We start from the raw sequence: 54,886 nt of genomic DNA, 5'->3' as shown, positions 1-54,886 counted from the left end.
GGTTTGGTAACGTCACGAATACCGTTCGATCATGAAAAGAAGAAGAGAAGGGCAAATTCATAATGTTAGAGATAACTCATTAGGTTTCCTATGCAGAATTATCTCTAACAAACATTACCTAATTTAACATAATATAGATTGTGCGAACCTGAGGTGTAATAGCAAAGTTGTAATGTCCGCTCTGGGCTAAGTTAAGATGTCCGTCACGTAGGTTCACCATTAAGGGGTTCACATGACGGCTTATAGAGCGAAGTTTTTTACATTGGAAGATGTTAAACGACTAAAAGTGATCCAGGATGTGATTGACCAGCGCCTGCCAACCAAAATGGCGGCACAACGATTAAGCATATCCGCTCGTCAATGCCGACGGTTATAAGTCCGCTATCGTGCGGATGGACCTTTAGGGATAGCCAACCAACGACGCGGTAAACCAAGCAATAATCAGCTTCCCACTGGATTATCTGAGTACGCACTCACGATTATTCGTGAACATTATCATGATTTCGGTCCAACCTAAGCCTGTGAAAAGTTAGCTGAGCAACATGATATTTACCTCTCTAAAGAAACCGTTCGAACACTCATGATTAAAGCCGGCTTATGGGCTCCTCGTAAGCAACGCGCCCCTAAAATCCAGCAACCACGCTACTGAAGAACCTGTACTGGAGAGCTTATCCAGATTGATGGTTGTATGTGTGTTAAGCTGATACGCTATGTTGACGATGGTCATTTATCTATCGACAACAACCGTGCGGAACGCGCGATCAAATCGCTGGTCATAGGCAGAAAAAACTGGCTTTTCGCCGATGCTCCTCATGGTGCTGATGCCAGTGCGCTGCTGTACAGCATTATTGAAACAGCAAAAGCTAACGGGCTAATCCTCTACGATTACCTGGTGAAATGTATGCAAGAGCTGGCAAAGTCAGAGCCAGATATCAACTCACTCTTTCCCTGAAATTTCTTACACTGAAACTAAAACGCCCGTGGGATTATGGAGCGCTTACAATAAATTTCACAGATTCCGGTATTAAACAACTGCCATAGTGAAAACCTTATCGTCTAGGATATAGAATTTAGTATAAATCACTTTTCCTTTTGGGAATTCATCTGAAAGCGTCTTGGTAATTTCAAATGAAAATGATCCGATATCTGGTTCCAAATGTCTCATTGCGACATATTCAAATCCAAAATAGTAACCAACACTAGGATAAAGAGCCTTAAAAATGCTTTCCTTTGCGGAAAATACAGCCGTAAATAGTTGAGAATAAGAAAACGGTGTACTTAGAAGAAGATTAGCCTCATCACTATTGATAACAATATCGCTTATCTTCATTACCTGTGTGCTAGTAATAATGTGTTCAACATCGATACCCAAACCCTTGATACCGGTGGACTGAGTAACAGCACAGCAGGCCATATTTCGACTATGAGATATGGAGCCTTTTATAGGAGCAGGAAAGACAGGAGAGCGGGCAGATCCAATCCCCACCTGTTCGCCCTCTGCCGAGAATTCCCTGAGCGCTCTCTTGGCTGAGAAGCGTCCGGCCAGGAACTCCATCCTTCTCTTGGCTACCGCATCGGAGATCTGTTCCGGGGATTCAATCCCATATTTATGAAATAGACTATCGTCATAGCTGTCCGGCGAAAACAAGCACATGTGTACTTTAATGTTTTCTAAATTATGAGCACTGAAAAACCACTCTTTCGAAATGAAGGCTCCGGCTGACGTCAGCATGCTGACAGAACTGGCCGCCTCCGAAGCTGTTTCTTTCATTGCAATTTCAGTTTCCAACATCGAACCCTAATATGACTATCTTCAAGCGCTATTTAATAGCGATGTATAGTTCCACTTCCTTGTTGGGATAAAAGACTTCATAGTCCGTGGTGTAGGCTCGCTCCAGCTCCTGATTCTCATCAGAGAAGAACTCCCAGACCTGCTCCCAAAGCTGCCATATCTGATTGTCCCCTTCGGACTTAGACGTAAACTTCAGGTATTTTCCGCTCTGGAGAACGATTGGCTTGACGTCTTTTTGTTCGGCTTCATTGCCGACCTTTTCGACTGCGGCACTGACATCAAAATAACCCGCATGATCTGATTCATAACCGGAATACACACCATAAACGGTCTCGCCATTGAGTACCTTCTTGTAAATCTCTTCGTAGAAGGTCTTCCATAGACCTGGAATCTGGGCCGTCTCTCGGGATCTTTCATTTTCATTCCGGGTTCTGATCGTAATACCAAGCAGATGTTTATGCCCACAATCAGTCAAATTCATGGTGTTTTCCTTAAATTGATTTGTTTATTTCTTGCCATATGGCAGTCATACGGTGAATTATTAGGCGGTTTTATTAAGAAATTTCTTATATTCCTGATAATTCTTCTGTACCGGAATTTTTTTCAGTCTTTCCCATTCGTCCATCGCCTCCTGACGAGTCGCGCCTTCATTTTCGGGGGCTACCAAGAAGTCGGTGATGAAATTGTTGAATCGGGTTGACGGAATTCTTGGCAGCCGTCCCTTGGTGGTCATCAGCTCATAAAGTCGGTCTATCAATTCCCGATATGTAATTTTTCGGTTGTTTCTGATCTGCTCTTTACGCCAATCGTTCAGCCAGTACCATTGTCCGGACTTATCCTTGAGGTCAGGATCTCTTTTTGAGATTTCTTCTTTCAGGAAAGTTTTGGTCGCTTTGTCACTGACATAGTTAACGATATAAGAGTCGGGCGACAGTCTATCCCTACTTCCACTGGTCTTCCGGTTTGGCACACCTTTAGGTAGTGGCGTGTCATCACTTCCCGACAGACGGGCCTTGATATGGTCTTCCACCTCATTTTTCCTCAAGGTTCCCACATCAATGCCCAACTCTTTAGCGAAGGCTTTCAGTTCAGTCGCGTAGAAGTATCCTTTCTCAAATTCTTCCACTGACATATTTCTATAAAGTTTGTTCAACATTACCTCCAAGTAGAACTCCTCAATTCCACATTAATCCATGGCCACTTCTTTTAAACGCCCTTTGGCGCCAATATCCTGAAGCGTCAGTACTGCCACACGGTTGAGCAGCAATTCAAGCATATGCCAGGAATGTTCGCAAAGGCGTTCCATTCCCACGTATTGTTCTTCTGTGAGGTTGTCGTACAGCTCTTTACCCAACTCTGAGTGTCCGTGATCCAGTTCCGCATGAGCATCAATATATTCCCCGGATTCGGATATATTGCGTTTTGCAAAGGAGTGGAATACATCCGCGCACTTTTCCAGAACTAGATGAACGACAACAAGCTTTTCCAGGTTATCCAGCTGAAGCATTTTGAGGACGAACCAGTTACCGAACGCGTCAATTTCCGGATCCCAGTCGCCGCTCTCCGGAAGCATTTCATCATGCCCCAATTCTTCTTTCAAGTGCTCTAGGAATATTCCACTGAATAACTTATCCACGGTGGAGAACTGCCTGCTGTACATAATGACCGGCGCTTTGCCAAAGAACCTTTGCATGATTTTAACGCGCACCGGCCGCTGACTGTAGACGATGACCTTGATGCGGAATTTACCTGGCGAGAGCCCCGGCGGGTGTCAAAAAACCTGACCGTACAGTATGACAAGATGCTTTATCTGATTGAGGACAGCGAATACAGCCGACGGGCTATCGGGAAATATATCGATGTCTGGCATTATCCTGACGGGCATAAGGAACTGCGCCTGAATGATGTGCTGCTCCCCTATTCCACCTATGACCGGTTGTCGGAAGTTGACCCCGTCGCGATTGTTGATAATAAAAGACTGGGCCATGTACTGGATGTTGCCCGACAGGTCCAGGCTAAACGGGACAATAATCGCTCACAATCGTTACCTTCCTCTGGTGATGAGCCGTCCCGCAGACGGCATGCTCCCAGTATTAACAAATCGCAGCGTTCTCTGAATGAGGATGACCTGCTCGAAGCAATGATAAAGCTTCAGGGCAGCTCTGAGGCTATTTTTGGTAAAAGATGATCCTTAGGCAATAAGGCAATATCGACTTGACGGCCCTCAAGGGCCGCCATGAGCGAAAAGCGGACATGGACAGGAGGATGCTGATAATATTTCCACCAGTGGATTACTGTTTCCAACAGGGATACGAATGGAATACCAAACGTCATTGCAGAAAATATTGTCAGATGACCCCGTAAGAATGAAGATCCTATATGCAGTTCGAGCACTGGAACTCAATGATGGTTGGATTGGCGCGGGATTTGTACGAGACGCTGTTTGGGATCAGTTACATGGGTATGGTTTAAGTCCTGTTTATGGTGATGTAGATGTCGTCTGGTTCGACTGTGAGCACTGTAGCCCAGATCATGTTAGCTACCTGGAAGACAGGCTTAGGAAACAATTACCTTCGTTAGACTGGTCGGTGAAGAATCAAGCCAGAATGCATCAACGTAATCGTGATCATCCCTATACCTCAACGGGAAATGCTTTACTGCACTGGCCTGAAACAGCTACGGCCGTAGCTGTCAGATTGGGGAAGGAAGGTCTCGATATCACTGCGCCTTATGGACTTTCTGACTTATTTGAATTGCGTTTACGACCGACTCCTGCATTTGAACGTGAAAAGTTGGACTCTTTTAAACAACGGGTCACTACAAAGCAATGGTTGGAACGCTATCCCAGGTTAAAGCTCATTGTTTCCTTATAACCTCAATATACAAATATCCCGGCTCTTGCCGCTCGATTGTATGATTGACAGTCCGCTCCTTGCACAATGCCGACCGCCATCTGCGGCATATAGACATGATGCCGATGTGGTAGTTTCTTTCATATTCCTCGCAGATTTCCCCCCCCAAAAAATCAGTTCGTTAACAAATAAATATAGAATCATAGGCGTACTCAAATCGGCGCGTACGGGCCGATTTGAGTACGATAGGTATGAGCATTTTGTTGAAGCTACTGAATATTTCCATTCTAGTTCCCCGGCCGGTGAGGTTGCCAGAAACCGGGTTCTATTTTATGAAGATGAAGCTATTTGATGACGATCCTGAATGCATTATCCACAGATGGTAAGCAATCTGCAGTGATAAAAGGTTTAATTTTTTGCGCTATATCTGATCTCAAAAACTCCTCTCTGTCAGTCAGATGTACATGAAAGTAAGAGGATTTGCCAATCAGTTCTTTTATCAACGGTGATGTTTTCAACAACGCCGGAATCTTATCTGGAGGGATCTGAACCCCCTGGCGAATCATCAGCAATAGCCCCAAGCCTTGACTCTCACTTCTCAGCTCTACCAACTGAACATCAGCTTCGCTGACTTCATTTGCTGAACCTGCTGATAAAACGTGTACAAACTCATAAATTGAGATCGACGTGCCAAGAATGTTTCTTGCTGACAGAACACGGCCATGAAGATGAAGCAAGTCCCCTCTGTGACCGCACGCACATAATGCATCCTGTTCCAGTTGACCGACATCGCTCATTTTATGGTCGATGAGATGGCTATGACCGGGATAGTGCACAGATACGCTGAGCTCTCCACTGTTTGAATTGCGGCGTAGTTTAACGTGCTCATAAATGTGGTAGTGATTGCCTTCAAGATATGCACATTGATAACCTATAGGACCAGTTTCCTGAGATGTATAAGCTAGAGGTTTGATAATAACCTTCTGAAGGTTTTGTTTCACCTTATCGACGAGCGACGCAGGGAACATTTCCCCCAGATAAAAAATTGTTCTGAGTGAAGAAAGCTGTCCGATGTTCCCTGAATGAAGAACCCGTTCCAGGAAGCTTGGAAGACAAATTATCGTATCAATATCATTGTCATCTATCGCTTCACACAAGGATTCAGCGTCGACAATGGATGCATACGGGAAATATTTAACCTTAAGTAATTTGCAAATCTCGTGTGCGAAGAGGAACCCTCCCCAGAGATTACCGGCTCCGAGGCAGTTGGCTACTGAAGTCACAGCCAGATCATTGAATAAAGGGGATAGAGCATGAGCGGCAGACGAAGTCACAAACTGATAATGCTCCCATGGATGCTCTACCGTTCTTGACTTTTCGGTGGTACCACCAGTTGCAAATACTATAACTGACATTGAACTTCCTTACGGTATGTTGCTTTCAGTAAAATAAATGAAAGGACGGAAGAGAAAAATACACTAATAAATATAAGCATCGGGACGTAGTCATTAAGATATGTAATAGCAAGCCCGGTAATCCATGATCCGAAAGCAGAACCCATATTTGACATGACGACAATATAACTGAATAACACCCCTGGAGGGATGGGAGAATGGATGGCACTGGCTACGACATAAATCTCAGGGATAATGACTGATTCATATATGCTGTATGCAATTAAAGCTGCAATAGCTATATAGAGAGAGCCGGTTAAATATAATGAACCAATGGCACCACAAGTTACAATAAGGTGAGATGTCCATTTGGTTTTAAAGACATTCAGTTTAGCTGCTCCCCCTTGCCACAGGCAGATAGTTGCACCGACAACGGAGAAAAATATGCCTGAGTAGTTACTGAGTTCAGGTTTTATTTTACCCAATAGTGTCGTCGATGTGATAAATATACCCATGATGAGGAAGCAAAAGAATGATGCCAGGAGGATCCGCTGTACTGCCCCGGCCATTTCACCACTAAATATATATCCTAAACTAACCAACGGAGATCAGGACCCCGACTTTTTATTCGATGAAGAAGTATAGTTTATAGTTAATGCCATTAATGCCATGGCGATGCCAGAAATAATCACCATTAAAATCACATGATTGATAAGGTCATAGTTCAACGCAATTGCTGCAAGTGAAGGCGCAACAAAAACCGCTGAATTTTGAAAAAGAGAAAAGGTATTCATTGCCTTTTTAAGAGATTCCCCCGATAAGTTCCCAGCCAGTATTTCTCGGAGAAAAGGTTTGGAAATGGACTTTGAAACGGATATCAGCACAAAAAACAAAATCCAAGAGTATAAGGATAATGAAAGTAATATCGCTAAGAAAGCAATACTTCTGAGTGCAAGTGACGAAAATATTAATTTTCTTCTGGAAATCCGTTCCAGGTATCCAGTGGTGACTAACATTAAAATACTTTCCAGTATGATAGCCCCGGCTAAACAGGCTGCGACACTGGATGCTGATAAGTCTGGAGATTTCCCGAGCAGAGGAAGAGAAAAAAAGAAAGAGAACTCTGACAGGAATACTGCCACATAAACAAAATAAGTTGTCTTGATATTATTCATAATAATGATGCACTATGTTGGCTAGATGATCTAATACACGTTTCCTTATTTCTTCCGGAAGGGTGGTCATGCCAGTTTCAGCGGTAGACATTTCATTAAAATAAAATCCATCATCATTCATTAGCCAATCAACTGCTAATATTGAACAACCCGATTTTTGTACAATATTGGTAGACAGAACACGCATTTCCTGGAAGAAGGGTAATTTTCCGTATTTTTCGTTAAATTCGTCTTCCGAAAGTGTCACCTGCTCGCCGCCAAGTGCCACATTCCCTATATAGCCATTCCCCCGGGGTATTCTGAATTTAATGAATGCCAGAGCACTATCGACAAAGAAGAACCTGACATCTTGAGCTTTTTTGACATATGGCGTCATTATATATTCTATTGCAGAAGATGAGATCAAATTCCCTGTGCTGATAGCATGCTGAGGACTATCGGATTTAATGACGCCAAATCCCATGCCGGTACCGGTTGGTTTGAAAATATATTCCCCTGGGTAGCAATCAGCAAATTTTTGTATAACCGGAACAATATGGCGATGGTAGCCAAGCATAGTAAAAGGCAAAATCGGTGCACCTGTCATTTTGGCAAACGTCATTTGCGCCACTTTGTTCCATTCAAGCGTTTCAATTCCTGCAATGCTTTCATTAAGCAAACGGATACCACGTGCACGCAGGTAAAGACGCAAAGTTGATGCCACAGACCTTGCCTGTGCATTCAGGTTAGCCTGTGAAACAATAAATGCAGAGTCTGATTCATCGAGTATTTTTGATTTATATGTTAAACTCATACCCTTTTCAGGGTGTGTTGTAACGACACAATTCTCCAGTGCAATAAAGCTAAACTCAATATCCCTTTTTCGCATTTCTTGTGTAAAATGTGAGTACGAATTTTCAATCTCTTCTACTTTGCTGTACTCTTCTCGTGCAACTACCCAATATAATTTCACTTTTCGTCCTTATGCCATATCATTATCGATTGAGGTAACGACGTTGGAATTGTTTGTTCGATATAAAAACCAGCAGTTTTAGCAAGCAGTTCATATTCATGATAAAACCTCTCCTTTCCTAAAAAGAGAGCGTCCATTAGTAAATCCAGCGTTTTACCTTTATTGCTTTCGTTAGTTTTTATAATTTCAATGACAAATAACTTAGAGTTTTCTTTCATCGCAGTTCGAATATTGGAAAGAATAGTTAGTGCATGTTTATCGCCCCAGTCATGAATTATGTTCTTGATGATATATATATCTTTTCCTGCAGTTATGAATTTAAAGAAATCTGCATTAACATAAAGCAGCCCATCTTCCATCCTGCTCTCTTCAGGATACAGGTCAAGAACTGTTGCTGATTTCAAATTATAGGTTTGATGAATTTTTTTCATCAAAATCCCTTTTCCCCCACCAACGTCCACCACTTCGGAATGCTCATGGCATTCTATAAATTTGACTAGTTCAGAGGATAAGTTCTCTGTAATTTTAGCCATCAATTGGTCAAAGATATTTTTTAACTCAGGGTTGATGTGCAGGTGTTGAAAAAAAGGTGCGCCGTGCTTTCTTTCAAAAGCAGACTGGTAACTGTCTGCCCGCATAGTGGTAGAGTGATGAGGCCACATAGACCAGTATTCTTCACCGAGTTCGCACAGGATCCATAATGTTTCTAGGCTGTTTACATCTGCAAGAGCGGTTGCGCCATCAGTCAGTGAATATTGATCTCGTTCAAGCGTAACAATCTTAAGCTCGGCCATCACATCGAGCAGCCGAGAAAGGCGATCTTCATCCAGTTCACATTGTACGGACAGTTGTTTTAAAGTCAGTTTCCTTTCTGCTCCGAGGCAGATGGGGACACCCAGCTTAACGAATGTATACAACGCAGCGGACTGGCGGTACGCAGTAATGATATTAATCAACCTGTATTTCGCCTGTCAGTGCATTAATGGAAGTAGCAAAACGCTCAAGCTCGGCTTTGGAATGTGCGGCTGAGATAGCAACGCGGATAATACTTTGAGATTTTGGAACCGTCGGATACATGGCCGCAGTAACCAAAAAACCCTGACTTCGGAGATCTGCTGAAGTATTTATTGCTTCATTTTCGCAGCCAATATGAATAGTCCTGATTGGGCTTATTTTTTCCTTCACTTCAACATTGAGCACCGAACGATCAAAAATCTCAATATTTTCTTTGAGAGCCGCCTGAAGCTCAGTGATTTCACCCGTCAAGTGTATGTTTGCAGAAGCCACACATGCAGCTATGCCAGGTAATGACGGTGGTCCACTAAAAATGTAATTCAAGGCATATTTTTTAATGGCAGATACGGCCTCTGGGTTGCTGAAAGATGCGGCGCCACCATGAGAACCAAAGGCTTTTGAGAGTGATGAAAGTAAGATCAAATTTTCATGAAATTCTCCCAACTGATGCAACGTGTAACCACACCCATTTTTTCCGATGATCGATGTGCCGTGTGCATCATCGACATAAAAGTAACCTTCAAACTCTTTGGTCAACTGGGTTAGTTCTGCAACGTTATTCCCACCGCCCATGGAGCCCAGTGAATCGGATATAAGGATAGGGGTTTTTCCCTCAAGTTTGCACTGTTGTAATGCGGAATAAACTAGATTCTGGTCAGAAAACTGATTCTTTCAAAACCACCAAACTGTTCCAGAATCCCTCTCAGGATCTGGACGGATGCATGGGTAGTTTTATCAACAATCCATCTAATCCCTTTTGGGCTTATATCGTAGCCTGGGAGTTCACCGGATCCCAGGACCGGAAGAACAGCGAGGTGTGCAGCACCAACAGAATTAAATGTAACCGTATGGGAATTTAAAAAAATGGTATTTAGTTTTTCTTCGAGCTCATCAAATATATCGCATTTTGCACGAGTTCTGGCCGCAGCGTATTGCACACCAAATTTATCTACCGACTCTTTTATGGCATGGCTAAGTGAGGGGTGACGTTCGAGGCCAAGATATGAGCATGACATGAAATCTATATACTCTTTGCCTTCACTGCAGATAATCCCCCTTCCATTTGTACGCGCTGTTATCGTTAAATCATTTATCTCCCGCTTCCATATTCTATCTTGGTGGGGCTTGCTCGAATTAATGCGATCTGATAACCAATTTCTTGAGTCCATTATATGCACCACACTCGCTTTTTTCGTTAGATGTCCGTCATGTATACTTCTCTAACTTCAAGATGCTTGTCTGTCATGGAAGTTAATTATTATAAATCAATATCATATAAAATTTTCATCATGCATCTTCAAGTTTATTTGGTATATACAGAATAAACAACAAAAATGCCACCGGTGGCGATGGCTATACCCAGTTTGGGCGTGCGATGCATGAGCTGAATATCCAGACTATCTTACCTTCCCACCATACCATCAGTGAATTACCCATTTGTTCACATGTCGTCAGTAACTTTCAGCATGGCCTCAATGCCAGTTGTAGCTGTTTTAACCAGAAGTAGTTGTGATGTGTGAGTGATAAACGAGTTGCCGTCCGGAATGAGATCCCAGCGATTTAACCAGGTACTTAACTTGTCTTTATCCACAATTATTCCTTTTATCACCTGATTATCTCAATGAACTGAGACATGATTCCTGATGATTTTAACCTATAGATTCAGGATATCTAACTTCCGCTTTTGGCCAATGCGGACATTTCAGCTTTGCCCCAGCCCGGACATCTGAACTTAGCCTTGACATAATTACCCTGTGAAACCAAGGATGTTGGTGACTATGTCAGATATCTACTCGGACTATTTTGTTTCGTCATTGATAAACTGATACTGTTTCATCTCAAAATCGATAAAAGCATCAATCATGGAACGGTAAACCTTCTGGATAATTTCCGGAGGTAAACCGTGTTCCTCCGCAAGAATACTTACTTTATCAATAACCTGCTGGACCCTGTCAGGCGCCCTCACATCTTGAGCATTTTTTTTAAATGTTGCCGCCGCTTTAACACATTCCCCACGTTGCGCAATCAACTTAACCAACTGAGAATCTAGCGCGTCTATTTGTTTTCTGACGTCCAAAATTGACAAATAACTCATGTGACAGAACTCCTAATATGAGCGAAAACAGTGATAAGTATATTTATCATACAATTATCTATTGCAGGTACAAGTGACATTTCTATTTTGGCGAACAGGATGACATTTTAAACTTGCTGAGTATAGCCATGTAACTTTGGAAAATGGATAATCGAACATCTTTTTTACTATCCGTCATTTAATGAATAAAAAGGCTAAGAATGAGAAACAATTCAATCCCCTTTACATCGGCAATATGCTGGATCTCATTTTGGTTAGGAACCGTTCTTGTCGGTGCTTCATGGCTTTATGCAAAACTGCAAGGAAAAGAATTCTTGGTTGGGTTATCAGAGGGCTTCATGAACATAACCTCACCTGATAGCACGGTGGCGATAATGCTTTCCATCGGGATCATGTTGATCGCTATTGGAATGCTGTTTGTCCCCCTATTCTACATTGCGGTCTTTGTACCGGCGTTCGTAAAAGTTCTGACGAGAAAACCAATCAGAATCTAAGGTTCACATATTCATATCATCGTGTATGTGTAAGTTCCGGGCTGACTCGTGATAATTTTGGCAGCCCGGAATTTAACATAACGATCCGTGTTATAAAAATGTAATAGAAAAGCTTCTATTTTTGGTGTGAAAAATAAAAACAATCATTCAATAAGCAATGCAAGATTTATTTACTATAAAATAGTGATTAAATATCGATCTCTAAATTTCTTTTTGGCATCTTTTAAGTTACCTAAACCCCCCCTATTCTTCATTCTATAATGGATGAAATTTTGACCTTTACAACATATTCCCTCTAATTTAAATTAAATTTTTACTACATTTGTGATAAATGTCACTGACATATATATATAATAAACTACCTTACTACCCATAATTTATATCATCAATATAATTATATTTAGTCAGTTATATATCAATTTAGATGACTTAGGTGAAATTATGTTTATTGACAAACAAAAAATAAATATGCCATTAAATAAAATGACATTGAATCATTAATAATAGGCTGTAACATATCTCGCTGTAAATGTTTGCATCATGTTGTTTTTTCTCTGTTTCATGTTCTAGTTGATGAACATTTTTAGAGGTAATAATGAATAACAAAATGAACGAAGCCATTAAATCGATATTTAATGGACTACCTGATCTTCCCCCTGAAACTTATTTTCATGAAGGTTTTTTCAGGGACCCGGCGAGAACAATCAATACGGATGATAGGTATTTCCTATCCCCTGCTGATGGGTTCGTTATCTATAGCGGAATAATAGACCCAGATGAAGCGATCACCGAAGTAAAAGGAAAAAAATATAGCATTCAGGATATCATTAGAGATAAACATTATGATAAGCGTTCTCTTGTCATTGGTATCTTTATGACATGTTATGACGTGCATATTAATAGAATTCCTTACGATGGTATCCTGAGTTACGCAGAACATGAACCTCTGGAAACCAACAATCTACCCATGATTGATGTGGAAAATAATATTTTTTATAAAGAGAACATCGAATTAATTTATGATGACTATTTATATCTGAATCAGCGAGTCGTCAATAAAGTCTACTCTCCTGGCATTAACAGAGAATACTATATGGTCCAAGTCGGTGATTATGATGTTGATACAATAACACCGTTCCATATACAACAACATACTCCGGTATATCAGGGAGATAGATTTTCAATGATTCGGTATGGTTCACAAGTCGACCTGGTCATTCCTGTCGCTGATGATGATGAATTAACTTCATTGGTCACTGAAAAGGAACATGTCACTGGTGGTATGACTAGGTTAGTTAGAATCAATGACAACTCTCTATAAATAAACAAACTAAAAATAAGGTTTTAAAATGTTAAAGAATTCTCCTAATATCATTTCTGATGTAAAAATGCCCGTGTTTTTATTAGCCCCTCCTTTTTCATTAAATACCAATGTGAGAAATAACATTTGGATGGAAGAACTGGATGAGTCCGCCATCAATGTGAACAGTAAAGTGGCATTAAGACAGTTTTATAAGTTATATAGCTTTATGTCATCACAATCATTGGTTTATTTGCTGCCATCTGATAGTCATCAGGAACTGCAAGATCAAGTCTATGTTGCTAACTTGGGAATTATTATTGGTGATGAAGATCCTACTGCAATTGTTGCTAATTTTGCATCAGAAATCAGACGATCAGAAACACCTATTGGGGTGCGTTTTTTTGAATCTTTAGGTTATAAAACTGAAGTCGCTCCTTACTACTTTGAAGGTGAAGCTGAATTAAAACATCTGCATGATAATGTATTGGTCGGTGGTTATGGCATAAGAAGTGATATCAAAACCTATGACTGGATGGAAGAAAAATTCGGTCTCAAGATTGTGAAAGTGGAAGAAAGAGATCCTTATCTTTATCATTTAGATTGCAGTATATTTCCTCTGGATAAAGAAAATACGCTCGTTTATACCGGTGGATTTAACAGCGATGAGCTAAAAGAATTGGAAAAAGTGACTAACGTCATCAGCATTAGTAAAGATATTGCATATAGCGGGATCTGTAACTCGGTCAGAGTCAATCAGCATATTCTTTGTTCATCTAATATCAATGACCTGAAAGCAGGTACGGAGGATTATATCTATGAAATGAATAAAAATCATGAACTGGAAAAAATTTGTTCTAAACTGGCATTAACACCAAAAATTTTCAATTTGTCTGAATATATGAAGAGCGGCGCCCTACTTTCCTGCATGGTTATGCATTTAAATAGGTATTCTTATAAAATACAGGTGATTTAAAAATTGTGATAAGATATTCAATAATATTGATTACATATTTCATTCAAAATTATTGAGTTAGTTGCAATATAAATAGTATCTTTTACTTCTGTATTTTATTGATATAGGATTAATATTTTCCAAGGATGGAACCTGCTGTCTTTTTATAGGATGGTAAATTTTAACATGTTGCCTATACTCGTTAAATTGATAACTTAACAGTGATCAGTATATGAAATATATTATATTCCTTTATTCTTTTATACGTAAACAGAAAGCAGCATTGGTGCTGGCTATTGTTTTTACAATAGTGGCAGCTTTAGCAGAGGTTCTGTTTCCATTTCTCGTTCAGGAATTGGTTAATACCTTGTTAAAGGATAAGTTAATTCTCTCATTTTCATTTAACCAATTAATTGTTTCTCTTATCGCAGTATCGCTATTGATTGTCATCAGCCACGCCATTATTATCTGGATGCAAACAATTAATGCATCAGAACTGAGTTATAACATGAGGAAATCGTTAGTCGATTCTTTCCTCTCTTTCCCCTATCATATAACCAGAAAATTTCATTCAGCAAATCTGGCGTTCAGAATAAAAAACGATACTTATCTTATCTCGGATAGAGTCAGGGATTTATATAGCGAATTTCTCTATGATACGCTTTCAATTATCGGTCCATTTATTGCTATGGCTCTGATTGATATTAAACTGGCTATTCTGGCATTCATGATGGTGTGTCTGACGACTTTAATCAGCAAGCCAATCACTAACCGAGTGGCTGTTTATGAAAGAATTTTGCAAATTTATAACTCACGATTAACGGGTGTTATACAAGAGTCTCTTTCTTGGATTAAATCTGTCAAGATTTTTAATTCCGAAGAGTCAGAGAAAAAGAGAATTAATGATGCTAATACTAAAGTGAAAAATGTCGAGAGGATTACAGGTCTGTTTATGTCTCTATCCATTCCTCTTGGTTTTTTTGCACAGCTAGCATCGACAATTGCCGTGCTTTGGTATGGTGGTTTGCTATTGATGGACGGAACGATTAATCCTGGTAACTTTGTTGCTGCATTTACTTATGAACAGTTAATGTCTGATTCCATTAAGAGATACAGTACTCATTTAAACAAATTTGCTTCGCTCAAATCGCTATTGGACAGAATCTCCGAATTGTTGGGAGCCTATAAGCCAACTATCGGTAAACAAAGCCAACCAGTAGGAAATTGCAGTACTGATGCTATTGATATCAATATCCAGAAATTTTCCTATAACGACAGAGATACATTGTTCAAAGACATGAATATCGCTATACAAAAAGGAGAACGAATTCTTATTGTTGGTGACAATGGTCAAGGTAAAAGTACGATATTTGATATCGTGACTGGCTTAACACCGTTAAACGAAGGCTACGTTTCAATTTTTGGCGAAGTACTGGAGAATCACGATTCTCAGCATTGGCTGCAAAAGTTTGGCGTGATGTCACAACAAACTCAGATTATAAAAGGCACGTTATACGATAATCTGCACATTGCCAATACAGAATCAACCAAAGAAGAGATGATTTCCGCGTTGATTAAAGCCGGTGGCAGCGAACTATTGGGTAAATTGAAGGATGGCCTGGATTCATACATTGATGAAAAAGGTTCTTCCTTGTCAGGCGGTGAAAGGCAAGTCATTGGCTTAGCACGTTTGTATCTTAAGACGCCAGAAATACTGCTGTTTGATGAACCGACCACTTATCTGGACAATAGTAAAATAAATAGCTTTGCTGAATCATTGAACAATATCGTTCGTGGTAAAACGGTGCTTATGATAAGCCATGATCCGCGTGTATTTAGACTGGCAGAACGAGTTATCAAAATCGACAAAGGGAAAATCGCATTTGATGGTTCTCTCCAGGAATATATGGGGCAAGCAAGCGCTAATACACAAGAGCAAACTCATTACTGATCTTTAGGCCCGCACTTGGCGGGCCATCGCGAGTATCGACTTTTCTGTCTGTTAATCAACCACCCTGTCACAAATCCTGTCAAATATAAGTTATTGTATTTAAAAACAATGCGTTAACCATAATAATAACAAATTAACCTTGACTAATGAGAAACAACTTTTTCTACTAATATAGGTATTAACCATAATAATTCGCAGATAAGAGGATAGTTATGATTGTTTTTGTGACAGGAGCAACTTCAGGTTTCGGTGAAACAATTGCAAAAAAATTTATCAAGCAGGGTTCTGTCGTCATTGGAACAGGACGCCGTAAGGATCGATTAGATAAGTTGAAAAACGAATTGGGAGAAAACTTCCACCCCATTCAACTCGATGTTAGGGATCGCACCGCAATTGAGCAAGCAGTTCAGCAATTACCAGACACCCTGCGCAATATCGACGTTCTGGTGAATAATGCAGGGCTGGCATTAGGGTTAGAACCCGCTTATCAAGCTAACCCTGATGATTGGGAAACAATGATTGATACTAATACTAAAGGATTAGTGAACATGACACGGGCTTTGTTGCCTAATATGGTACAAGCCAACCACGGACACGTCATTAATATTGGTTCCACCGCAGCGACTTGGCCTTATGCCGGGGGCAACGTATACGGTGCCACTAAAGCCTTTGTCAAACAATTCAGTTTAGGGCTGAGATCTGACTTACACGGAAAGAACATTCGAGTCACCGATATCGAACCTGGACTGGTTGGGGGAACCGAATTTTCTCAGGTTCGCTTTAAAGGTAATACAGAAAAAGTTGATAAAACTTATGAAGGCGCAGATGCGCTGACAGCAGATGATATTGCAGAAGCCGTATTTTGGGTTGCTAACCTGCCTGCTCGTGTCAATGTTAATACATTAGAGATGATGCCAGTTTGCCAGTCATACGCAGGCTTAAGCATATATAGAGGCTAATATTATGATAATGCCTTACTCCCCGCGCTGCGGGGAGTTTGATACATGACACAAGTGAAAGAGGTTCAAATATGAACATACGTTCTTTGGTTGTTAAAAGTGTTTCTGTTATTACTCTACTGTTTTCTCTCTTCTGGCAAGCCCCCGTATTTTCGACGCCTTGTACGTCAGATGGCACGTGTGTAACCATCAATGGTGGCGGAGAAAATTCCATGAACAAAGAAATGGCTCGTCAAAGCAAAGAAGAATGGGATGAGCAAAGAAGATTGCGTCAGAAAGTGGACAAACGTAGAGAGAAAGAGTTTGATAAGTATGAAATAGAAGTTGATAATCGTGAAGCCTGTTTGGAAAGTACCAACATTAACGTTTATTGGGAACCGAGTACCAAACGTTGTTTGGATATTAATACAGGCCGGCCGATTAATCCTTGAGAAATTCAATATCGACATCAAGATAAGGAGATAATGGTGAAAAAGATCCTACTGATTGGAACCTTGTTTTTCGCGCTTTCTCCCCTTGCAGTGCAAGCGTCACAAAAAATAACGTGTGAAAGCCTGAAAGAAGAAATTGCACAGAAGATCATTAAAAATGGTGTTTCGCAAAAGGATTTTAGACTTGATTTAGTCCCGAGTGATCAAATTACTAATGACAATTCCGCAACGGGAAAAGTTGTTGGTCAATGTGATCACGGTAGACAAAAAATCGTCTATGTCCGTTTTTCTCACATTAGCCCGACTTCACATGAAACGCCAAGTGATAAGAAAAGCTAAAAGTAACATTCTTCCTAAAAAGGGAGCGTATCTTGCTCCCTTTTCGTTTTCCTTTCTAATTATCAAATACTGATATTGCAGAAACATCCAGATAGCACGATAAATCACGTTCTTCTGGCCTTAAAAGATAAGGAATTTCCCCTAATTGTGGAGCCGGAATGTGACAGCGTAACCTATCCAATATCTTAGCATAGTGCGCTAACCCTGGATTGATGCGATTGGCGATCCAGCCAATTAAAGGTACACCATCATTAATGATAGATTGTGCAGTCAGAATGGCATGATTAACACAACCCGCCTGAATACCAACGACTAAAATGACAGCAAGTTTTTCTTGTACAACCCAATCAGAGTAAAACGTTTTATCTTTTAGTAACATACGCCAACCACCATTACCTTCAATGATGACGCGATCTGCTTTATGTCCTAAATTTCTTAGACCTTTTGTCATTTGAGTGAAATCAACACGATTTTCTTCTTCGTAATTGTTTTCCCAAATAACAGGATTGATTTCTTCATAATCCACTTGCACCGGTGAAGATTTATGTATGACTAAAGCATCACGATTACGTATTCCCTCCGGAGTTTCTTGTTTTTCTGTTGCAATAGGTTTATACCCCACTGCGGTTGCTCCTTCACGATTAAAGGCTTGCAATAATGCGCGGGTAACAACTGTTTTACCGATGTTGGTATCCGTGCCTGTAACAAATAAGCGCGTTAACATAAATTCATTTCCGTTTTCCATAATACAGAACAGATAAACCGGTTACTTTCTTTAGTTACTCTCTGTAACGAGCAGGGTTAGAGTGTAGGAGATGTGTTTGAGATAGGGATTGCGTTAGCTCAATGTTTTGCTTGATCAGCCTCTTCCACAATATTTGAGATCAACAGATGAGTTAACCGATCTGCCGCAGCGCTACTATTGCTATTTTTATGTTTAACCAGCCACACCTCAGAATAAGCGGAATTGTTTGCTAAAGGCAGATATTGGACACCATCTAATTTCATGCGGGTAAATGATTCAGTAATAATGCTTACCCCTAAACCCGCAGCCACCAAACCGAGTATTGTCATGGCTTCCCCTGCTTCTTGAGAAATCGTCGGAACCACACCTACATTCGCCAATAAAGAAATAATTTCATCATACAGTGCTGTTCCTACATCACGCTCAAAGAACACTAATGGATAATCCGAGAGCATTGCCAAATCAACACCTCCATTCACATATTTCAGCAGAGGATGATCATCGTATACGGCCAACATAAAACGCTCCCGAAAGAGTAATTGATGTTCCAGATTATCGGGCAATGATGTATTACGCATGATCCCTATATCAATTCTCCCCGTCTGCAAAGGCGCTATTTGCTGTTTGGTATTCATTTGATGCATATGAATGGCGACGTCAGGATAACGTTCTCGAAATTGACGTAAGCTCATGGTCACTTTCTGCATAAAAGGTGTAGTGGAGGTAAAGCCAATGGAAATCTCACCTAACTCCCCTTGCTGCATTCTGGCTGCTTTAGTCGCAGCGGCATCGACTTGAGCAATGATTTGATAGGCTTCCTGAAGAAACATGCGTCCGGCGGGGGTTAAATTGACATTTCTGTTGTTACGTACCAGTAACTTAGCATTAATATTTGCTTCCAGCGCCTGAATCTGTTGGCTTAATGGTGGCTGTGAAATATTCAACCGTTCTGCTGCACGCCCAAAATGCAGCTCTTCTGCAACAGCAATAAAATAACGCAAGTGTCTAAGCTCAATATTAGTTGTCATTATCTATCACCTAATTGATACTTTAAAAGTATTATTTCTTATCATTAATATATTAGACAAAATATTCATGAATTCCTATCCTTGATCTACATCAAGTAGTTAACGTTTGTTTTACCTGGATAAGGAAGTAGCGTGAATACAATCCAAAGCGCCGGTGGAAAATCAGCAACTGTCGACCTGCGTGTTACTCTCTCATTTTTTGCCGTTGGGCTGGCAACTTTCGCCTTACTCTATTTCGTCCAACCCATTTTGCCGCTTTTATCAGAGGAATTTAACATCTCGCCGGCTAACAGTAGCTTAGCTCTATCACTGTCTACTGGAATGTTATCCCTCGGCTTGTTAATCACAGGTCCTCTATCTGATGCACTTGGCCGCAAAAATGTCATGGTCGTATCACTAATTGCTGCCGCCATTTTTACTCTCTTAAGTTCTGTCGTAACAAGCTGGCATGGAATTTTATTTATCCGGGCGCTCGTGGGTTTGTCAGTCAGTGGTGTTGCTGCGGTTGCCATGACTTATTTAAGTGAAGAAGTGCATCCCAGTTATGTCGCCTTATCTATCGGTCTTTATATAAGTGGTAACTCAATAGGAGGAATGAGCGGACGCTTGATTACTGGTGTCATTGCAGATCACTATTCGTGGAGGATCGCCGTTATCTTATTAGGCGCTTTTGCCTTAATCTCTGCCATTGCATTTTGGAAGATGTTACCGGAATCCAAACACTTTAAACCCAGTTCGTTAAAACCGAAGTCACTGCTCATCAATTTGAAATTACACTTCCGTGACCAAGGTCTTCCCCTGCTATTTGCAGAAGCCTTTTTGCTTATGGGAGGCTTTGTCACCATGTTTAATTACATTGGTTATCGATTATTAGCAGCACCTTATCATTTAAACCAAACTGTTGTTGGATTGCTGTCTGTTGTTTACTTAACAGGAACTTACAGCGCAACTAAAGCGGGTACGCTGACAAGCAAGCATGGGAAAGGAAAAGTATTATTAGCGGCCATTGGTATGATGTTAATTGGCTGTATAGTCACCCTATTTTCCCCTATTTGGGCGGTGATACTGGGCGTGATGATGCTGACAACCGGCTTCTTTGCCGCCCATGCAGTTGCCAGTGGTTGGGTAGGACAAAGAGCCAAACGGGCAAAAGCGCAAGCCTCATCACTCTATTTATTCTGCTATTACTCTGGTTCCAGTATTGCAGGGACATTAGGTGGCGTATTTTGGTCTTATTTTGCCTGGAATGGTGTTGCCGTATTTATTGCATTGCTGATAATTATTGCTCTTTATTTAGGCTGCAAACTCAATAAATTAGCGAAATAATTTAAATACAATTGCCGACATAGACACAATTATTTAATAAATGTCGGCAATGTTTAAGCAAAATTTTCAAAAAATTAGAACTATTCACTATTTACCTAATCTTTCAACATGTTGTATTAATAATAGGATTCAATCGGCAATGTCAGAATTTTAGTTAGATACCCATCAATAATTTCAATACACCCTTCCTTTCTTAGAGAAAGTAATACTCGTTGTATACCACTGCGCGAAAGTGTGCATCTTTGTTCTATGTATTTAATTGCCGTAATATTTTCCCTGAATTCTTTTGGCAAGGTCATCAGGCGAGATAACAAACTGCATACCACATCCCTATTACTATGACGAAAAAGACTAACATCTCTGGCGTATAAGAAGGATATTTTATAGGAAATGATCCTCATCCACTCTCTATAGAGGTCATGTTTCTTTATGGCATTCAATGCACTAACGCGCGGAATTTGAAAGATCTTACAATTTTCCCCTAGCTCAATGGAATAATAGGTTTCTCCTCCAGAATAGAAAGATAACCCAATGACATGAGGTGAAAAAAATGTCGCAATGATTAAATCGTCATTTATTCTACGGATATTGACATATCCTTGATCTAATAAAAAAAACTTAGCAAACTCACTTTCTATATTAATTAATTTCCCTTGTGTTGATAAACCGGTTGTGATTAATTCGGCGTACGGCAATAATGTCTCTATCACCTTTTTAAAGGAATTCACTGGCTTAACTAATCTTTTCATGTTTAACAACCTTAGTATATTAATAGAGAGTAAAAGATCAGTCTGAAACATCTCTTATGTTTAATTGAGTTAATTAAAATTAGAACGTCAACCCTTAATCAATGAGTGATTATTTTTTATCATACCGTTAAATTGCTCCGCAATAGTTGTTTTCTATTTTTGTTTGTTATTAGGCTTTTTGAGGATTGTTGTGGTGTTTTTTGTGATTTGGGTTTATAGTGAAAACAGTATGTTGTAACTAATTCAAGTTATGTACACTCAATAATGACTGAGAAAATCATGAATAAGTATCTTTCCATAGAATCACTGACAACTTGCTTTAAAAAACAAGAAGAAAAACTATCTGGATTGATTGAGTTGTTGATGGATTATCAACTTATTGATGCACGGGTATTTGAATTACCTAAAATCAAAAAAGGTGAAGAACATGAACAAGTAACCGAAATTATGGTCAACCCGCTATCAGGAAATGAAGCACTCAATGCAGGCTTACGCTTCTATCAAAAGCTATTCATACACCACAATAACCCTAATATCAGCAGCAAAGCGGCAAGCCGGCTTCCTGGCGCCTTATGCTTTGCGGTCAACCACCAGCAACATAAAGAGGCGATAGAAATAATTAAGGAAGTAAACCAATTAAAAATAGAGCTGGAGAATATCGTTACCAAAAAATCTGGTGTCAGTAAAGAGCAACGATTTGAATTTGTTCATGAACATTTACGAGGCCTTATTACCCTGAATGCCTACCGGACTATCACTCCCCTATTGAACCCTGACTCCATTAATTTCGGTTGGGCCAATAAGAACATCATTAATAAAGTCACCAAACAACAGATTCTGGAAAGGCTGGAGAAAAGCTGTAACGCAGGAAGGGCGGTTCCTCCCTACTCCAGTGATCAATGGGCAGCATTAGTCGCATTAGAGATAACTGATATAAAAAAGTTATCCGATGATGTAGTATTGAAAATCAAACGCCCCGTCAAAGTACAACCGATTACCCGTGTATGGTACTCAGAAATACAAAAACAAGTTCAATATGCCTGCCCGCTGCCTGTGATTGCTTTCTACACAGAAGACCGTGAAACCAAACCCAAAATCGGTACCTTGTCCAACTACAATGTCAACGCAATTAAACACAAGCATAAGCCCAAAGCGAAGCCACTTGAGTTGGTCATTCCCCGTCTGCATCTCTACAAAGAAATTTAAGATATAAAAAAACCGGAGTAACTGTTCTCCGGTTTTTACATTTTTGCTTATAACAAGCAAATTACTTCATGCTGCCAACCATATCTTCTGGACGAACCCACGCATCAAATTCAGCTTCAGTTAAGTAGCCTAACTGAAGTGCTGACTGTTTCAGCGTCAGCCCCTCTTTATGCGCTTTTTTAGCAATTTCAGCAGCCTTATCGTAGCCAATATGGGTATTTAATGCCGTTACCAGCATTAGTGATTCGTTCAGCAGTTGAGTGATGCGATCACGATTAGGTTCAATACCAATCGCACAATGCTCATTGAAACTGCGCATACCATCCGCCAGCAAACGAACGGATTGCAGGAAGTTATGAATAACCATTGGACGGAATACGTTTAATTCAAAGTTACCGGATGAACCACCAATATTGATCGCCACATCGTTACCCATCACCTGAGCACATAACATGGTCATCGCTTCACATTGAGTTGGGTTTACTTTACCCGGCATAATCGAGCTGCCTGGTTCATTTTCAGGAATGGAGATTTCACCAATACCGCAACGAGGACCAGACGCCAGCCAACGAACATCGTTAGCAATCTTCATCAATGATGAAGCCAAGCCTTTCAATGCACCGTGTGAGTGAACCAACGCATCACAGGTTGCCAGAGATTCAAATTTATTTGGTGAAGTGACAAAAGGATGGCCGGATAATTCAGCAATTTTCTGCGCAACACGGACAGCATATTCAGGGTGCGTATTCAGGCCAGTACCGACAGCGGTTCCCCCCAGCGCCAGTTCACACACATGAGGAATGCTGTCTTCAATGTGTTTCAGGTTATGCGTCAACATAGCAGCCCAACCGGAAACTTCCTGACCTAAGGTCAACGGCGTTGCATCTTGCAAATGAGTACGGCCAATTTTTACGATGTCTTTAAATGCGTCCGCTTTATCGGCCAACGTTTTCTGTAGCACTTTTAACTCTGGTAACAGATGGTCACGTAATGCGGTAACTGCCGCAACATGCATAGCCGTTGGGAAAACGTCGTTAGAGCTTTGGCTCTTGTTAACATCATCGTTAGGATGAATCAGACGTTCGTTGCCCCTTTTGCCGCCCAGGATCTCACTACCACGGTTCGCCAACACTTCATTCATGTTCATGTTGCTTTGAGTTCCCGAACCGGTCTGCCAGATAGCAAGAGGGAATTCTGTTGGGTGTTTGTCTTCCAACACCTCTTTCGCCGCAGCAATAATTGCTGCACCGCGTTCTTTAGGCAGAAGGCCCAGATCCATATTGACACTGGCCGCGGCTTGTTTAGTCAATGCAAGGGCATGAATCAATGCAACAGGCATTTTTTCCTGAGAAATGCGGAAATGCTCCAGTGAGCGCTGAGTTTGCGCCCCCCATAATTGGTCAGCAGGTACTTCGATAGGTCCCATTGAGTCTTTTTCAATGCGAGTGGCTGCCATTACTATCTCCTTAGCACACAGAATAATTGAATACGCCGGAATAAACTTTGCAGATAAAATTAGTCGGCATCTGTTTATAATGCCATAAATTTATTATCGATAATGCGACCTAATCGTGTTTATTGTATTGTTGTCATATAAATAAGTGACTTTTTATTATAGGAAATTCTGCCATGCTGAAAATGACCAACAACATCCAACATTATGACTGGGGAAGTAAAACCGCCCTGACGGATATTTATGGTATCGAGAATCCTGACAATCAGCCAATGGCAGAACTGTGGATGGGGGCACATCCGAAATGCAGTTCACTGGTCACCGATCCTCAAACAGGCGAAACGACGGCCTTAAATACGTTGATCGACCAAGAGCCAGAAAAATACCTTGGCAAAAAAGTCGCCCAACAATTCCAGCGTTTGCCTTTCTTGTTTAAAGTTTTGTGTGCCGCGCAACCCCTGTCTATTCAAGTGCATCCCGATAAGACATCGGCTGAACTGGGCTTTGCCAAAGAAAATGTTCAAGGGGTACCGTTAGATTCAGCCCAACGTAACTATAAAGACGATAACCATAAGCCTGAATTGGTCTATGCACTAACGCCCTTCAAGGCCATGAATGCTTTTAGACCTTTATCTGAAATCGCGCAATTATTGGATTATGTTTCTGCCGCGCATCCCGATATTCAAACATTCCTCCAGCATCCGACTGAACAAAATTTGTCGTTTCTCTTTTCACAGTTATTGAATATGCAAGGCGAACAGAAACATCGGGCGATTGCGGTTTTAAAGTCAGCATTAAACAGTCATCAGGGCGAGCCTTGGGATACCATCAAAAAAATGACCTCATTCTATCCCGATGACAATGGACTGTTTACACCGCTCCTGCTCAATGTGGTTGAACTCGAACCCGGCCAAGCGATGTTTTTATATGCCCGCACGCCCCATGCTTACCTTGATGGCGTTGCTCTGGAAGTCATGGCCAATTCTGACAATGTGTTGCGTGCGGGTCTTACCAGTAAGCATATTGATATCCCTGAATTAATGGCTAATCTGGATTTTATGCCAAAAGCTGCCGATACTTTGCTAACTGTGCCAAAACAGGAAAAAGATGGGCTGAATTACCCTGTTCCTGTCAATGATTTTAGTTTTTCTGTTTATGCTGTTTCAGAACAACCCATTTCATTGGAGAATGATTCAGCATCAGTTCTGTTTTGTGTTGAAGGGCAAGCCGTTATCCGCACGGATAAGCAGCAATTGAGATTACGCTCAGGTGAATCAATCTTCTTATCTGCTATAGAAAAAGCCGTAAATGTTTATGGTAACGGGAAAATAGCCAAGGTATCTAATTAATTTAAATTCATAGAGTTATAATTATATCCATTGGTTGTTAATCGCATTTTTAGTGAATTTTGACATAAATACAAAACGCATAACACGCGTTAAAAGGATGGAATTTCCACATGAAAAAATCGTTAGTTGCAGTAAGCGTTATTGTTGCTCTGGGTGCGGTATGGACAGGGGCATCATGGTATACCGGTAAGGCAATTGAAAGTCGTCTGGATGGTTTTATGAAAAAGGCCAACACCGAACTGGCAAAATCATTTCCTGAAAGTGGCATAGAATGGCAGGCAAAAGATTTTAAACGCGGTGTTTTCAGCTCCGATGTCCGTTTCATCCTGACCATCAAAAATGGGGTAAAACGTGCCGACATCTCGCCTAATGAAGAAATCATTTTCAAATCAACGATTGATCATGGGCCATTCCCTATTGCCAACCTGAAGACATTTAACCTGATCCCAAAAATGGCTGCTATCCATTCAGAACTTGAACAAAATGATGCCCTGAAAGCGCTGTTTGACTTCACCAATGGAAAATCACTGTTTAGCTTAGATGCCAAAGTCGGTTATAGCGGCGCGATCGCTGGCAACATTGACTTGATTCCCATCAATCATACAGAAACCAAAAAAAATGGTGAGCAGCGTGTTCTGTCATTCTCAGGTGCCAAAATCAGTGCCGAGACGGATCGTGATTTAAGCGCATTTTCATTCGCAGTCAAAAGTGACGAACTGTCTTTCAGTGATCCGACCAAACAAGAGACAATCTCCCTTAAGGATATTGATTTCAAAGCGGATAATAAAAAAGGCAAATTCGATATCTATATCGGGGATCAAAGCTACAAAGTTGGCGAATTCAGTATGAATGGTATTCCCAATGAACCCAATATCTCCCTTAAAGGCATAAAAGTGACCTCCAATTTAGGCGAGGATAAAGATAATCTGCATATCAAAATCGCTTATGGCGTTAATGGTGTAAAAATCAAGGATATCGAGTTTGGTTCCGGCCAGTTAGCCTTGAACATGGAGAAATTAGATGGTCAATCTGTACGTAAATTTACTCAAGCCTATAATGATGCAACAGAAGCAGCCTTGACGACAGAGGAAGCGTCCTACGCTATCCTCAATAACGTACACCTCCTCCTGAATAAAAACCCACAATTCAGCGTTTCTCCTTTTAGCTGGAAAAACAGCAAAGGTAAAAGTTCAGTCGATTTCAATCTTTCCTTACAAAATATTCCGGAAGATAAGGGGTCGTTGAACCTGATGAAACCGGAAGAGATGGTTCGTACTCTGGTTCAAAAGTTATCTTTGAACGTTAACATCTCTAAGGACATGCTGATAGAATCTATCGTACAGTCAGAAATGCTGGACGGTAAGGACAAAGATGCCGCAGAAGCCAAGGCAAAATTACAGGTGCAAATGGTGGCTCAAGAAGGGGTTAAACACAAAATCCTGACGGATAAAAACGGTATCATTGGCCTTGATTTCCATTACGCCGATGACAAAGTTAAATTAAATGACAAAGAATCCAGCTTACACCAATTCCTGCTTGATAATGGCCTTGCCGGAACCTATGATGTTCAAGATGGTGAACAAAATCAGCATGATGATGAGTCTGATGCTGAACTCCCTGCCGTTAAAAGTGAAGTTAAATAAGTGCATCGTTAATCACTAAGATTAAGTCGATAATTAAATCGACAGTGCTTTCGCTTTCTTGCCAGTCAACAAGTTGACTGGCTTTTTTGTATATATAAAATTTGATAAGAAGGATAAGAAAATGATTGACATACAGCTTCCACTGACCGATCTACACCGTCACCTTGATGGTAATATCCGTCCCGAAACTATTTTGGATCTTGCCCGTCAACATAATATCCCACTCCCAGCTTATGAACTGGAAGCATTACGTCCCCATGTCCAAATCATTGAAAATGAACCTAACCTCGTCAGCTTCCTGCAAAAATTAGACTGGGGAGTGACGGTACTTGCCGATTTAGAGGCTTGCCGCAGAGTTGCCATTGAAAACGTTGAAGATGCGGTCAATGCAGGTCTTGATTACGCTGAACTGCGTTTCTCTCCTTACTACATGGCGATGAAACACCAGCTCCCCATTGAAGGTGTCGTAGAAGCCATCATCGATGGTATTCATTCAGCAAGCCAGCAACATGATATTCAGATCTGTTTGATTGGTATCCTGAGCCGGACATTTGGTGAAAAAGCCTGTAGCCAAGAACTCGCCGGACTGTTGGCGCACAAGCAACACATTACCGCATTAGATCTGGCGGGTGATGAGTTAGGGTTCCCAGGTCACCTCTTTGAACAACATTTTAACCAAGCGCGTGATGCAGGCTGGAATATTAGCGTACACGCCGGTGAAGCCGCGGGAGCAGAAAGCATTTGGCATGCGATTCGTGAATTGGGTGCCACCCGCATTGGGCACGGCGTGAAAGCCATCACCGACCCCGCCCTAATGGATTATTTAGCTGAACACGGTATCGGTATTGAATCCTGCCTGACATCAAACCTGCAAACCAGTACAGTCAGTACCTTGCAAGCCCACCCGCTGAAACAATTCCTTGAGCACGGTATTTTGGCATCGATCAATACGGATGACCCCGCAGTAGAAGGCATTGAAATTCGTCATGAGTATCAGGTTGCTGCACCGGCTGCGGGGCTGTCGCCGGCACTGATCCGGCAGGCGCAGATTAACGGGTTGGCAACGGCTTTCCTTAGCGAAGCGGAAAAACAGGCACTCAAAGATAAAGTTGCCAATCGTTAAGAAACGCGCTTTATTTCAAGGATAATTGCAAGAATAGTGACTCCAAGGACGATATTTTAAAGATGGGATTTCAGAAACCGTATTCCAAAGGCAGAAAACCACTCTGCCTTTTTTGTTCTTATTTGGTTTTTAAGCGTTGTGCATAACGTTGGGCAAGGACAGCACAAACCATCAATTGGATCTGGTGGAAAATCATCAACGGTAGCAACATCACACCGACCATTGACGCGGGAAATAACACATCAGCCATCGGCACACCATTCGCCAGGCTCTTCTTCGAACCACAAAACACAATGGTGATTTCATCATCTTTGCTAAACCCCAGCAAACGCGAGCTATAAATATTAATGATTAATACCACTGCCAATAAAACGCAGCAGACGATCCCAATCATAAGTAATGAATAGGCATCGATTTTATGCCAGATGCCTTCCACCACCGCTTCACTAAATGCAACATAAACCACCAGCAAGATAGAAGAACGATCCGTCATGTTGACCCATTTCTTATGTTTTTCCACCCAATCCGCAATCAGGGGACGTGATAAATGGCCGACAATAAAAGGCACCATCAACTGTAAGATAATATCTTTTATCGCTTTCCACGTATCGGTGTGAGCACCTCCTTCATGGGTTTGGATCAAGAAACCCACTAATAACGGAGACAGGAATACCCCTAATAAACTTGAAGCTGAAGCACTGCATATCGCCGCAGCAACATTTCCCCCGGCAACAGAAGTAAAAGCGATAGATGATTGCACTGTGGCAGGTAAAGCACAAAGATACAAAAAACCCATATAAATCGTTGGTGACATCCATTCCGGCACAATGAAACTCAATCCCATTCCCAATATAGGGAACAAAATAAAAGTGCTGGTGAAAATCACCAAATGCAGCCGCCAATGCCCTATTCCCGCCAAAATGGCATCACGGGATAACTTTGCACCATGCATAAAAAATAGCAGCGCAATCGCCGCGGTAGTTAAGTACTGAAACCACTTTTTAGCTTCACCTTCACAAGGAAAGAACGATGCAATGATAACGACCGTAATCAGTATCACTAAAAAAGGATCAATTCTTAATTTTTGCAACACGTTCATCAATATAGCTCCCCTTGCCTTACCTGCCACCGTTTAATCAATCAATTAAAATCGTGCGTTGTTCTTTTGCCGATTTCTCACCTGCCTCAATCAGTTTCATAATCAGAATAGCTTCACCGGCAGTGACTGGATTCGATTTTCCAAACAAAATTGCATCACGAATAGCCGCATAATAAGCGCCATAATTGCCCGGCACCGTTGGAATAACTTTGGTCGCTAAGTCATCACCTTGTGACAACGTCACATACCCATCCCGTGCATCATATCCCCAGTCGACCCGTGGCGGCCTTTCCCCTGCTTTCAGGCGTTCTTCCTGAGGATCTAAACCATATTTGGTATAACTCCCGGCCATACCATGCAAAGTATAAATGGGTGATTCCACTGCTGCGAGCATGGTTGCATGTAATACCACTTTCAAATTGGGATAAGTGAGCTGTGCATGAAAATAATCCGCAGTTTCTGCATTTGGGCGTATCATGCCTAAATCGGTTGTGATGGCTTGGGGTTTGCCAAACAGTTGAACCGCCTGATCCAGTAAGTGCGGGGCTAAATCATACCAAATGCCGCTGCCGGCTCCGGCAGCTTCGCGCCAACGCTGGCGAACAACGGGACGATAACGATCAAAGTGGGCTTCATAATATTTTAGTGCGCCCAGTTTATTTTCTTTAATGATTGACTTCACGGTCAGAAAGCCAGAATCCCAACGGCGATTATGGAATACAGACAGCAATAATTTCGCCTCTTCGGCTTGTTTTTTCAGCGATTGAGCCTGTTCTACGGTAATAGTAAAAGGCTTATCGACGATAACATGTTTACCCGCAGCCAACGCCTTTTGCGCTAATGGGTAGTGCGTATCATTTGGCGTTGGGATCACAATCAGGTCAATGTTGGGATCATTGAAAAGCGCTTCCGGCGAGGAAACAACGGATACTGTTGACCAATCTTTTTTTACTTTATCTGCATCACTGCTGGAAATAGCCACCAATTCAACATTGGGCGTCCCCGCAATCAATGGTGCATGGAATGTCTTACTTGCATAACCATAACCCACCAAACCAACTTTTAAGAAATCACTCATAACTGCCCCTAAAAAATGATCGTAATATCACGCAAATACTGTAAGCAGGTAACAAAGCATCAAAAAGTACCACTACTTATCACAGGTTAGCAACTAATCCGAATTCCAGTTCCACGCTCTTTTTCCTATAATCATTTCCTATATCAAAAAACACGCATGATGGAATGAAAAATTCTTATGTATCAATCCAATGATTATTATCGCATTAACGGTTGGTTATTAGCGCCTGCCGCCTATCTCATCATGACATTAATCGCCGCCAGTTTAATGCTGCTGTTATATATGATGACCTTTATCCATAAAAATGAAGCTATTCATCAAATCAGCGGTGGCTTTACCACGCTGTGGTATACTTCGGTATTAACCACGGCAATAATGTGGTGTTTTACTGCCTGGGTATTAAAACTACTTTTTATTCGTTCGAAACGATTCCCGCGTATTTTTATTATTTGGCTGATGATTTCCGTTCTGATCGCGGTAAAGACCTTCGCCTTTTCTCCCATTTCTGATGAAATGGCAATACGCTCCCTATTATGGCCATTACTGGCTGCCGCAGCTTTCGTTCCTTATATTAAACGTTCCCATCGGGTGAAAATGACTTTCACACAAGATCGATAACATACCCCACAATTGATTGTTATCATTCCCCCCACTTGCCCCACATTCAAGTGGGGGAATGTCTATTCAAACTATGTAAGCAGTGTTCCATTTTCCAATCTATTATTTTCAGGTATAGCAATGACTGAATACCTTCTGTTATTTATTGGCACAGTTTTGGTCAATAACTTTGTTTTGGTAAAGTTTTTGGGCTTATGCCCGTTTATGGGGGTTTCCAAAAAACTCGAAACGGCCATCGGCATGGGGTTGGCAACAACATTTGTTCTCACCCTGGCTTCTATCAGCTCATGGCTGATAAACTCGTTTATTCTTATCCCGCTTGATTTGGTTTATTTACGCACCCTGAGTTTTATTCTCGTCACGGCGGTCGTCGTTCAGTTTACTGAATTAGTTATCCGCAAGACCAGTCCGGCACTTTATCGCCTGTTGGGGATTTTCCTGCCACTGATTACCACCAACTGCGCTGTACTTGGCGTTGCGCTGCTCAATGCCAACCAATCCCACGGCTTTTTACAATCGGCTGTCTATGGTTTCAGCGCTGCCGCAGGTTTTTCTCTCGTCATGGTGTTGTTTGCCGCGATTCGAGAACGTCTGGCCGTTGCCAATATTCCGGCTCCTTTTCGTGGTTCATCGATAGGGCTTATCACTGCGGGGTTAATGTCCCTCGCATTTATGGGCTTTAGTGGTTTGGTGAAATTCTAATGATGTCATTATGGATAGCGATCGGCGTATTAAGTGTACTCGGATTAGCCTTTGGCTTAATTCTGGGTTTTGCTGCCCGCCGTTTTAAAGTGGAAGAAGATCCGATTGTCGAAAAAATCGATAATTTATTGCCCCAGAGTCAATGTGGACAGTGCAGCTACCCTGGTTGTCGCCCTTACGCGGAAGCCGTTGCCAACAATGGTGAGATGATCAATAAATGCGCTCCCGGTGGCGAGCAGGTTATGCTCAAAATCTCTGAGTTATTAAGTGTTGATCCACAACCGCTGGATGGTGACGAAAGCGTGCAAAACCCAGCCAGAAAAGTGGCTTTCATTGATGAAGAAAACTGTATCGGCTGCACAAAATGCATTCAGGCTTGCCCTGTCGATGCCATTATTGGCGCAAACCGTGCCATGCACACCGTTGTCGAAGATCTCTGCACAGGTTGTGACCTATGCGTCGCGCCTTGCCCAACCGATTGCATTACGATGATCCCCGTTGCTACAACTACCTCAAATTGGAAATGGGATTTAAACACCATTCCGGTAAAAAACATTCCTGCCACCCCAGAACCGGCGTTGTTCTCTCCAGCGAAGCATGTTGAGGTGAAAGCCAATGTTTAATCTGTTCAACTTGCTGAATAAGAATAAAATCTGGGATTTTGATGGTGGTATCCATCCGCCAGAAATGAAACTGCAATCTAGCTGTACCCCATTACGCTATGCTCCATTGCCGGATGAATTGATCATTCCTCTACAGCAACATTTGGGGCCAGAGGGTGAATTGCTGGTTAAAGCGGGTGATAAGGTCTTAAAAGGCCAGCCGTTAACGGTTGGCATGGGCAGGACAGTCCCTGTTCATGCGTCCACATCAGGAACCATTATCGCCATTGAACCTTGCGTCACCGCTCATCCTTCTGGACTGAAAGAATTGTGTGTCCGCTTGCGTCCTGATGGTAAAGACCAATGGGGGAAACGCATCCAAGCCGCTGATTACACCACACTGGATGCTAATGAAATATTGCAACGCATTCAGCAAGCGGGTATTGCCGGCTTAGGGGGTGCTGGTTTTCCGACTGAAACAAAACTCAAAGGTGGCCGGCATAATCTCAAGACGCTGATCATCAATGCGGCTGAATGTGAACCCTATATCACTGCTGATGACCGTTTAATGCAGGAACATGCGCAAGAGATTATTGCGGGTATCCGTATTTTAATCCACCTGCTCAATCCAACGCAGGTGCTAATTGGGATTGAAGATAACAAACCCGATGCCATTCATGCCCTAAACACCGCACTCAAGGGTGATAAGTCCATTACTGTACGGGTTATTCCAACAAAATATCCCTCTGGTGGTGCCAAGCAATTGACCAAAATCCTGACCGGAAAAGAAGTTCCTTCTGGTGGACGCTCTTCCGGCATCGGCGTTCTTATGCAAAACGTGGGCACCGTCGTGGCAATAAAGCGCGCCATTATTGATGGTGAGCCATTAATTGAACGTGTCGTCACGCTGACCGGTGAATCCGTCACTTCTCCCGGTAATTTCTGGGCCCGTCTTGGCACGCCGGTTCAATTCCTGTTACAGCAAGCGGGATTTAATCCAGGATCGGGGCAAATGGTCATTATGGGTGGGCCGTTAATGGGTTTTACTTTGCCTGACCTGAATGTTCCCATCGTCAAAATCAGTAACTGTATTCTGGCGCCTTCGGTACAAGAGATGGAACCTAAAGCCATTGAAGAGGCGTGCATCCGTTGCGGTTTATGTGTTGAAGCGTGCCCTGCGGGATTATTGCCTCAACAACTGTATTGGTTCAGCCGTGGGCAAGAACATGAAAAAGCGAAAGATCACCATTTATTTGACTGTATTGAATGTGGTGCCTGTGCTTATGTGTGCCCAAGTAATATTCCTTTAGTCCAATACTATCGACAAGAAAAAGCCGAAATACGGGCTATAGACGCAGAAGCACGCCGCTCTGCTGAAGCGAAGCTACGTTTTGAAGCCAAGCAAGCCCGTCTGGAACGGGAAAAATTGGCGCGCGAAGAACGCCATAAAAAAGCGGCGGTTCAAGTGGATAGCAGCGATAAGAATGCGGTACAAGCGGCTCTTGCCCGTGTGAAAGAAAAACAGGGAAATGCGGGTGAATCTATCATGGTGCAAGCAGGTCAATCACCTGACAACGCAGCGGCAATTGCGGCACGTAAGGCCAGAAAAGAACAGTTACGTGCCCGTCAGGCAGAGAAACCCATTACCACCAGCCCAGATATAGAGACATCAACACCGCCGGCGGAAGACAGCGACCCACGTAAAGCCGCCCTCGCCGCTGCGATAGCCAGAGCCAAAGCGAAAAAAGCCGCCCAAAGCCAGCCTGAGCCAACGCCGCCACCGGCTGTTTCCGCAGAACCGGAAGAAACCGATCCGCGTAAAGCGGCTGTCGCTGCGGCTATTGCCCGTGCTAAAGCGAAAAAAGCCGCCCAAGCTCAAGAAGAACAAAAAGTCACAACAGAATAGTGAAATTTATCGATGAAATTTAGGCCAGTAAACACTGACAACAGTTCATTAAAAGTCGCAAGTTCGCCTTTTACCCACAGTCAAAAAAGCACCAGCCGGATCATGATTTGGGTGGTTTTAGCTGCCGTACCCGGTATTGCAGTACAGACCTACTTCTTTGGCTATGGAACATTATTCCAGATCTTGCTGGCGGTCATGACGGCATTGCTGGCAGAATCTGCGGCTATTGCGCTAAAAAAACAACTCATACTTCCCTACCTGAAAGATAATTCAGCTCTCGTTACAGGGTTACTGTTAGGTATTAGCCTGCCGCCATTAGCACCGTGGTGGCTAATCGTACTTGGGACATTCTTTGCCATCATTATTGCGAAGCACCTGTATGGCGGGCTTGGGCAAAACCCATTTAACCCGGCCATGGTCGGCTATGTCGTTCTGCTGATCTCATTTCCTGTCCAAATGACCAGTTGGATGCCCCCGGAGTCTTTACAGGCATCAACCTTAACGCCGTGGGATAGCTTGATGGTCATTTTCACAGGGCATACGCCAGAGGGTTCCACTTTATTGCAACTGCAACAAAGCATTGATGGAATGAGTCAAGCCACACCGCTGGATAGTTTTAAAACTGGCAGACTGACTCACCATATTGATGAAGTATTGCAACAACCTATATTACAAGGTGTTTTGGCAGGTATTGGCTGGCAGTGGGTGAATATGGCTTATTTAGCCGGTGGCCTGATGATGCTCAATCGAAAAGTCATTCACTGGCAAATTCCCACAGCCTTTATTTTGTCGTTAGGTATTTGTGCCGTGATTAGCTGGCTGCTTGATCCCAACCGCTATTCACCGCCTTTATTGCAACTCTTTTCCGGTGCAACCATGTTAGGCGCATTTTTTATTGCAACTGACCCAGTTAGCGCATCAACAACACCAAAAGGTCGCCTGGTTTACGGCGCCATGATTGGTGGGCTTATTTGGATAATTCGTGTGTATGGGGGTTATCCCGATGCGGTGGCATTTGCAGTATTACTGGCAAATATCTGTGTACCCCTTATTGACCATTACACCCAACCTCGTGCTTACGGCCATAAATAGGAAAGAGAGAATACTATGTTAGAAACTATGCGTCGCCACGGTATTACCCTTGCTATTTTCGCGGCCTGTACCACCGGGTTAACGGCACTGGTTTATTCGTTGACAAAGGACCGGATCGCCGAACAAGCTGCTTTGCAGCATAAGGTATTACTGGATCAAGTTGTTCCGCCTGCTTTATACGATAATGATATGCAGAATGAATGTTATCTGGTGACAAACATTGCCTTAGGCAACGAACAACCTCACCGGCTTTATCTCGCCCGTAAAAAAGGCGCTCCAGTTGCCGCTGCGTTGGAAAGCACAGCGCCTGATGGTTATTCAGGTGCAATTCAATTACTGGTGGGCGCGAACTTTTCTGGCAACGTGCTAGGTGTCCGAGTCACTGAACATCATGAAACACCGGGTTTGGGGGATAAAATTGAGGCCCGAATTTCCGATTGGATCTATGCTTTCTCTGGCAAGAAAGTAATGTCAAAGGATGATCATAACTGGGCGGTCAAAAAAGACGGCGGGGAATTTGACCAATTTACCGGTGCAACCATTACTCCCCGTGCTGTCGTCAATGCCGTTAAACGGACAACGCTTTATCTGGAAACCGTACCGGAACAACTTTCCTCGCTACCCACTTGTGAAGAGAAATAATCATGAATGAAACGAAGAACCTATTTATTCAGGGACTCTGGAAAAACAACTCCGCGTTGGTACAGCTTTTAGGGCTTTGCCCTTTGTTGGCTGTTTCCTCGACGGCAACCAATGCCTTGGGATTAGGATTGGCTACCACACTAGTTTTAGTGTGTACCAACATTGCAGTATCAGCCTTACGGCGTTGGGTGCCCCATGAAATTCGTATTCCCATTTATGTGATAATCATCGCGTCTGTCGTCAGTGCCGTCCAGATGTTAATCAATGCCTTTGCTTTTGGTCTTTATCAATCATTGGGGATTTTTATTCCCTTGATTGTGACTAACTGTATTGTCATTGGCCGTGCCGAAGCCTACGCCTCAAAGAACTCGATTTATCATTCGACAATTGATGGTCTTTCAATGGGATTAGGTGCGACTTTTGCTTTATTTGTTTTAGGCGCCATGCGGGAAATTTTAGGAAACGGGACTCTTTTTGATGGTGCAGATTTATTGCTGGGAAGTTGGGCCAAATCCCTGCGCATTGAAATCATTCATATGGATTCCCCTTTCCTGCTCGCCATTCTCCCACCAGGTGCTTTTATTGGGTTGGGTTTGCTACTGGCAGGAAAATATCTCATTGATGAGCGCATCAAAAATCAGGTAAAAAATGAAGAACGCCAGTATAACGTAGAAAAAGGCTGTGGAAGTCATATTACAAGAAGCTGAAGGTGTAACCAGATATGAATCAACAAAAACGGGTTGAGATCCTCACCCGCTTACGGGATAGCAATCCGCATCCAACAACTGAGCTGGTGTTCAACTCGCCATTTGAGTTATTAATTTCTGTTTTACTGTCTGCTCAGGCCACGGATGTCAGCGTAAATAAGGCAACGGCAAAACTGTATCCCGTTGCCAATACCCCGCAGGCGATCCTTGATTTGGGCGTTGAGGGTTTAAAGACGTATATAAAAACGATTGGGTTATATAACACCAAAGCCGAAAATGTGATTAAAACCTGCCGGTTATTACTGGAAAAACATCAAGGAGAAGTACCGGAAGATCGCGCAGCGCTGGAAGCGCTGCCGGGAGTCGGCCGGAAAACGGCTAATGTTGTCTTAAATACGGCTTTTGGCTGGCCAACCATTGCCGTTGACACGCATATTTTTCGCGTCAGCAATCGGACTCAATTCGCACCAGGGAAAAACGTGGATGAAGTTGAGAAGAACTTATTGAAATTCGTACCATCCGAATTCAAGGTTGATTGCCACCATTGGCTGATTCTGCATGGTCGCTACACTTGTATTGCCCGTAAACCGCGCTGTGGCTCCTGTATTATTGAAGATCTTTGTGAATATACGGATAAAACCGAATAATAAAAAACCATAAAATCTTACCATCTTAAATCTCCATCAGCCTGTCCCCTGTCTAATCATCAATGGCAGGAGACAGGCTAAATAAACCATTATTGTTGTATTTCCCCTTTTCTTACCCCTTAAATTGTTGGATGGCTTTTTGTGTTTTTGAGTTAATGTTTGTGGTTATGGTTGTAACCTTATGAGTATGTTGTAACTAAAACTCACTGTTAATTCATATTGCCTGTTTTCTTCGTAGAACATCGCATTTTTTTGGCTTACACCACAATTTTTCCTGTTTTGATAAGATGTTACTTGCTCCACACTTCCGATTCGCGTAAAACTGTTGTCCAAAATTATCGATAATAACTCCATATTCTCCAGATATTATGTTTCAAAATAATCCGCTGCTTGCGCAGCTAAAACAGCAACTTCACGCTCAGACCCAGCGCGTAGAAGGTTTAGTCAAAGGAACTGAGAAAGGCTTTGGATTTTTAGAAGTCGACGGTCAAAAAAGTTATTTCATCCCACCTCCCTACATGAAAAAAGTCATGCACGGTGATCGAATTACCGCTGCGATCCACATAGACAAAGAAAAAGAAATTGCCGATCCTGAATCTCTGGTTGAACCTTTTCTGACCCGTTTTGTCGGCAGAGTTCAGAAGAAAGAAAACGACAATCGGCTATGGATTATTCCGGATCATCCATTATTAAAAGACTTTATCCCTTGTCGTCCGGCAAACCACGTTGACCATACGTTTGAACATGGCGATTGGGCCGTGGCGGAAATGCGCCGGCATCCCCTGAAAGGCGATCGCGGTTTTCACGCTGAAATCACTGGCTATATTACGCAAGATGATGACCACTACGCCCCGTGGTGGGTAACATTAACTCGCCACAGCCTAGAACGTGAAGCGCCTGTAATGACAGATTGCCTGTTGGACGAAAGCGCCGAACGCGTTGATCTGACCGCGCTTGATTTTGTCACTATTGACAGTGCAACCACCGAGGATATGGATGATGCTCTGCACATCACCAAAAACGATGATGGCAGCCTGAAACTTTCTATTGCCATTGCCGATCCCACCGCTTATATCAAGGCCGGTAGTGAACTGGACAAAATTGCCTATCAACGCAGTTTCACCAATTATCTGCCGGGCTTCAATATTCCCATGCTCCCGCGTGAGCTCTCTGATGATCTATGTTCTTTGCGTCCTAATATGCGCCGTCCGGCTCTGGTTTGCCAGGTTTCTATTCTGGAAAATGGTCAATTGGGCGATGATATTCAATTCTTCTCCGCATGGGTTGAATCTAAATTTAAACTGGTTTACGACGAAGTCTCAGACTGGTTAGAAGGTCAGGAAGGTTGGAAACCAAAGTCAGACGCCGTTACCACCCAAATCACACTGCTGAAAGAGATGTGCGAACGCCGCAATTACTGGCGTCTGCAAAACGCGCTGGTTTTCAAGGAGCGCCCGGATTACCGGTTTATCCTTGATGAAGGCGGCCATGTTATTGATATCGTTATAGAACAACGCCGTTCAGCCAACCGTATTGTTGAAGAAGCCATGATCACCGCGAATTTATGTGCCGCGAAAATTCTGCGTGATAAATTGGGCTTTGGTATTTATAACGTTCATACTGGCTTTGAACCGACCCAGATTGAGCAAGTCGTTGACGTCCTTAAAGAGCATGGCATTGAAGCTGAGGCTCAAGCATTACTGCAACTGGAAGGGTTCTGTGAATTGCGCCGTGAGCTGGATAAACAACCGACCCAATTCCTCGATAGCCGTATCCGCCGTTTCCAAACTTTTGCTGAAATCAAAACAGAACCCGGCCCACACTTTGGTCTGGGATTTGATGCTTACGCGACCTGGACATCCCCTATCCGTAAATACAGCGATATCATCAACCACCGTTTGTTGAAGGCAATTATCCAGCAAGCTGAAGCAGATAAACCCACCGAAGATCTCTGCCTGCAATTGACAGACCGCCGCCGGGCTAACCGCATGGCAGAACGTGATGTTGGCGACTGGCTTTATGCCCGTTTCTTGCAACCTCACGCCGGCACAGATAAAACATTCCCGGCAGAAATTATCGATATTACCCGTGGTGGCCTGCGAGTCCGGCTGGTAGATAACGGTGCCATCGCTTTCGTTCCCGGCCCCTTCCTGCATGCCGTTCGTGATGAAATTCAATGCAGTCAGGAAACCGGTTCCGTCTTAATTAAATGCGAAACGGTTCACCGTTTGAATGACATCATCAACGTCCGCATTGAAGATGTCAGAATGGAAACCCGCAATATTGTGGCACGTCCTGTATAGGCTAATTCCACAAGTCATTTCTATAAAACTGCCGCCATTTATGGCGGCAGTTTTATAAGGACTCCCATATGAACTGGATTGGTTTCGCAACCGCCCTTGCTTCCTTACTGAGTGTATTATTCACTCTCCCAGCCAGTGCAACTGTGCATACAAATCAAATTGTTCACCAGAATGAAATATCGCCGTCAAAAAAGGCAAATGAGATCATGCACCAGCTTGCCATGTTGGAGAAGAATGCTAACGGCCGGCTTGGGGCAGTATTGATAGACACATCTGATCATTCCACCCTCTCTTACCGCGCAAATGAGCGTTTTCCCCTATGCAGCACCAGTAAGTTGATGGCGGTATCCGCGATTCTGAAACAAAGCGAAACCGATGCTCACTTATTGCACCAGCGAATTCACTATCAACCATCAGATCTTGTTGAATACAGCCCGATTACGGAAAAACATCTCAAAGAGGGCATGACATTGGCAGAATTGAGCGCGGCAACACTACAATATAGTGATAATACCGCGATGAATTTGCTTCTTAATCAATTGAATGGCCCAGATGGTGTCACAGCATTTGCCCGCACTATCGGTGACCATGATTTTCGCCTTGATCGCCAAGAACCTGAATTAAATACCGTCGTGCCAGGTGATGAACGCGATACCTCCACCCCGCAAGCCATGGCAAACAGTTTATCTCATTTAGCGTTGGGAAATGCCTTAGCGACAACGCAACGTGAACAATTGGTTGCGTGGTTAAAAGGAAATACAACCGGTAGCACCAGCATTCGTGCGGGAGTGCCCAAGGATTGGATTGTTGGAGATAAAACAGGCCGCTGCGATTACGGTACAACAAATGATATTGCGGTCATTTGGCCAGTGCCCAAACGTGCACCATTGGTTTTGGTGACTTATTTCACTCAGCCAGATGATAAACAAGCCCATGCCCGCCCTGATGTATTAGCCACCGCCACACGTATTATGACGCAGAATTTTTAGTCTAACTAACAAGCTATACAGCCAATAAACTGCATAGCTTGCTTATCACAAATGGATTTAGCCCCCAGCTAATTTGACTTTCATCCCTTTTGCTTCCAGCAATTGTTTCAGCAAATCACGCTTATCACCTTGGATTTCAATTTCACCTTCTCTGACAGAACCGCCACAACCGCATTTTTTCTTTAATTCGGCGGCCAACTTAGCCAACGTTTGGTCATCGGCATCAATGCCCGTGATCACACAAACGCCTTTCCCTTTACGGCCACTGGTTTGGCGCTGAATACGCACAATCCCATCACCTTTCGGGCGAGAAGGTTTTATTTTTTCTTCCTGAATGCGGCCACCCTCCGTTGAATAAACCAAGCGAGAGTTATTATCCATGAATGACTCCAATCGATTGATTAATCTGCGCTAAGGTCAATGCCGGATTTTCTGCACGGGTAATGGGACGCCCGATCACCATATAATCCACCCCAGCCTGAACCGCCTGAGGTGGTGTCATAATCCGACGCTGATCGCCCGCTTCTGTACCTTCAGGGCGAATACCCGGCGTAACAAGTTGGAAGGCCTGACCACATACTGTTTTCAATTGCTGCGCTTCATGGGCGGAACAGACGACACCATCCAAGCCACACTGTTTAGTCAATAGTGCCAAGCGTTCCGCCTGCTGCGCTGGAGTGACATTAATGCCTGCGTCCAACAGATCAGATTGTTCCATACTGGTCAGCACAGTAACAGCAATCAACAGAGGTGCATCATTACCGTAAGGCAACAAGGCTTCTTTCGCGGCTGTCATCATCCTCGCCCCACCACTCGCATGAACATTCACCATCCATACGCTCAGTTCAGCCGCAGCCGCAACGGCTCTTGCCGTTGTATTGGGAATATCGTGAAACTTAAGATCCAAAAACACATCAAAACCACGCTGATGCAGCGCCTGAACAAATTGCGGGCCATACAGGGTAAACATTTCTTTGCCCACTTTCAGACGACAGGATTGTGGATCGATTTTATCGACAAATGCCAGCGCGGCATCCTGATTGTCATAATCCAGTGCAACAATAACAGGCGAGTTAATCTGTTTATTTAAAGTTTGTACTGTGTGGGAAGTCATTTCTAGGCCCTTTGATTTACTAAAATAGCAACATGCAACATAATAGTGACAGTGTCACTGACCATCCAATCCTCGGATCGGTTTAATCGAATCCCAAGAACGACATGAAGGACAATGCCAATATAATGAGCGGGAAGTGAAGCCACATTTGTGGCATCGATAATCAGGTTTTGTGCGGATTTGCTCACCGACCATATTACGCAAAAGGATCAGGCTTTCTTTCGCCCGCCCTTCTTCTGCCTCCGCCAGATGATAATCCATCAGACGATAAAATAGCCTCATTGTTGGATGGCGTTCCAACTGACGGTTAATGTAAATTTGGGCGACATCACGCCCTTCTTTTTTCTCAAGGATATCCGCCATATAAAGTTCAGCAATCGCACCACTTTGTTCTTCTACACAGCGCTGGACAAAAGATTGCCACTCATCCGGTTGGGAGAGATATTGGTAACACTCTTGCAACATTGACAAAGATTCACTGATCAGTTGTTTATCTTGATCGAGGATCCGTTTCAATGCATGGGTGGCTTTACGATATTCCCCCTGGGCCATATAAATACGGCCAAGCATGATAGAAGTACGGGCACAATTTTTGTCTGCCTGAGACGCTTTATTCAGATAGCCGATCGCATCCGTAAAATCGTCACTCCCCATACATTGCAGGGCCAACTCACAATAGAAATGGGCGATCTCTTCCCGAAAATGGTGTTTACCCAGTTTTACGAGTTTTTCAGCGATCTCAATGGCTTTATTCCAGTCACTGGTTGACTGATAGATAGTTAGCAAGGAGTTAAAAGCATTTTCACGGAAATCCGTTTCGTCAACCAATTGAACGAACATATTTTCAGCGCGGTCATAGACTCCGGCAGCCATATAATCTTGCCCAAGCTGCTGGATCGCAAGCAAACGTTGTTCAAATGTCAGGGAAGCACTTTCCATCAGGGACTGGTGAATACGGATGGCTCTTTCAACTTCACCACGGGAACGGAATAGATTTCCCAGTGTCAGGTGGGCCTCAAATGCAGAACTGTCCTCTTTCAGCATATCAAGAAATAAATCTACTGCCTTATCCTGCTGATTAGAGAGCAAAAAGTTAACACCATCAACATATTCACGTGAGAGGCGATCAGCCGATTGCTGTTTGTCTTGTTGAGCACTTCTGCGCCCCATATACCAGCCATAAGCCGCAGCAATGGGAAGCAACAGAAACAACAGCTCTAACATGGAGAATTATTCCTTGGTTAATGCTACGGTAGATACGGCCTTTGTGGATAATTCAGAGGACTTCCCCACTTGAGTTTCAAGGCGCTTGATTTTGCGTTTCGCCTGTCGCAAAGCAACACAAGTGCGCAGGTAAAAAGCCCCACAAACTCCCCAACCGAGGATAAAACCAACAGCAAACAGCGCCGCCAGCAATGTGGATACAGAATAATCACCTTTGGCAATCAAATAATTAAACGTCACAATCTGATTATTATTTGCTCCCAGTGTCACTGAGATAACAAAAACAACCAGGGCCAGTAATAAAATCAGAAAATATTTCACATTTTTTCCTGTTATCTATCGTTGCTGATTGGTTATGCCAAATAACAGACATAGTGGCGTGCTAAATTAGCATTTCTCGTCTACGCACGTCTACGTAGAGGAAGCAATTTATTGCCACAAACACAGATTTTCCTCTATTTCTCTCTTTTTGTGATAAGTACATCCGCAAAAATCTGCCTATAGTTTAGCATGTTAATATATTTCCCATTAAAGAACCTGACGCTTTATATTCATGCATACTAATAATTTCTGTTACAATGCGTCGGCGTGCATGCGTTGTCATCAGAGAAATTTTTTTGCGTAGTTTTAGCTGATTTCTCAACCGGTATTGTTCTGAGTACGCAATATTTATAACGAGTCAAATCAATATATGAATACAAAAATACAGCTAAAACGAGTAGCTGAAGCTAAATTACCTACGCCTTGGGGCGAGTTTTTAATGATTGGATTTGAAGAAATCAAAACAGGCCGCGATCATGTTGCGCTTGTTTTCGGCGACATTTCTGGCGATAAACCTGTATTATCGCGTATTCACTCAGAATGCCTTACTGGAGATGCTTTATTCAGCCTAAGATGCGACTGTGGTTTTCAATTAGAAGCCGCACTTGCGCAAATTAGTCAGGAAGGCCGTGGTATTTTGCTTTATCACCGCCAAGAAGGCCGCAATATTGGCTTGCTGAATAAAATCCGTGCCTATGCTTTGCAGGATCAAGGTATTGATACCGTTGAGGCCAATCACCAATTAGGTTTCGCTGCTGATGAAAGGGATTTCACCCTGTGTTCAGACATGTATAAGTTATTGAATATTAATGCCGTTCGCCTTCTTACCAACAACCCTAAAAAAGTTGAAATCATGGTAGAAGCGGGTATCAATATCGTCGAGCGTGTCCCGCTGATTGTGGGGCGCAATCCCCAAAATACTCACTATTTGGATACCAAAGCCAGCCGAATGGGTCACCTGCTGCCCAAGTCAAGCTAAAAGCTCTCTCATGACTTTTTGTCAAATCTGCAAAAAACTGCGCTGGTGTGGGCGCAGTTTTTATTTTTTCTGATTGATACCTATTTCAGTTTTTTGTTATTTCAGCATATTACGAATAACATAATGTAAAATGCCATCATTATAGAAATAAGCCAGTTCTGTTCCGGTATCAATGCGGCAACGAGTATTAATCACAATCTCCTGTCCATTGGCATAGGTCATTTTCACCGCAATAGTCTGCCCCGGCTGAATATGCGCTAATCCTGTAATATCAACTCTCTCTTCTCCCGTCAGGTTTAATGTCTTGCGGCTAACACCTTGGGGAAACTCCAATGGCAAAACCCCCATACCAATCAAGTTAGAACGGTGAATACGTTCAAAAGATTCTGCAATCACCACTCTAACCCCCAGTAATCTTGTCCCTTTTGCAGCCCAGTCACGGCTTGATCCTGAACCATATTCTTTACCCGCAATAACAGCTAAGGGTATTTTTTCCTCTTGATAACGCATGGCAGCATCATAAATGGCGAGTTGAGATTGTGAAGGAATATGACGGGTAACTCCTCCTTCAACCCCTGATACCATCTCATTGCGAATACGAATATTGGCAAACGTTCCCCGCATCATCACCTCATGATTACCACGCCTTGAGCCATAAGAGTTAAAATCTTTTGGTGCAACACCATGCTCTTGCAAGTAACGCCCGGCAGGACTGTCAGCCTTGATATTTCCCGCCGGGGAAATGTGATCCGTCGTAACTGAATCGCCTAAGATCGCCAAAATGTGAGCCTGATGAATATCGGTAACGGGTTTAGGTTCAGCCGTCATATCACTGAAAAAAGGGGGATGCCGTATATAAGTGGAATCCGGCTGCCAAGGATAAGTCGCAGAACTTTCGACACTCAGAGATTGCCAACTTTCGTCACCATCAAACACAGAATTATATTCTTTATGGAACATTTCAGTTCTGACTTTGCCAATCGCTTCTGCAACTTCGGTACTATTCGGCCAGATATCCTTCAAATAAACCTCATTGCCTTGTTGATCTTTCCCGACAGGCTCTCGCGTCAGATCCTTTTTCATACTGCCGGAAAGCGCATAGGCCACTACCAGCGGTGGTGATGCTAACCAGTTTGTTTTCACCAATGGATGAATACGTCCCTCAAAATTTCGGTTACCGGAAAGTACCGCCCCAACGGTGAGATCAGATTGTTTGATTGCGGCTTCAATCGGATCAGGTAATGGCCCGGAATTACCAATACAGGTAGTACAGCCATACCCCACCAGATTAAAACCCAGTTGTTCCAGATAGGGCATGAAACCGGCCAGTTCCAGATAACTTGTTACAACTTTCGAACCAGGAGCCAGTGAAGTTTTAACCCACGGTTGACGCTGCAAGCCTTTCTCAATCGCTTTTTTGGCAAGTAAACCCGCCGTCATCAATACGCTGGGATTAGAGGTATTGGTACAAGAAGTAATGGCGGCAATCACCACAGCCCCTTCTTGCAATGAAAAAGTTTGGTTATCTAAGGTCACCGATACCGCTGATAACGGTTTTTGCGATTTATGGATATCCAGCTCGATAGCGGACTGAAAAGCCTGGGGCACATTCCCCAAGGCGACTCTGTCTTGAGGACGTTTCGGCCCAGCCAAACTGGCTTCAACCGTCGACATATCCAACGCAAGGGTACTCGTAAAAACAGGCTCATCACCCGCATTACGCCATAAGCCCTGAGTTTTGCAATAGGCTTCAACCAAAGCGATTTCTTCTTCATCGCGTCCGGTTAAGCGCATATAATCTAATGTAATGTCATCAACCGGGAAGAAACCGCAAGTTGCCCCATATTCAGGAGACATATTGGCAATGGTTGCCCTGTCTGCCAGCGGCAAATCAGATAATCCATCCCCATAAAATTCAACAAATTTGCCCACAACACCGTGCTGGCGCAGCATCTGTGTCACCGTCAGCACAAGGTCGGTTGCCGTGATCCCTTCTGGCAATTTTCCGGTCAGTTTAAAGCCAACAACATCGGGGATCAGCATGGAAACGGGTTGCCCCAGCATGGCTGCCTCGGCCTCAATGCCCCCAACGCCCCAACCCAAAACGCCCAATCCATTAATCATGGTGGTGTGAGAATCCGTTCCGACCAGCGTATCGGGATAGGCAAAATTTTTACCCTCCTGATTTTCATACCAGACGGCTTTCCCCAGATATTCAAGGTTAACCTGATGGCAGATCCCCGTTCCCGGAGGGACAACGCGGAACCGATTAAAAGCCTGCTGCCCCCAACGCAAGAACAGATAACGTTCATAGTTACGTGCCATTTCTATCTGAACGTTTTCTGAAAATGCCTGCTCAGTGCCAAATTTATCCACCATGACCGAGTGATCAATCACCAAATCAACCGGGGATAACGGATTAACCTGTTCAACATTGCCACCGAGTTTCAACACCGCTTCCCGCATCGCCGCAAGATCCACGACCGCCGGTACGCCGGTAAAATCCTGCATAAGTACGCGGGCGGGACGATAGGCAATTTCCCGGTCTGCATGACCGGTTTTTTGCCATGCCACCAGCGCCTTCAAATCATCTTCCACAACAGATTCACCATCGATATTGCGCAGAAGATTTTCAAGCAAAACTTTCAGGGATTTTGGTAAACGGGCTATATCGCCCAATTGTTCAGATAACAATGGTAAGCTGTAATAGTGATAGGTTTTACTGTCAGAGGTTTTACTATCAATAGATCTATTTTCACTCGTTTTGCTTCCAATCAAGAGTGTTGAAGCACAGTCCGTTTTCAATTTAAACGACATAACTCCTCCTTTCTTATTATTTATGGTTAACTACATCATTAAACATAACATATAAGTAAATATTTGTTATTCCGTAACCACACATTTTGTTAACTAGTTGTAAATTCTTATTTATTGATAAATTTTAATGATGACATCGCTAAAGTAGATATGTTTTATTCAAGTCATAAGAGTTTGATCGCATCGACTCTATATTTTCTACGCATTTCTGGCTAAATAGATTGTAAATTACGACTTAAAAAATGAAGGCATATTCAGAATATTTAATGAGTTTATTAGAGATTGGAGAGATTAAGTTATGGATACAGAAAAAAATAGAGAGTACCAACATTACGTAAGCCACATACAGCAAGCAGATCAGTTCTTTTCGACGGGGATTAACCCTAAATTTTCTTTGTCGGACTATCGACTTAGCGATACTGACGGTCTTGTTCAATTTATTATTACCTCAAATATTGTCGACAAAGCCTCTGTAATACAGAAAATGAATGAAATTAAAAAAATACAGATAGCGCTTTCTTCAATAGCGGCTGGCTACATCAGCCAATATACCCATATTCACGGCCAAGAATATAAGACTGACATTCAATTTTGGGGAGATATCATGGCAAAACTGCCACTGATGAGCGTTATGAATATCGAAAGTCAAACTTATCAGCATGAAATGAAAGGTGTTTCGATTGCAACAAATTTACTCCAACTCATCATGGATATTATTTTAAATGCAAACTCCCCCAGCTTGAAAAATTTTTCCGATTTCCTGCAAAAACAAGGTGATGCTATCAGACTGGGATTGAAGCGAAATGGTAATCATTATTCCACTCTCACCTTGGCCAGTGTTATTGAAGCGGTTGGCATTGAAGATCACGTTATGTATGTTCCTAAAATGAAACTGTATAAAATAGATTTTGACAGAACCAACTCAGAAGTGACGTCGAACTGCGCCTCTAATGAAAATATTAATGTTGGATTCACTTACTCCTCTTGTGTTTCCTTATTTCATTATCAGGCGTTAGAAGATCAAGATGTCAAAACAGCTTTCGATAATTTCATGCTTAAAAACCAAAAAACGTCAATAGAAGATTCAGATAGTTTTTTCAATGGTGAATTTAAGACGGTGCTTCCAAAAGAAGCATAAATCTCCTCTTCTTTGACGGGTACACATATTCCGTTTGTATTTAATTATATATCTCCCTATCTGGTACGAATCTGAAAATGCCATACCTACTTGGGATTACACGGCTGTTCATTGTTACGGTGTCACAAAAATTTTAAGCGGTGATGAAACTAAACTGGCTTTAGAAGCCTTGCTGATCAACGTGGCGTTTATACAGCTTTGAGCGAAAGTAACAGGGCTGACGATAAAAAATTAGCTAACTATATGAAAATACACAATATAGGCACAGGAAAGTGACTCTATGGAAGCGGGACAAAGATGAAGATAAAAAGAAACCCCCTCCTTATTCTTTAAGGAGGGGGTTTCATGTTTAATCCATTCTTTAAACTATTTTTTATACTATCGGTAAATCAATATCTTTGAACATTTCTTCGATTTCTTCATTGGAGCGCAATGCAATGGCTTTATCCACAACATCACGCGTCAAATGCGGAGCAAATCGCCAAATAAAATCATACATATAGCTACGCAGGAAACTACTGCGTCGAAAGCCAATCTTGGTTGTGCTGTAACCAAATTTATCACGCATATCAATACGCACGAGATCGCTGTCCTGCACAGGTTCTACAGCCATACTGGCAATCACACCAACCCCTAGTCCCAACCGCACATAAGTCTTAATCACATCCGCATCTGTTGCGGTGAAGACAATTTTAGGTTTCAAACCCGCCCGATCAAAAGCCACATCCAACTCAGAGCGTCCAGTAAAACCAAAGGTATAGGTGACAATCGGATATTCTGCCAATTCTTCAATCGTCACGTTCTGTCTATTCGCAAGTGGATGATCTTTTGTCACTACAACAGAACGATTCCAATGATAACAAGGCAACATAATCAGATCGCTATAAAGGTGAAGCGCTTCCGTTGCTATCGCAAAATCGCTATTTCCTTTGCATACCTCTTCTGCAATTTGAGTTGGAGACCCTTGGTGCATGTGCAGTGATACATTGGGATAACGTGCAATAAACCCCTTAATAATAGGAGGTAAAGCATATCTTGCTTGCGTATGGGTAGTCGCTATATATAAAGAACCCCGATCGGGATAGGTGTGTTCACTGGCAACAGAACGAATTGAATCAATTTTTGACAAAACCTCACGTGAAATACGGACAATTTCTTCACCAGCCGGAGTCACGTGCGTCAAATGTTTACCACTGCGAGCAAATATCTGAATCCCCAATTCATCTTCGAGCATCCTAACCTGTTTGCTGATCCCCGGTTGAGAGGTATACAACCCTTCTGCTGTAGAAGATACATTTAGATTGTGATTAACCACCTCTACAATATAACGCAATTGCTGTAGTTTCATATCAGCACTGTCCCTAATAATCAAATGTATGAATGTTTTGTAGTTTAATTAATTTCTATATTGCTAATGGTTACCCGCTTATAACTATATAGAATATATATTTGTCAGTATATAACCACTATAACACTTGCTATATATTTATATAACAAATAATTAGGTTGAGTAACTATTATCAAGCGCCTGTTGCAGATATATTGTGTGTTACTTTTATTAAAATACAAAAAAAGCCAGCCCTCAGGACTGACTTTTTAGAAAGAAAAGTTACATTTCTCACAAAAAAAGAAATATCTCTCTAAATATATTTCTATGAATTATACCCAATAAGTGAAGATATAATACACAAATTCATCATCAGATCGATTACTTTTCTTTCACAACCCAAGCCCCTTCAACAAAAAATGCGATCCATCCGGTAGATTTGCCATTTTTCTCCGAAGAAACATATTGCTGTTTAGTTTTTCGGCTAAAACGGACAACGGTTTTATTTCCTTCAGGATCAGCAACAGGTGCTTCCGCCAAGTAACGCAATTTTTCCGGTAAGCGTTCTTTAAACCGAACAAGCTCTTCAACCAGTGGTGCACGCGTTTCGCGAGACTTAGGGAAAGTGTTGGCCGCTAAAAATACCCCTGCTGCACCATCACGCAAAACAAAATAGGCGTCCGATTTTTCACAGGCCAGTTCAGGTAACGGAACCGGATCTTCTTTCGGTGGCGCTACTTCTCCACTCCGCAAAATCTTACGGGTATTCTTGCACTCTTCGTTTGTACAGCCCATGTATTTACCAAAACGCCCCATTTTCAGGTGCATTTCTGAACCACACTTATCACACTCAACTATCGGACCATCATAGCCCTTGATACGGAATTCACCTTCTTCAACTTCATAACCATCACACGCTGGGTTATTACCGCATACATGCAATTTACGCTGGTTATCAATCAAATAACTGTCCATCGCTGTACCACACTTTTTACAACGAGGACGAGCGCGTAAGGCATTGGTTTCAGCGTCATCTCCTTCCAGAATATTCAGAATTTCATTTTCTGGGATAAGGTTAATAGTCTGCTTGCATCGCTCTTTAGGTGACAACGCGTAACCAGAGCAACCCAGAAATACGCCTGTTGTTGCAGTACGAATGCCCATTGGACGGCGACAAGTCGGACATTCAATCGATGTAATCACCATCGGATTCGGGCGCATTCCGCCTTCATCTGGCTCTTTACTAGCAACATCGAGCTGTTCGCTGAAATTGGAGAAAAACTCGTCCAAGACCCCTTTCCAATTCGCCTCATTATTGGCGACATGATCGAGCTGATCTTCCATTCTTGCCGTGAAATTATAACTCATTAATTCATTGAAATTTTCTTCCAAACGATCATTGACGATTTCGCCCATTTTCTCTGCATAGAACCGACGGTTTTCAACGCGAACATAACCCCGCTCCTGAATAGTTGAGATAATTGATGCATAAGTCGATGGACGGCCAATCCCACGTTTTTCCAACTCTCTGACCAAGGAGGCTTCACTGAAACGCGCGGGTGGTTTGGTAAAATGCTGGCTTGGTAGCAACTGTTGCAAATCAAGCTCAGTTCCCACTTCAATGGCCGGCAACGTATGGTCTTCATCCCCTTTGCGCAAAGCCGGCATCACTTTTGTCCAACCATCAAAACGCAGAGTACGGCCTTTGGCACGTAATTCAAAATCACCGGCTTGAACGGTCAGTGTTGTGGAATCATATTTCGCAGGTGTCATCTGACAAGCGATAAATTGACGCCAGATAAGCTGATACAATTTTTGTGCATCAGCTTCCATGTCTTTCAACGCTTCTGCCATGACATCGACATCAGAAGGCCGGATCGCCTCATGGGCTTCCTGAGAATTTTCCTTACTGCTGTACACATTAGCACTTTTCGGCAAGTAGTTGTCACCAAAATGGTTGCTGATATAACCGCGTACCATTTCCAACGCATCCTGACTTAAGTTCGTTGAGTCAGTACGCATATAAGTGATATGCCCGGCTTCATATAGACGTTGCGCCATCATCATGGTTTTTTTGACCCCAAACCCAAGCCGTGTACTGGCGGCTTGCTGTAAGGTTGAGGTAATAAACGGCGCACTTGGTTTACTGGATGTCGGGCGATCTTCACGCTCAATCACGTTGTATCTCGCTTTTTCAAGCAGAGAGAGTGCTGATTGTGTTTGCTGCGCATTGACGGGCTTAAATGGTTTTCCCTTCTGATGGGTGACTTCCATATGGAGAGCAATCTCACCCTTAGCCATTAAATCCGCATGCAGTTGCCAATATTCCTCCGGCACAAATGCCTTGATTTCACGTTCCCGTTCAACCACAAGACGAACAGCGACAGATTGAACCCGCCCTGCGGATAACCCTCTGGCCACTTTTTTCCACAGTAGCGGTGAAACCATATAACCCACCACGCGATCCATAAAACGGCGCGCTTGTTGAGCATTCACACGGTCTATATTTAATTCACCGGGATTATCAAAAGCTTGTGTGATGGCATTTTTGGTAATTTCATTGAATACCACCCGGCTGAAACGGGAATCATCGCCACCAATCACTTCCCGCAGGTGCCATGCAATCGCCTCTCCTTCACGGTCAAGATCCGTTGCAAGGTAGATGTGATGCGCTTTTTCAGCCAGCGTTTTCAGCTCTGAAACCACTTTTTCTTTGCCGGGCAAAATTTGATAGTTCGCTTCCCAACCATGATAGGGATCGATACCCATACGGTTTATCAGCGCCGTTTTCTCATCTTTTTTGACTTTCTTTTTATTCTTATCGGTAGATGAGCTTGAACTCTTTTGACTCACTGTTCCACTCGTCGGCAAATCACGGATATGACCCACACTGGATTTTACAACGTAGTCATTCCCCAGATATTTATTGATTGTTTTGGCTTTTGCCGGGGACTCCACTATAACAAGAGCTTTAGCCATAGTTACCTTTACCTAATTATCTTCTTTTCAGATGGCGAAAATCACGGCGTTATGTTGCGATATATAAAATAAAACCTCTTTTTATATTGCGATAGATTTGCAAGATATCAACTAATTTTTATCTTGTGCTTTTGTTTAAGCGCAAAACCCTTTGAAATATTTAGGGTATTTTATATACCTACACAGCCCATGCAATTGTATGATTTAACAGTTGTAAACAAAATCTTCCATCTGCATGACGAAAAGCCCACACTCTACCTGATAAAAAACGATGCGCAACAACTTATTTCTTGAAAGAGCACGATAAATGAAAACTGAAACCATGCCTATTAAGCGAGATCAGTTACTGAAAAAAGCAAATGAAATCATTAAGGCGCACGAAGATTTTATACCGGGAATGTACGCAAAGAGTGTAGAACAAAAAGGTAGGGTATTCGTGTTTCAAGGCGAGTTTTTTCTGGATGGGAACGGATTGCCTACCGCAAAAAGCACCGCTGTGTTTAATATGTTTAAACATTTAGCACATATATTATCCGAAAAATATCATTTGGTAGATTGAAAAACATCCCCTCCGGCCTGATGGGTAAATTATCAATAAATATGCGGGCAATAATAAAGGATATGATAAAATTGCCTCTATTAATTACCCGCATATTACCTGTTATCCGTATATTATCTGCGATGGTTGCAATAACTCATTTTTCCGTTACAGCAAAGGTTTTTCTCCTCTTTGCCACCAACGCATAAACAATTTGTCAACGCCCTCCATCGCGCCTCCCATAAAACGCTCTATAACACGTTTACGGCGAGAATAGCTAACGCCAATAACTTCACAGTGTTCAATTTTTTCAATCAGAAAATCATCACTGACACCTAAATCATCAATCAGCCCACTTTCTTTTGCCTGTGTGCCGTACCAATATTCACCCGTAGCGACTTTTTCCACATCCAAAGTTGGGCGATGTTGATGGATAAATGATTTGAATAATTTATGCGTTTCGTTCAGATCTTCCTGAAATTTTTTGCGTCCCTGTTCAGTATTTTCGCCCAGAACAGTCAAGGTACGTTTGTACTCACCAGCCGTATGCAGTTCCACATCAATATCGTTTTTCTTTAACAACCGATGAATATTTGGCAATTGCGCCACAACACCAATGGAACCAATAATCGCAAACGGTGCAGCAATAATACGATCCGCCACACAAGCCATCATGTAACCCCCGCTTGCCGCGACTTTATCCACCGCAATCGTCAAGCGTATCCCTTTCTGCCGCAAACGGGTCAATTGAGATGCCGCCAGCCCATATCCATGAACCACGCCACCAGGACTTTCCAAGCGCAGTAAAACTTCATCGTTTTTGTCTGCCACAGCGAGTACGGCACTGATCTCTTCGCGAAGAGATTCCACCTCATGAGCATCCATACTGCCTTTAAAATCCAAAACATAAAGATTCGGCTTCTGTAAGGCTTTCTGCCCAGCTTTGGCTTCCGCTTTTTTCTGTTTGGCATCATTTTTCTGCTGCTTTTTCAATGCCTTTTGCCAAATTTTTTGTTCTGTTTCGCTCATTCGCGCTTGCTGCATCTGACGCTGCCTTTCCTTGTATGACTCACCAAGATTAGTCAGCTTCAATTCCCCTTTTTGCATGGTTTTACGTACACCTAATCCGATACAAACGACTGCCAAAACGACTATTGCCAAGACCACCGTGAGCACTTTGGCTAAGAACAATCCGTATAGAGATAAATATTCCACAGAGCCACCTTTATTAATTTATGATGAACAATATTTTTCATTCTAACTAAAAACCCAGGGCCTTGCTCTAACAGTTTGCTTAACCCTGTTCCAATTAGAAAGTGACTCCTTTGCTGATTTTTTACCAATGAGGGCAAATTTGACGGGAACTTTAAGTTTTGTTCTGATGATAACCTGCATGTGCCATCCTGAACTGGCAAATTATAGATTCACAAGCAATACAGGAAAATTGTCCGATGTTTGATTACCAACCCAATAGTAATCTGCTGCAACAAAAAATTATTTTAGTGACCGGTGCCGGCGACGGCATTGGGCGTGAAGCTGCACTGACTTATGCCCGTTACGGCGCACAGGTTATTTTGCTGGGACGTACTACCGCAAAACTGGAAGCCGTCAGGCAGCAAATTGAAAATGAGGGCGGTTTACCTGCTGATATTTATACAATGGATCTGCTGACAGTCACCGCAGAAGAGTGCCAAACTTTCGCTGATGCTCTGGCGCAGCGTCATCCACATCTGGATGGT

The 54,886-nt window shown here is 42.6% G+C and carries 56 protein-coding genes and 2 pseudogenes (1 of these 58 running past the window's edge); 31 read left to right on the top strand and 27 right to left on the bottom strand.

Features of this window, described 5'->3' with window-relative positions:
• Positions 1–232 precede the first annotated feature (232 nt).
• Both PSI15_RS18545 and PSI15_RS02930 read left to right on the top strand, forming a co-directional pair.
• The gene (locus PSI15_RS18545) at positions 233–376 is read left to right on the top strand and encodes a hypothetical protein (protein WP_443256066.1); all 144 of its coding nucleotides are present in this window, start codon (positions 233–235) and stop codon (positions 374–376) included.
• Between the two features lie 321 nt (positions 377–697).
• Positions 698–952, top strand: a pseudogene (locus PSI15_RS02930) (IS66 family transposase); the annotation flags it as partial.
• 72 nt (positions 953–1,024) lie between these two features.
• On the opposite strand, the gene PSI15_RS02925 reads toward PSI15_RS02930, so the two are convergent.
• From PSI15_RS02925 to PSI15_RS02910, 4 genes are read right to left on the bottom strand one after another with little or no spacing between them, the layout of a single operon-like run.
• The gene (locus PSI15_RS02925) at positions 1,025–1,792 is read right to left on the bottom strand and encodes a 4'-phosphopantetheinyl transferase family protein (protein WP_273582220.1); all 768 of its coding nucleotides are present in this window, start codon (positions 1,790–1,792) and stop codon (positions 1,025–1,027) included.
• Between the two features lie 28 nt (positions 1,793–1,820).
• Positions 1,821–2,273: a GyrI-like domain-containing protein gene (locus PSI15_RS02920; protein ID WP_273582219.1), complete on the bottom strand. Its 453-nt coding sequence runs from the start codon at positions 2,271–2,273 to the stop codon at positions 1,821–1,823.
• Positions 2,274–2,333: 60 nt separating this feature from the next.
• A complete protein-coding gene (locus PSI15_RS02915) occupies positions 2,334–2,948 on the bottom strand; it encodes a hypothetical protein (RefSeq protein WP_273582225.1) in 615 nt (204 codons plus the stop codon).
• A 30-nt stretch (positions 2,949–2,978) separates the two neighbouring features.
• Positions 2,979–3,485 carry a hypothetical protein gene (locus PSI15_RS02910; protein ID WP_273582218.1) on the bottom strand — a complete coding sequence of 169 codons (507 nt, stop codon included), beginning with the start codon at positions 3,483–3,485 and terminating at the stop codon, positions 2,979–2,981.
• Here PSI15_RS02910 and PSI15_RS02905 point away from each other — a divergent pair.
• Positions 3,456–3,980 (top strand): annotated as a pseudogene (locus PSI15_RS02905) (ISNCY family transposase); the annotation flags it as partial. The gene PSI15_RS02910 and the pseudogene PSI15_RS02905 sit on opposite strands and share 30 nt — an antisense overlap.
• A gap of 127 nt (positions 3,981–4,107) precedes the next feature.
• Positions 4,108–4,665, top strand: coding sequence for a nucleotidyltransferase family protein (locus PSI15_RS02900; protein ID WP_273582217.1), 558 nt, complete (start codon positions 4,108–4,110; stop codon positions 4,663–4,665).
• Positions 4,666–4,988: 323 nt separating this feature from the next.
• On the opposite strand, the gene PSI15_RS02895 is transcribed toward PSI15_RS02900, so the two are convergent.
• The 9 genes from PSI15_RS02895 to PSI15_RS02855 form a co-directional block, all read right to left on the bottom strand.
• Positions 4,989–6,059, bottom strand: a complete 1,071-nt coding sequence (locus PSI15_RS02895) for a hypothetical protein (protein WP_273582216.1) — start codon at positions 6,057–6,059, stop codon at positions 4,989–4,991.
• The gene (locus PSI15_RS02890) at positions 6,047–6,607 is read right to left on the bottom strand and encodes a hypothetical protein (protein ID WP_273582215.1); all 561 of its coding nucleotides are present in this window, start codon (positions 6,605–6,607) and stop codon (positions 6,047–6,049) included. The genes PSI15_RS02895 and PSI15_RS02890 overlap by 13 nt, the downstream gene beginning before the upstream one ends.
• Before the next feature lie 39 nt (positions 6,608–6,646).
• Entirely contained in the window at positions 6,647–7,213 is a 567-nt protein-coding gene (locus PSI15_RS02885; RefSeq protein ID WP_273582214.1) for an MFS transporter, read from the bottom strand.
• Positions 7,206–8,165, bottom strand: a complete 960-nt coding sequence (locus tag PSI15_RS02880; RefSeq protein WP_273582213.1) for an ATP-grasp domain-containing protein — start codon at positions 8,163–8,165, stop codon at positions 7,206–7,208. Before PSI15_RS02880 ends, PSI15_RS02885 begins: the two co-directional genes overlap by 8 nt.
• Positions 8,162–9,121: a methyltransferase gene (locus tag PSI15_RS02875; protein WP_273582212.1), complete on the bottom strand. Its 960-nt coding sequence runs from the start codon at positions 9,119–9,121 to the stop codon at positions 8,162–8,164. The genes PSI15_RS02880 and PSI15_RS02875 overlap by 4 nt, the downstream gene beginning before the upstream one ends.
• Positions 9,114–9,773 (bottom strand): aminotransferase class I/II-fold pyridoxal phosphate-dependent enzyme, encoded by a 660-nt coding sequence (locus tag PSI15_RS02870; protein ID WP_273582224.1) that lies wholly within the window; start codon positions 9,771–9,773, stop codon positions 9,114–9,116. The genes PSI15_RS02875 and PSI15_RS02870 overlap by 8 nt, the downstream gene beginning before the upstream one ends.
• Positions 9,774–9,823: 50 nt before the next feature.
• Positions 9,824–10,348, bottom strand: a complete 525-nt coding sequence (locus PSI15_RS02865; protein WP_273582211.1) for a hypothetical protein — start codon at positions 10,346–10,348, stop codon at positions 9,824–9,826.
• Between the two features lie 272 nt (positions 10,349–10,620).
• Positions 10,621–10,770 carry a hypothetical protein gene (locus PSI15_RS02860; RefSeq protein WP_337928437.1) on the bottom strand — a complete coding sequence of 50 codons (150 nt, stop codon included), beginning with the start codon at positions 10,768–10,770 and terminating at the stop codon, positions 10,621–10,623.
• Positions 10,771–10,977: 207 nt separating this feature from the next.
• Positions 10,978–11,274 carry a chorismate mutase gene (locus PSI15_RS02855; protein WP_273582210.1) on the bottom strand — a complete coding sequence of 99 codons (297 nt, stop codon included), beginning with the start codon at positions 11,272–11,274 and terminating at the stop codon, positions 10,978–10,980.
• 200 nt (positions 11,275–11,474) lie between these two features.
• Here PSI15_RS02855 and PSI15_RS02850 point away from each other — a divergent pair, with 200 nt between their 5' ends.
• From PSI15_RS02850 to PSI15_RS02820, 7 genes are all read left to right on the top strand, one after another.
• Positions 11,475–11,768, top strand: coding sequence for a hypothetical protein (locus tag PSI15_RS02850; protein WP_273582209.1), 294 nt, complete (start codon positions 11,475–11,477; stop codon positions 11,766–11,768).
• Between the two features lie 595 nt (positions 11,769–12,363).
• On the top strand, positions 12,364–13,089 hold the full coding sequence (locus PSI15_RS02845) for a phosphatidylserine decarboxylase (RefSeq protein ID WP_273582208.1): 726 nt from the start codon (positions 12,364–12,366) through the stop codon (positions 13,087–13,089).
• 28 nt (positions 13,090–13,117) lie between these two features.
• Positions 13,118–14,044, top strand: coding sequence for a dimethylarginine dimethylaminohydrolase family protein (locus tag PSI15_RS02840; RefSeq protein WP_273582207.1), 927 nt, complete (start codon positions 13,118–13,120; stop codon positions 14,042–14,044).
• 211 nt (positions 14,045–14,255) lie between these two features.
• A complete protein-coding gene (locus PSI15_RS02835; protein WP_273582206.1) occupies positions 14,256–15,974 on the top strand; it encodes an ABC transporter ATP-binding protein in 1,719 nt (572 codons plus the stop codon).
• A gap of 212 nt (positions 15,975–16,186) precedes the next feature.
• Positions 16,187–16,933, top strand: coding sequence for a bifunctional NADP-dependent 3-hydroxy acid dehydrogenase/3-hydroxypropionate dehydrogenase YdfG (ydfG, locus tag PSI15_RS02830; RefSeq protein ID WP_273582205.1), 747 nt, complete (start codon positions 16,187–16,189; stop codon positions 16,931–16,933).
• A gap of 71 nt (positions 16,934–17,004) precedes the next feature.
• On the top strand, positions 17,005–17,364 hold the full coding sequence (locus tag PSI15_RS02825; RefSeq protein WP_273582204.1) for a DUF1283 family protein: 360 nt from the start codon (positions 17,005–17,007) through the stop codon (positions 17,362–17,364).
• A 33-nt stretch (positions 17,365–17,397) separates the two neighbouring features.
• The gene (locus PSI15_RS02820; protein ID WP_408673178.1) at positions 17,398–17,703 is read left to right on the top strand and encodes a DUF1161 domain-containing protein; all 306 of its coding nucleotides are present in this window, start codon (positions 17,398–17,400) and stop codon (positions 17,701–17,703) included.
• Positions 17,704–17,758: 55 nt separating this feature from the next.
• Here the strand turns inward: PSI15_RS02820 and bioD are convergent, their stop codons facing one another.
• Positions 17,759–18,427, bottom strand: a complete 669-nt coding sequence (gene bioD, locus PSI15_RS02815; RefSeq protein WP_273582203.1) for a dethiobiotin synthase — start codon at positions 18,425–18,427, stop codon at positions 17,759–17,761.
• Positions 18,428–18,546: 119 nt separating this feature from the next.
• The gene (locus PSI15_RS02810) at positions 18,547–19,476 is read right to left on the bottom strand and encodes a LysR family transcriptional regulator (RefSeq protein ID WP_273582202.1); all 930 of its coding nucleotides are present in this window, start codon (positions 19,474–19,476) and stop codon (positions 18,547–18,549) included.
• A 132-nt stretch (positions 19,477–19,608) separates the two neighbouring features.
• Between PSI15_RS02810 and PSI15_RS02805 the strand changes: the two genes are divergently transcribed.
• Positions 19,609–20,802, top strand: coding sequence for an MFS transporter (locus tag PSI15_RS02805; RefSeq protein ID WP_273582201.1), 1,194 nt, complete (start codon positions 19,609–19,611; stop codon positions 20,800–20,802).
• A gap of 116 nt (positions 20,803–20,918) precedes the next feature.
• Here PSI15_RS02805 and PSI15_RS02800 read toward each other — a convergent pair whose 3' ends face one another.
• On the bottom strand, positions 20,919–21,551 hold the full coding sequence (locus PSI15_RS02800) for a helix-turn-helix domain-containing protein (protein WP_045970833.1): 633 nt from the start codon (positions 21,549–21,551) through the stop codon (positions 20,919–20,921).
• A 279-nt stretch (positions 21,552–21,830) separates the two neighbouring features.
• On the opposite strand from PSI15_RS02800, the gene tus reads away from it, so the two are divergent.
• Positions 21,831–22,757: a DNA replication terminus site-binding protein gene (gene tus, locus PSI15_RS02795; protein ID WP_273582200.1), complete on the top strand. Its 927-nt coding sequence runs from the start codon at positions 21,831–21,833 to the stop codon at positions 22,755–22,757.
• Positions 22,758–22,818: 61 nt separating this feature from the next.
• Here the strand turns inward: tus and fumC are convergent, their stop codons facing one another.
• Complete coding sequence (gene fumC, locus PSI15_RS02790) at positions 22,819–24,213, bottom strand: class II fumarate hydratase (RefSeq protein ID WP_273582199.1); 1,395 nt, start codon at positions 24,211–24,213, stop codon at positions 22,819–22,821.
• A 173-nt stretch (positions 24,214–24,386) separates the two neighbouring features.
• Here fumC and manA point away from each other — a divergent pair, with 173 nt between their 5' ends.
• The 3 genes from manA to add all read left to right on the top strand — a co-directional run bounded on the left by manA (position 24,387) and on the right by add (position 28,325).
• Positions 24,387–25,559, top strand: a complete 1,173-nt coding sequence (gene manA / locus PSI15_RS02785; RefSeq protein ID WP_273582198.1) for a mannose-6-phosphate isomerase — start codon at positions 24,387–24,389, stop codon at positions 25,557–25,559.
• Positions 25,560–25,669: 110 nt separating this feature from the next.
• The gene (locus PSI15_RS02780; protein WP_273582197.1) at positions 25,670–27,202 is read left to right on the top strand and encodes a YdgA family protein; all 1,533 of its coding nucleotides are present in this window, start codon (positions 25,670–25,672) and stop codon (positions 27,200–27,202) included.
• 121 nt (positions 27,203–27,323) lie between these two features.
• Positions 27,324–28,325: an adenosine deaminase gene (add, locus tag PSI15_RS02775; protein WP_273582196.1), complete on the top strand. Its 1,002-nt coding sequence runs from the start codon at positions 27,324–27,326 to the stop codon at positions 28,323–28,325.
• A gap of 118 nt (positions 28,326–28,443) precedes the next feature.
• Here the strand turns inward: add and PSI15_RS02770 are convergent, their stop codons facing one another.
• Together PSI15_RS02770 and PSI15_RS02765 are read right to left on the bottom strand one after the other, a co-directional pair.
• Entirely contained in the window at positions 28,444–29,424 is a 981-nt protein-coding gene (locus tag PSI15_RS02770; protein ID WP_273582195.1) for a bile acid:sodium symporter family protein, read from the bottom strand.
• 37 nt (positions 29,425–29,461) lie between these two features.
• Positions 29,462–30,502, bottom strand: coding sequence for an oxidoreductase (locus PSI15_RS02765; protein ID WP_273582194.1), 1,041 nt, complete (start codon positions 30,500–30,502; stop codon positions 29,462–29,464).
• A gap of 177 nt (positions 30,503–30,679) precedes the next feature.
• Between PSI15_RS02765 and PSI15_RS02760 the strand changes: the two genes are divergently transcribed.
• The 10 genes from PSI15_RS02760 (at position 30,680) to bla (ending at position 40,710) form a co-directional block, all read left to right on the top strand.
• Positions 30,680–31,120 (top strand): DUF2569 domain-containing protein, encoded by a 441-nt coding sequence (locus PSI15_RS02760; protein WP_273582193.1) that lies wholly within the window; start codon positions 30,680–30,682, stop codon positions 31,118–31,120.
• 120 nt (positions 31,121–31,240) lie between these two features.
• On the top strand, positions 31,241–31,822 hold the full coding sequence (gene rsxA, locus PSI15_RS02755) for an electron transport complex subunit RsxA (RefSeq protein ID WP_045970852.1): 582 nt from the start codon (positions 31,241–31,243) through the stop codon (positions 31,820–31,822).
• The gene (gene rsxB, locus PSI15_RS02750; RefSeq protein ID WP_045970854.1) at positions 31,822–32,445 is read left to right on the top strand and encodes an electron transport complex subunit RsxB; all 624 of its coding nucleotides are present in this window, start codon (positions 31,822–31,824) and stop codon (positions 32,443–32,445) included. Before rsxA ends, rsxB begins: the two co-directional genes overlap by 1 nt.
• On the top strand, positions 32,438–34,330 hold the full coding sequence (gene rsxC, locus PSI15_RS02745) for an electron transport complex subunit RsxC (RefSeq protein ID WP_273582192.1): 1,893 nt from the start codon (positions 32,438–32,440) through the stop codon (positions 34,328–34,330). The genes rsxB and rsxC overlap by 8 nt, the downstream gene beginning before the upstream one ends.
• Positions 34,331–34,342: 12 nt before the next feature.
• Positions 34,343–35,422, top strand: a complete 1,080-nt coding sequence (gene rsxD, locus PSI15_RS02740) for an electron transport complex subunit RsxD (RefSeq protein ID WP_273582191.1) — start codon at positions 34,343–34,345, stop codon at positions 35,420–35,422.
• Positions 35,423–35,437: 15 nt separating this feature from the next.
• On the top strand, positions 35,438–36,064 hold the full coding sequence (rsxG, locus tag PSI15_RS02735; RefSeq protein WP_273582190.1) for an electron transport complex subunit RsxG: 627 nt from the start codon (positions 35,438–35,440) through the stop codon (positions 36,062–36,064).
• 2 nt (positions 36,065–36,066) lie between these two features.
• Positions 36,067–36,771 carry an electron transport complex subunit E gene (locus PSI15_RS02730; protein ID WP_273582189.1) on the top strand — a complete coding sequence of 235 codons (705 nt, stop codon included), beginning with the start codon at positions 36,067–36,069 and terminating at the stop codon, positions 36,769–36,771.
• A gap of 14 nt (positions 36,772–36,785) precedes the next feature.
• The gene (nth, locus tag PSI15_RS02725) at positions 36,786–37,418 is read left to right on the top strand and encodes an endonuclease III (protein WP_273582188.1); all 633 of its coding nucleotides are present in this window, start codon (positions 36,786–36,788) and stop codon (positions 37,416–37,418) included.
• Between the two features lie 368 nt (positions 37,419–37,786).
• On the top strand, positions 37,787–39,721 hold the full coding sequence (locus PSI15_RS02720; protein WP_273582187.1) for an exoribonuclease II: 1,935 nt from the start codon (positions 37,787–37,789) through the stop codon (positions 39,719–39,721).
• Positions 39,722–39,789: 68 nt separating this feature from the next.
• Positions 39,790–40,710, top strand: a complete 921-nt coding sequence (bla, locus tag PSI15_RS02715) for a class A beta-lactamase (protein ID WP_273582186.1) — start codon at positions 39,790–39,792, stop codon at positions 40,708–40,710.
• Positions 40,711–40,767: 57 nt separating this feature from the next.
• Here bla and yciH read toward each other — a convergent pair whose 3' ends face one another.
• Genes yciH through PSI15_RS02695 form a run of 4 tightly spaced genes read right to left on the bottom strand, consistent with a single transcriptional unit; the run spans position 40,768 to position 43,369 of the window.
• On the bottom strand, positions 40,768–41,091 hold the full coding sequence (yciH, locus tag PSI15_RS02710) for a stress response translation initiation inhibitor YciH (protein WP_273582185.1): 324 nt from the start codon (positions 41,089–41,091) through the stop codon (positions 40,768–40,770).
• The gene (pyrF, locus tag PSI15_RS02705) at positions 41,084–41,824 is read right to left on the bottom strand and encodes an orotidine-5'-phosphate decarboxylase (RefSeq protein WP_273582184.1); all 741 of its coding nucleotides are present in this window, start codon (positions 41,822–41,824) and stop codon (positions 41,084–41,086) included. The genes yciH and pyrF overlap by 8 nt, the downstream gene beginning before the upstream one ends.
• 54 nt (positions 41,825–41,878) lie before the next feature.
• Complete coding sequence (gene lapB / locus PSI15_RS02700; protein WP_273582183.1) at positions 41,879–43,048, bottom strand: lipopolysaccharide assembly protein LapB; 1,170 nt, start codon at positions 43,046–43,048, stop codon at positions 41,879–41,881.
• A gap of 6 nt (positions 43,049–43,054) precedes the next feature.
• Entirely contained in the window at positions 43,055–43,369 is a 315-nt protein-coding gene (locus PSI15_RS02695) for a LapA family protein (protein WP_045970880.1), read from the bottom strand.
• Positions 43,370–43,751: 382 nt separating this feature from the next.
• On the opposite strand from PSI15_RS02695, the gene ribA reads away from it, so the two are divergent.
• Positions 43,752–44,348 (top strand): GTP cyclohydrolase II, encoded by a 597-nt coding sequence (gene ribA / locus PSI15_RS02690; RefSeq protein ID WP_045973477.1) that lies wholly within the window; start codon positions 43,752–43,754, stop codon positions 44,346–44,348.
• A gap of 96 nt (positions 44,349–44,444) precedes the next feature.
• Here ribA and acnA read toward each other — a convergent pair whose 3' ends face one another.
• A complete protein-coding gene (acnA, locus tag PSI15_RS02685; RefSeq protein WP_273582182.1) occupies positions 44,445–47,165 on the bottom strand; it encodes an aconitate hydratase AcnA in 2,721 nt (906 codons plus the stop codon).
• Positions 47,166–47,463: 298 nt separating this feature from the next.
• Here acnA and PSI15_RS02680 point away from each other — a divergent pair, with 298 nt between their 5' ends.
• Both PSI15_RS02680 and PSI15_RS18540 read left to right on the top strand, forming a co-directional pair.
• Entirely contained in the window at positions 47,464–48,303 is an 840-nt protein-coding gene (locus tag PSI15_RS02680) for a hypothetical protein (RefSeq protein WP_273582181.1), read from the top strand.
• A 34-nt stretch (positions 48,304–48,337) separates the two neighbouring features.
• Positions 48,338–48,505 carry an FMN-binding negative transcriptional regulator gene (locus PSI15_RS18540; protein WP_443256065.1) on the top strand — a complete coding sequence of 56 codons (168 nt, stop codon included), beginning with the start codon at positions 48,338–48,340 and terminating at the stop codon, positions 48,503–48,505.
• A 171-nt stretch (positions 48,506–48,676) separates the two neighbouring features.
• Here PSI15_RS18540 and cysB read toward each other — a convergent pair whose 3' ends face one another.
• Both cysB and topA read right to left on the bottom strand, forming a co-directional pair.
• Entirely contained in the window at positions 48,677–49,651 is a 975-nt protein-coding gene (gene cysB, locus PSI15_RS02675; protein WP_045970884.1) for an HTH-type transcriptional regulator CysB, read from the bottom strand.
• A gap of 360 nt (positions 49,652–50,011) precedes the next feature.
• Positions 50,012–52,609, bottom strand: coding sequence for a type I DNA topoisomerase (topA, locus tag PSI15_RS02670; RefSeq protein ID WP_273582180.1), 2,598 nt, complete (start codon positions 52,607–52,609; stop codon positions 50,012–50,014).
• 307 nt (positions 52,610–52,916) lie between these two features.
• On the opposite strand from topA, the gene PSI15_RS02665 reads away from it, so the two are divergent.
• A complete protein-coding gene (locus PSI15_RS02665; protein WP_273582179.1) occupies positions 52,917–53,168 on the top strand; it encodes a YciN family protein in 252 nt (83 codons plus the stop codon).
• Positions 53,169–53,315: 147 nt separating this feature from the next.
• Here PSI15_RS02665 and sohB read toward each other — a convergent pair whose 3' ends face one another.
• Positions 53,316–54,362, bottom strand: a complete 1,047-nt coding sequence (sohB, locus tag PSI15_RS02660; RefSeq protein ID WP_273582178.1) for a protease SohB — start codon at positions 54,360–54,362, stop codon at positions 53,316–53,318.
• Positions 54,363–54,598: 236 nt separating this feature from the next.
• On the opposite strand from sohB, the gene PSI15_RS02655 reads away from it, so the two are divergent.
• On the top strand, positions 54,599–54,886 hold the start of the coding sequence (locus PSI15_RS02655; protein WP_273582177.1) for a YciK family oxidoreductase. 477 nt of this gene lie beyond the right edge of the window; 288 of the gene's 765 nt are visible here — the first part of the coding sequence; it begins with the start codon at positions 54,599–54,601; its stop codon lies off the right edge, out of view.

This window comes from Xenorhabdus sp. PR6a, assembly GCF_028599065.1.
Taxonomy (GTDB): domain Bacteria; phylum Pseudomonadota; class Gammaproteobacteria; order Enterobacterales; family Enterobacteriaceae; genus Xenorhabdus; species Xenorhabdus doucetiae.
The sequence above is the reverse complement of the archived record's forward strand: the minus strand, read 5'-3'. Positions and strand labels throughout refer to the sequence as shown.

Coding starts and splice junctions, on each gene's coding strand:
- rsxC (WP_273582192.1), top strand. CDS start 32,438: ATGTTTAATCTGTTCAACTTGCTGAATAAGAATAAAATCTGGGATTTT.
- PSI15_RS02835 (WP_273582206.1), top strand. CDS start 14,256: ATGAAATATATTATATTCCTTTATTCTTTTATACGTAAACAGAAAGCA.
- PSI15_RS02770 (WP_273582195.1), bottom strand. CDS start 29,424: ATGAACGTGTTGCAAAAATTAAGAATTGATCCTTTTTTAGTGATACTG.
- rsxB (WP_045970854.1), top strand. CDS start 31,822: ATGATGTCATTATGGATAGCGATCGGCGTATTAAGTGTACTCGGATTA.
- tus (WP_273582200.1), top strand. CDS start 21,831: ATGAATAAGTATCTTTCCATAGAATCACTGACAACTTGCTTTAAAAAA.
- nth (WP_273582188.1), top strand. CDS start 36,786: ATGAATCAACAAAAACGGGTTGAGATCCTCACCCGCTTACGGGATAGC.
- cysB (WP_045970884.1), bottom strand. CDS start 49,651: ATGAAACTACAGCAATTGCGTTATATTGTAGAGGTGGTTAATCACAAT.
- PSI15_RS02865 (WP_273582211.1), bottom strand. CDS start 10,348: ATGGACTCAAGAAATTGGTTATCAGATCGCATTAATTCGAGCAAGCCC.
- PSI15_RS02845 (WP_273582208.1), top strand. CDS start 12,364: ATGAATAACAAAATGAACGAAGCCATTAAATCGATATTTAATGGACTA.
- lapB (WP_273582183.1), bottom strand. CDS start 43,048: ATGTTAGAGCTGTTGTTTCTGTTGCTTCCCATTGCTGCGGCTTATGGC.
- add (WP_273582196.1), top strand. CDS start 27,324: ATGATTGACATACAGCTTCCACTGACCGATCTACACCGTCACCTTGAT.
- PSI15_RS02920 (WP_273582219.1), bottom strand. CDS start 2,273: ATGAATTTGACTGATTGTGGGCATAAACATCTGCTTGGTATTACGATC.
- ydfG (WP_273582205.1), top strand. CDS start 16,187: ATGATTGTTTTTGTGACAGGAGCAACTTCAGGTTTCGGTGAAACAATT.
- PSI15_RS02925 (WP_273582220.1), bottom strand. CDS start 1,792: ATGTTGGAAACTGAAATTGCAATGAAAGAAACAGCTTCGGAGGCGGCC.
- PSI15_RS02855 (WP_273582210.1), bottom strand. CDS start 11,274: ATGAGTTATTTGTCAATTTTGGACGTCAGAAAACAAATAGACGCGCTA.
- PSI15_RS02780 (WP_273582197.1), top strand. CDS start 25,670: ATGAAAAAATCGTTAGTTGCAGTAAGCGTTATTGTTGCTCTGGGTGCG.
- topA (WP_273582180.1), bottom strand. CDS start 52,609: ATGGCTAAAGCTCTTGTTATAGTGGAGTCCCCGGCAAAAGCCAAAACA.
- acnA (WP_273582182.1), bottom strand. CDS start 47,165: ATGTCGTTTAAATTGAAAACGGACTGTGCTTCAACACTCTTGATTGGA.
- PSI15_RS02765 (WP_273582194.1), bottom strand. CDS start 30,502: ATGAGTGATTTCTTAAAAGTTGGTTTGGTGGGTTATGGTTATGCAAGT.
- PSI15_RS02895 (WP_273582216.1), bottom strand. CDS start 6,059: ATGTCAGTTATAGTATTTGCAACTGGTGGTACCACCGAAAAGTCAAGA.
- rsxA (WP_045970852.1), top strand. CDS start 31,241: ATGACTGAATACCTTCTGTTATTTATTGGCACAGTTTTGGTCAATAAC.
- yciH (WP_273582185.1), bottom strand. CDS start 41,091: ATGGATAATAACTCTCGCTTGGTTTATTCAACGGAGGGTGGCCGCATT.
- PSI15_RS02720 (WP_273582187.1), top strand. CDS start 37,787: ATGTTTCAAAATAATCCGCTGCTTGCGCAGCTAAAACAGCAACTTCAC.
- PSI15_RS02840 (WP_273582207.1), top strand. CDS start 13,118: ATGTTAAAGAATTCTCCTAATATCATTTCTGATGTAAAAATGCCCGTG.
- PSI15_RS02910 (WP_273582218.1), bottom strand. CDS start 3,485: ATGCAAAGGTTCTTTGGCAAAGCGCCGGTCATTATGTACAGCAGGCAG.
- PSI15_RS02680 (WP_273582181.1), top strand. CDS start 47,464: ATGGATACAGAAAAAAATAGAGAGTACCAACATTACGTAAGCCACATA.
- PSI15_RS02800 (WP_045970833.1), bottom strand. CDS start 21,551: ATGAAAAGATTAGTTAAGCCAGTGAATTCCTTTAAAAAGGTGATAGAG.
- rsxD (WP_273582191.1), top strand. CDS start 34,343: ATGAAATTTAGGCCAGTAAACACTGACAACAGTTCATTAAAAGTCGCA.
- PSI15_RS02730 (WP_273582189.1), top strand. CDS start 36,067: ATGAATGAAACGAAGAACCTATTTATTCAGGGACTCTGGAAAAACAAC.
- PSI15_RS02900 (WP_273582217.1), top strand. CDS start 4,108: ATGGAATACCAAACGTCATTGCAGAAAATATTGTCAGATGACCCCGTA.
- PSI15_RS02665 (WP_273582179.1), top strand. CDS start 52,917: ATGAAAACTGAAACCATGCCTATTAAGCGAGATCAGTTACTGAAAAAA.
- PSI15_RS02890 (WP_273582215.1), bottom strand. CDS start 6,607: ATGGCCGGGGCAGTACAGCGGATCCTCCTGGCATCATTCTTTTGCTTC.
- PSI15_RS02810 (WP_273582202.1), bottom strand. CDS start 19,476: ATGACAACTAATATTGAGCTTAGACACTTGCGTTATTTTATTGCTGTT.
- bla (WP_273582186.1), top strand. CDS start 39,790: ATGAACTGGATTGGTTTCGCAACCGCCCTTGCTTCCTTACTGAGTGTA.
- rsxG (WP_273582190.1), top strand. CDS start 35,438: ATGTTAGAAACTATGCGTCGCCACGGTATTACCCTTGCTATTTTCGCG.
- PSI15_RS02885 (WP_273582214.1), bottom strand. CDS start 7,213: ATGAATAATATCAAGACAACTTATTTTGTTTATGTGGCAGTATTCCTG.
- fumC (WP_273582199.1), bottom strand. CDS start 24,213: ATGGCAGCCACTCGCATTGAAAAAGACTCAATGGGACCTATCGAAGTA.
- pyrF (WP_273582184.1), bottom strand. CDS start 41,824: ATGACTTCCCACACAGTACAAACTTTAAATAAACAGATTAACTCGCCT.
- PSI15_RS02850 (WP_273582209.1), top strand. CDS start 11,475: ATGAGAAACAATTCAATCCCCTTTACATCGGCAATATGCTGGATCTCA.
- PSI15_RS02915 (WP_273582225.1), bottom strand. CDS start 2,948: ATGTTGAACAAACTTTATAGAAATATGTCAGTGGAAGAATTTGAGAAA.
- PSI15_RS02760 (WP_273582193.1), top strand. CDS start 30,680: ATGTATCAATCCAATGATTATTATCGCATTAACGGTTGGTTATTAGCG.
- PSI15_RS02825 (WP_273582204.1), top strand. CDS start 17,005: ATGAACATACGTTCTTTGGTTGTTAAAAGTGTTTCTGTTATTACTCTA.
- bioD (WP_273582203.1), bottom strand. CDS start 18,427: ATGTTAACGCGCTTATTTGTTACAGGCACGGATACCAACATCGGTAAA.
- PSI15_RS18545 (WP_443256066.1), top strand. CDS start 233: ATGACGGCTTATAGAGCGAAGTTTTTTACATTGGAAGATGTTAAACGA.
- PSI15_RS02820 (WP_408673178.1), top strand. CDS start 17,398: ATGGTGAAAAAGATCCTACTGATTGGAACCTTGTTTTTCGCGCTTTCT.
- manA (WP_273582198.1), top strand. CDS start 24,387: ATGCTGAAAATGACCAACAACATCCAACATTATGACTGGGGAAGTAAA.